A 57101-nucleotide genomic window follows, 5' to 3' on the forward strand; every position below is an offset into this window, starting at 1 on the left:
CTGTCCTGCGTGACCTGCGACACGTCCTGCCCGTCGATGCAAATAGCACCGTTTTCCCTGTCATAGAGCCGAAGAAGCAGCGAAACGAGCGTTGATTTGCCCGCCCCTGAGGCACCGACAATTCCCAGCTTCTCGCCCGGTTGCACGGTAAGCGTCAGGTCCGTAACACCGCCCACATCCCGGCCGTATGCAAAACTGACATCTTCGAACGTGATGGACCCTTCGGTCACATCAAGATCCTTCGCGCTGCGCGCATCTTCGACCCTGTCCCGTTTGGCCAGCGTCTTCATCCCGTTTTCAATCTCGCCCACATTGGCGTAGAGGCCCATCAGAGTGAAGCTGACCCATCCGGTCATCTGCGAAATCCGGACCGACACCGCTCCAGCGGCAACGATGTCACCGGCGGTCGCCGTTCCGAACTGCCATAACCACAGCGTCGCCCCCAGCAGAAGAACAGGCAGAATACCGGCAAGCGCCATCAGGACGAACCGGAAACTGGCCGACAGTTTGCCGAATGCCAGCGATTTCTTCCGCAACTCGACCATTGAATGCCGCGCGGCCTGATCTTCGAAATCCGAGTGTGCAAATAGCTTGACGGTTTTGATGTTGGTGATCGTGTCGACCACCTGCCCGGAAACCATCGCCCGCGCGCCCGCACGTGCGGCCGAGCGCATACGAATACGCGGCAGGTACCAGCGCACAAGCAGGAAATAGACCACCAGCCAGGCCGCAAAAGGCAGCATCACCAAAGGATGAATAGACCCTAACAAAAGCAAAGATCCCACCAGCGACGCCAATGCAAACACTATCGCACTGATCGTTTCGGACACGACCGAGGCCATGGCGTTCGACGTCTGCATCTGTTTCTGAGCAATGCGCCCGGCGAAATCATCGTCGAAATAAGTGACAGACTGGCCCAGCGTCCAGCGGTTCAGCTTGGCCAGCACCAAAGGCGTGATGTTGGGCATCACGATATAGTTGTTGGAAATCGAAGACAGCCCAAACAGGATCGGGCGCAGCAACATGAAAAACACCACCGCCCCAAAGATCATCCACATATTCCCGGCGGTCATGAAGTGCTCGGGCCCGCTGGATGTTGCCACATCGATCACACGCCCCAGAATCCACGCTGTTCCAGCCTCCATCGCGCCAGCCAGCGCCGAAAAGAACGCAGCGACAAACAGCATGGGCCAGGCGCCCGAAAGGCTCCAGCGAATGAACGCCCCCAATGTCTGCGGCGGGGGTGTTTCAGTGGTCCTGAACGGATAGATGAGATCGGCAATCTTCATTCAGCGGCCTCCGGGTTCATGAAGCCGCCAGATTGCCGCGCCCAGAACTGCGCGTAAAGGCCACCCTGTGCCAGAAGATCAGAATGCGCGCCCTCTTCGACGATGCGGCCACCATCCATCACCAGAATGCGGTCCATCTGCGCAATGGTGCTGAGCCGGTGCGCGATGGCAATCACGGTCTTGCCCTGCATCATTCCGTAGAGCGTTTCCTGAATTGACGCTTCGACCTCGGAATCCAGCGCCGATGTCGCCTCGTCCAGCAAAAGGATTGGTGCGTCCTTCAGGATTACGCGGGCCAGCGTTACCCGCTGCCGCTGACCACCGGACAGCTTTACGCCCCGCTCACCCACATGCGCGTCGTACCCGGTGCGCCCCTGCGGGTCTTGCAGGTCAAGGATGAATGCATGCGCTTCGGCCTGTTTGGCTGCGGCAATCATCTGCGCCTCGGTCGCATCCGGGCGACCGTAAAGGATGTTGTCACGTACAGACCGGTGCAGCAGCGCACTGTCTTGCTGGACCATGCCGATATGGCTGCGCAGGCTGTCCTGCGTGACACCCGCAATGTTCTGATCATCGATCAGAATGGCACCGCGTTCGACGTCATAAAACCGCAAAAGCAGCTTTACCAGGGTCGATTTCCCAGCACCCGACCGCCCAATGAGACCGACCTTTTCACCGGGCTGAATGGTCAGGTTGATGTGGTCAAGCCCACCAGCCTCGCGCCCGTAATGGTGCGAGAGATCCCGGATCTGAATTTCTCCTCTGGTCAACCGCAGGGGTTTGGCTTCGCGTTCGTCAAGCAGGTCGATGGGTTGCGCGATGGTCTCCATCCCCTCGGCCACGATACCAAGCTGGCGGAAGAAGCTGGTCAGCGCCCACATGATCCATCCGGTCATGGCGTTCAGGCGCAGGGTCAGTGCGGTTGCTGCCGCGACGACACCAACCGAAGCGAAACCCTGCATCCACAAGGCAATTGCCCAGCCCACGACACCCACGATCAGCACCCCGTTCAGGGTGACCAGAACCGCATCCATGATGGTGAAGATCCGCATCTCGATCTGGAATGTCCGGCGGGTTTCCTCGATCGCTTCGCGGGCATAGTCCAGCTCTTGCGGGCCGTGCGCGAACATCTTGACGGAATGAATGTTTGTGTAGCTGTCCACGACGCGGCCGGTAACGGTTGACCGCGCATCGGATGCCGCCTTGGACGCCGGCCCGACACGGTGAACCGTCCAGCGCACCAGCGTCGCGTAGAACGCAAACCAGATCAGCAGCGGGATCAGCAGGCGCGCATCCGCCGCATAAAGCAGGATTGCCGCCCCGATCAGGTAGGCCAGTGAAAAGGAAATCGCATCAAAGACCTGAAAGATCACCTCACCCGCCGCGGGCGGTGTCTGCATGATCCGGTTCGCAATCCGTCCGGCAAAATCATTCTCGAACCAGCCAACCGACTGACGCAGTACGTGCTTATGGGCGCGCCAGCGGATCAGAGTGCCAAAGTTCGGCAGAATCGTGTTGTTCAGGATCAGTACGTCGACCAGATGCAACAAAGGGCGCAGAAACAGGACGAAGGCCGCGATCAACAGCAGCTCGGTCCCGTGGTTCTGCCACACCTCGGTCGGGGTGCCACCCAACAGGTCGACGACGCGACCCATATAATAGATCAACCCGATCTCGACACTAGCGACGATGATGGAAATCAACGCAGCCCAGACAAAGACCCGGTAGAACGGGCGCGAATAGTCCAGCAGGAACGGCCACAGCCGGGTCGGCGGCGTGTCGGCCTCATGATAGGCGACAAAAGGGTCAACAAGGTTTTCGAAATAGCGAAACATGGAGTGTGCTCCGATTGAGCAAAGAAAAAGACGTGCGAAGACAGATGGCGCCTGAACACCACCCTTTACGGGGCAAGTATCCCGGCTTTAGCCGAACCAGATCCCGTAATACATTCGCATTCCTCCATCCATGTGACGGGCGCACCTAACCACAATGGGCCAAAGTTGTCATCCCCTTTTGAGACTAAACATCAGCTTGCAAGCAAGTCTTCACGTGACAGCGCAAAACCCGACGCGATCCAGCGGCTTTCAAGCTCGGCCAGCTTTTGGCCCAGCGCCGGGCCGGTGAACCCGGGGATCAGGTCCCTGGCCTGTATCGGGAAACGCGCGGCTGCACCTGCGTGCAAGTCCTGTCTGAAGCTTTCGGACCAGGGCTGTTCAAAAAAAGCGCACCGCAAAAGGGTTTTGTTCAAACCGCCTTCGTCACCATACCGATAGCCCAGTTCAGCCACGCTGGTGGTTGACTGCGCTTCGCTCCGCATTCCGGTCAGGCGTTGCAGTTGCGAACGGCTCAGGCGCAGGGTTGCGGCGTCATCGGGTGTCGCGATTGCCGCCAGACGGCGCAGGGGGTTCGACTCGGCACCTGCCGCATGTTCCAAAGCGATCAGAGGTGCCAGTGACCGGTCATCCGCGCCCGGCAGCAATTGCGCTAATACGCCTGTGCTGCGCATCGTCGCAATAGCCGGGGCCGGATCGGGTGCGCCCAGCAGTTTCAGCAGTTCGGCCCCGACGCGTTCCCGCGACAACAAGGCCAGCCCTTCCAAATTGGCTCCAATGGCAGCCAGCGCGTCCGGGTCGAAACCGGCATCCGGGTCGCCATACCATGCGTGAAACCGGAAATAGCGCAGTGACCGCAGATAGTCTTCGCGAATGCGGTCCTCGGCCTCGCCGATGAACCGCACGCGCCGGGCCTGAAGGTCGGGAAGCCCGCCAAGCGGGTCTAACACGGTGCCATCTGGCAGCGCATAAAGCGCATTCATGGTAAAGTCGCGCCGCGCGGCATCTTCTTCGACGTGATCGGAAAAGGCGATAACGGCGCGGCGTCCGTCAGTTTCGACGTCACGCCGGAAAGTGGTGATCTCGTGCGGGATACCGGCGCTGACCACTGTAATCGTGCCATGGTCGATACCGGTAGGGATGGCCTTGAGGCCCGCAGCCTGCGCCATATCGACAACCTGTTCAGGCCGGGCGTCAGTGGCAATGTCGATATCCGACACCGGCGCGCCCAGCAGCGCATTGCGCACGCACCCGCCCACAAAAAGCGCCTGCGCCCCGGATGAGGTCAGGGCGGCGCATACCTTTTGGGTCGCCGGTTCGCTGACCCAAAGTTCCTCAATCTGCATCATTCATCCACCCGTGCTGCAAGCCCGCGCAATATGCGGGCCGTCGCGCCCCATATGTAATAAGGGCCGAACGGAACTGTGTAATATCTGCGTTTCTGGCCGCGCCAGAGGCGCGATTCAACCAGATAATTCTTGGGATTCAAAAGATGCGCAAGGGGGGTCGAAAAGACTTCGTCGACTTCGCCGGGTTCCGGAACAGGTTGAAATCCCTTTCGAAGAACGGCCACCACGGGTGTGACCGTGAAAGATGTGACTGTTTCATGCGTCGGCAGGTAACCCAGAATTTCGGGAAGGTCCGCAGGAAGGCCGATTTCTTCCTGTGCTTCGCGCAGGGCCGTTGCCGTGACATCCGCATCCTCTTCGTCCTGTTTGCCGCCTGGAAACGCGATCTGACCCGGATGGTGTTTGAGGGCCGAGGACCGTTTCGTCAGGATCACCCGAGGGGTTTCATCCGCAAGCGAGATTGCAACCAGGACCCCCGCCGGGCGCAGGCGGCGCCCGGGCGGCAGGACGGTATCCGGGTTCAGGTCAAAATCGCTGGACCCGTGACCGGGACGGCACAGGGCCGTCCGGATCTGTTCAATCGGGTCAAGCACCCTTTCGGTCTTCGGCTTCAAAGCCAACCGTTGACGGATCAAGCACATAATGTGCGCCGCAGAATTGGCAATCTGCGGTGACCTGACCTTCAGGCGTCGTCATCTTTTCGAGGTCTTTTGCCGAATAGATCGACAGGCTCTGCCGCACCCGGTCTTCGGAGCAGGTGCAACCAAACTGCACGGACTGCGCATCATAGACCCGTGGCTGTTCTTCGTGGAACAGCCGGACCAGCAAATCAGTCGGCGCAATCGAGGGACCAATCAGCTCAAGATCCTCGACCGTGTCCAGCAGGATATTGACCCGACCCCAATTCTCGCCCTCTTCACCGTCGACCAGATCGCTGGCAGTCAGAATCTCGCCACTGCCTTCCCCCGAGGCGGCAAATGGCGAGGCTTTGGGCATATGCTGCAACATGATGCCGCCGGCACGCCAGTGTTCATCCACGCCGGGCTCGGTCGATTTGCCAAAGCTCAGCGAGAACCGGGTTGGCAGCTGCTCAGACTGTGCAAAATAGGCCTCGGCGCAGGCGCTGAGAGAGGCCCCGGTCAGTGGAGTGATGCCCTGATATGGCTGTGTGCCTTCGCCCTGATCTATCATGATGGCAAAATAGCCCTCGCCCACCTGATCGAAGGGTGTCGCATCTGTCAGCCGGTCACGGTCAAAGCTGGCATAGGCCCGGATCTGCGCCGGCTGGCCTTCGGCCTTGGGTGCGTAATAGTCGGTCGCAATCATGCGCACAGGCCCCTTGGATTGCACCTGCAACGACAGTTTCCAGCGCAGCGCAACCGTCTGCCCGATCAATGCGGTCAGCAGGGCCATCTCGGCCACCAGCGCCTCGACCTGTTCGGGGTAGTCATGCTGCTTGAGGATGCCATCCAGCACACCATCCAGACGAGCCACACGGCCACGCATATCCGATACATCGAGTTGAAAGGGCAGGACGGTATCGTCCCACGCGATTTTCGTTCCAAGAGACATGGGGTTTCCTTACGCGCCACAGGTTGGCATACCGGCACCATATAGGTCGAACAGATTGGGTTGTAAGGGGCCATACATGATCAGGCGGTTCGGTGAAACCCCAGAGCCGGGGCGGAAATACACGCGACGTGTCGGTGTGTACGCACTTTTGCCCCGCAGAAGTCACCTTTTGCTGACCTGCCAGACCGAGCCAGGACCCGACCTGCAATTGCCCGGCGGAGGTATTGATCCGGGCGAATCACCAATTACCGCCCTGCACCGCGAAGTCTTTGAAGAGACCGGGTGGCTTATTGCGGCCCCCCGACGGATCGGCGCCTTTCGGCGCTTCACCTTTATGCCGGAATATGACCTGTGGGCCGAGAAGGTCTGCCTGATCTATCGCGCCCGCCCCGTGCGCCGCATAGGCCCGCCGACCGAAGCGTTTCACGAAGCGCTGTGGATGGAAACCGCCGACGCTGTCGGTTTGCTGGGAAATGGCGGTGACCGGTACTTTGCCGAAATACACCTCGGCTCGCTTTAAGGTCCGTTATACTCAAAAAAGACGGCCGAGACATCATCCCCGATACCGTCTTTGGGTGACATCACTTGCGTCAAACGCCAGAACATATCGTCCAGAAACTCTGACCCGCCCCTTTCCGACATGCTCTGTTGCGCCATCTGACGCAAACCGTCTTCTTCCAGCAAACCGCCACCAGCCAGTTGGCATTCGGTAAACCCGTCCGAGTACAGCAGCAGCTTGTCGCCGTGCTGCATCTGCGTCTCGATTTGTTGAAAGCGCGCATCTTCGATCAATCCTATGGGCAAGCCTCCGTCACCAAGAAACTCGGCGCGGCCATCCTGCCGCAGCAGCAGCGGGTGCGGATGCCCGGCCTGCACCATTTTCAGATGCCCGTTGCGTAGGTCGACGATGGCGTAGATCATCGTAAAATACTCTTCGATACCTTCATCGGCCATCAGCCGGGAATTGAGCGTTTCAGCCACATGTTTCGGTGGCAGAAGTGCGTAAAACTTGTCGAACCTCTGATCCATCGCGACGTTCTGATCGAAATGCTTGCTGGACAGATACCCCCCCAATCGCGCCGTCATCATGGCCGAGGTGATCCCATGCCCGGATACGTCGATGCTGTAGAACCCAAGCCGGTTCACCCCGGGCGAGAACATCCCCACCAGATCACCGCCGATATGACCACAAGGTTTCAGCAACAGACTGACCCGCGATTTGCCGAATGTCCGGGTCAGTTCGGGAACCAGCGATTCCTGAATTTTCCGCGCCTGCATCAGGTCCTTGTCGATCGCGTCATGCGCAAGCCTGAGTTCCTCGAGCGCGGATTCGATCAGGCGGTTCTTCTGTGAGAGCTCGCGCTGCATGTCCAGAATGCGCGCACCAGCTGAAATCCGGGCGCGCAGTTCGTCCGCCTCAAGCGGCTTGATCAGAAAATCGTCGGCCCCGGCATCCAGACCGCGCGCCACCTCCTGCTTTTCGCTTTTGGATGTCAGAAGGATGAAATAGCTGTATTGATCCGTTTCCAAAGCCCGAAAGGCACAGCAGAATTCAAGCCCGCTCATCCCCGGCATGACCCAGTCGCTCAGCACAAGATCGGGCGGATTATCGACGCAAAGCGCCAAAGCGGCATGGCCTGTATCGGCCTCGATCACCTCGAACCCCCATTTCCTGAGCGAGGCCACCAGAATGCGCCGTTGCAGGCGGCTGTCATCCACGACCAGCACCGTGCGGATCGCGCCGAAATCCAGATCAGGTCTGGTTTCCTCAAGACTCGCCCCCGGCACCATTTACCCTTTTCTCTGATGAGTTTCGTCACATTTGACGACCCTATCGCCGACAGATTTAACATCCGGTGAAGAGTGGCAATTGCCAAAGAGTGGCCCCGTTAACCTGCTTTTTACCGGGCGCGTCTATTCAGAACCATGACCTTTTATTAGCTGGTGTACATCATGATCCACTGGGCCAGAGTCAGACAATTGCGGGATGAAGTCGGCCCCGAGGAATTCGATGAGGTGGTCGAGATATTTCTGGAAGAAGTGCAGGACGTGATCACCCGCCTGCGCCGCGACACCAACCGGGCCGAGTTGGAGCAGAACCTGCATTTCCTGAAAGGCAGCGCATTGAGCCTGGGGTTCGATCAATTCTCGAAACTCTGCCAGGATGGGGAACGGCAGGCCGCAGCAGGGCAAGGGGCCGAGGTTGATCTGCCAGCGCTTTTGGCCGCTTTCGACAGCTCGAAAACCATGTTTGAAGCCGAGCTGAATGAGAACCTGAACTAGATCACGAACTGTGCCAGCGTCTCGTCCTCGGTGATGTCGGTATAGGTGAACCCGGCGTCGTCCAGATGGGCAAACAGGCGCATGAAGTTTTCGGGCTTGCGGGTTTCGATCCCGATCAGAACCGAGCCGAAATTGCGCGCCGATTTCTTCATGTATTCGAACCGCGCGATATCATCCTCGGGGCCGAGAATATTCAGGAATTCCTTCAGGGCGCCGGGTCGCTGCGGCAGGCGCAGGATGAAGTACTTTTTCACACCGGAATACCGCTGCGCACGTTCCTTGACCTCGGGCAGGCGTTCGAAATCGAAATTGCCGCCGGATGTCAGGCAGACCACGGTCTTTCCACGAACAAAGCTTTGGATATCGCCGACTGCCTCGATCGCCAGCGCCCCCGCAGGTTCCAGCACGATGCCTTCGACATTCAGCATCTCGATCATGGTGGTGCAGATACGATCCTCGGACAGGACCAGAACGTCCGACAGGTGACGTGATTTCAACAACTCGAACGGCTTTTCACCGATCCGCCCGACAGCCGCGCCATCGACAAAGGTATCCACATGGTCCAGCGAAACAGGGTGTCCTGCCGCCAGAGCTGCGCGCAGACAGGCCCCTCCGGCCGGCTCGACGAACAGGCAATGGGTGCGGTCCCCGAACCATGTGGCCACGCCGGCGGACATTCCACCTCCGCCAACGGGAAGCACAACGTGATCGGGCGCACCGCCCATCTGCCTTTCGATTTCAACCGCCAGCGAGGCCTGTCCTTCGATCACATCGGCATCGTCAAAAGGCGACAGGAAATACCCGCCCTGCTGTACACACCACGCCTGAGCGGCGGCGAGCGTGTCATCGAAATAGTCACCGATCAAATGAATCTCGACGTTATCCCCGCCAAAGATCCGCGTTTTCTGGATCTTCTGCTGAGGCGTCGTGACCGGCATGAAGATCACGCCTTTGACCCCCATATGCTGGCACATATAGGCCACGCCCTGCGCGTGATTGCCCGCGCTGGCACAGACGAACAGGTCCTGCCCCTGCTGCTTGCGCATTGCGTTGAACGCACCGCGAATCTTGTAGGAGCGCACCGGGCTCAGGTCTTCGCGCTTGAGCCAGATATCCGCCCCATAACGGTCGGACAGGTGGACATTGCGCTGCAACGGAGTTGCCGGGAAGACAGAGCGCATCGCCTTTTCGGCGGCGCGGGCGCGGGTCATGAAGTCGGTCATGACCGCTTCCCTGCCCCATCAGCGTGATAAGGGCAAGGAATACATATGTGTACGTCGGTTAGGAGAGTTGGCGTTTTTCGATAAAGACGCCGTACATCGTGGTCAGGATGCTGACGTTGATCAGTGGAACGATCAGCATACTTGCGAAGAATACGATCAAGGCACCGATGATCGGGACGAATAGAAGCAGCGATGCCAACAGTTGCAGCGCTATCTGAAACAGCAACGATACAACCAACAGAACAATAATCGCCCCGTTTGCGCCCGATGTTGCCTTCCAGGCTTCAGCAATGTTCAGCGGTCTTCCAATAGCTGCACCCGGCAGGATCGGCGTCAATCGATAGAAAACGGTAGCAAGAAGCAAAACCATTGCAGCCCAAACCACGAAACTGACCAGTGCCGAAACCTGAGACAACACACCAATGACGAGTCCAGCGGGAATAAGCGCAACCACCAGCAACACGATCAGCATCAAGAGGTGACCGAAATACGACAAAATGCGATCAACTCTAAGCGGTGGGATAATTCCGGACGGGTATTCTTCAAGCAGTACGAACCGGTGCCACGACACAACGATCCAAAGCATGACGCCGAACATGCATATCAATGCCGAAATGAGAAAACCCAATATTGCACCGACCGACGCTGCATCTGATGCTCCGTTTGGTTCGGTGGAGATGTCTTCGAAAGAAATGTCAAAAACAAGGACTAATCCGATCAGGATAACGCCGCCAATGAAGGCAGGCACGACGGAAATCTGCAATGCCTGTTTCAAATTCCTCAGAACCATCTTCACCGAATGTACAAAAATTTCGAATCCCAACATCGAAAAAACTGCCCTTTCAACCAATCCTTGTTCTCTTTCCCTCCGTTTCACCCCATTTCCCGGCCTTCGTCAACGCGCACCAACTTGCCCCCGCGTCCAAAACCCGCTAGGGGCCAATCGTCTTACGCATAAGGGGAAGTCAGATGTCCGCGCCCAAGAAAGTTGTTCTGGCCTATTCTGGTGGCCTTGATACCTCGATCATTCTGAAATGGCTGCAGACCGAGTATGGTTGTGAGGTCGTGACCTTCACCGCCGATCTGGGTCAGGGCGAAGAGCTGGAGCCTGCGCGCCAAAAGGCCGAGCTGCTGGGGATCAAGCCCGAAAATATCTATATCGAAGACATCCGCGAGGAATTTGTCCGCGATTTCGTCTTCCCGATGTTCCGCGCCAACGCGCAGTACGAAGGCCTGTACCTGCTGGGCACGTCTATCGCGCGGCCACTGATCTCGAAACGCTTGATTGAGATCGCTGCTGAAACCGGTGCTGATGCTGTCGCCCATGGTGCAACCGGTAAGGGCAACGATCAGGTGCGGTTCGAACTGGCGGCCTATGCGCTGAACCCCGATATCAAGGTGATCGCCCCTTGGCGCGAGTGGGATCTGACCAGCCGTACCAAGCTGCTTGAATTCGCCGAGCAGAACCAGATTCCGATTGCCAAGGACAAGCGTGGTGAGGCGCCGTTCTCGGTTGATGCCAACCTGCTGCATACCTCGTCCGAGGGCAAGGTTCTGGAAGACCCCGCCGATATGGCGCCCGACTATGTCTATCAGCGCACCGTCCACCCCGAAGACGCCCCGAATGAGCCTGAGTTCATCGAGATCGGCTTTGAAAAAGGCGACGCGGTCAGCATTAACGGTGAGGCGATGAGCCCGGCCACGATTCTGACCAAGCTGAACGAATATGGCGGCAAGCACGGTATTGGCCGTCTGGACCTGGTCGAAGGCCGGTTCGTAGGCATGAAGTCGCGCGGTATCTATGAGACACCCGGTGGCACCATCCTGCTGGAAGCGCATCGTGGCATTGAATCCATCACCATGGACCGCGGCGCGATGCACCTGAAAGACCAGCTGATGCCGCAATATGCGGAACTCATCTATAACGGTTTCTGGTACAGCCCCGAGCGCGAGATGCTGCAAGCCGCCATCGACAGATCGCAAGAGCATGTCACTGGCACCGTTCGTGTGAAACTGTACAAAGGTCTGGCCTCGACCGTGGGCCGCTGGTCGGATCATTCGCTGTACTCTGAGGCACATGTGACCTTCGAAGAGGATGCAGGTGCGTACGATCAGAAAGATGCGGCAGGCTTTATCCAGCTGAATGCGTTGCGTCTGAAACTGCTGGCTGCTCGGAACAAGCGCCTGTCCAAGTGATCGACGAAGACGATACCGACGACGAGCTCGATATGTTCATCGAGGCGCAGGACACGGTTTGGGCCGATGTCCTGCGCGAACTTGAACAGGGGCAGAAATCCAGCCACTGGATGTGGTTCGTGTTTCCGCAACTGGCCGCGCTGGGCCAGTCCCATATGGCGCAGCTTTACGGCATTGAAGATCTGGACGAGGCGACACGCTATCTGAACCACCCGGAACTGCGCGATCGGCTTAGGCAGACGGCCTCGTTGATGTTGCTGCACACAGGGCGCGATGCCCGCGACATTCTGGGTGGGATTGACGCAAAAAAGCTGCGATCTTCGATGACATTGTTTTCGTCTGTGGCAGATGCTCCGCCCGAGTTTCGTGCTGTTCTGGATGCCTTTTATGGCGGAAAGCCTTGTGACCGGACGGTTCAGATCCTCGGCGCATCGTGATCAGAAGTTCCAGTTGGGTCAGCCTTGCCTGTTCGACACCTGACGCATTACGCATTCGGAAACCGTGAAAGGACCCCGAATGCTTCAGGACATCGCCGATGGAATTCAAAAAGGGCTGAGCGGCAAAAGCTTTGATGGCTCGCTCAAATTCGATTGCGGCGCGGACGGTGTGATTGTTCTGGCAGAAAACCGGGCAACGACGCAGGATCGGGACACGGATTGCACAATCCGTATTTCGCAGGAGAACCTGACCAAGCTGTTGACCGGAAAGCTGAACCCGATGACCGGCGTTGCTTTGGGCAAGCTCAAGATCTCGGGCAATATGGGTGTTGCGATGAAGCTGGGGCAACTACTGGGTTGAATTTGCCGTAAAGCTGGCTTTTGGTCCGAGGCCAGCCAGACTGGCGGTTCCACCAGTGGTGTACCGCGATTCCGCATCGGGATACCTGTCGCGCATGATCTGGGGCAAATGAACTGTGGTTTCGCCCACCCTTCAAGTGGGCCGTCTACACGTGATCGCAGACGATAAACTCGTCTCACCAGCGCGTGACATTGCATGACAGGCAATTGCAAGGGGGTCGAACCCGCGTCAATCTCACCTAAAAAGGAGACCTGTCATGATGCGGACTGCTTATTTCGAAACCGTCAGACCAGCCCTTCTGTTTACACTGATTGCATTGGCCGCACTGTTGCGCGCACTGCCTGCCCCGGCTGCGGGAACCGAAACGCTGACGGTGGCTGGCGGGTGTTTCTGGTGCGTGGAATCCGATTTCGAATCCGTGCCCGGCGTAATCGGGGCGGTGTCGGGGTACACCGGCGGTACATCTGCGGACCCGACATATGATCAGGTTTCAAAAGGGGGAACCGGACACTACGAGGCGGTTCAGATCACGTTCGATCCGGCGCGCGTCTCTCGCGCGTCACTTCTGAACATGTTTTTCCGCTCGGTTGACCCGACAGATGCAGGTGGCCAGTTCTGCGACCGGGGCGACAGCTATCGAACTGCAATATTCGTCTCTAACAAAGGCGAAAAGGTGTTGGCAGAACAAGCCAAAGTAGACGCGCAGCAAGCGCTGGGGCAGACCATTGTCACCCCGGTTCTAAGCGCAGGACCCTTTTACCCCGCCGAGGCGTATCATCAGGATTATTACAAAGGCAACAAACTGGTCCTTACCCGTTTTGGACCAAAGCGCCAGCACAACGCCTACAAGGCGTATCGCAAAGCCTGTGGTCGTGACGCGCGCGTCAAGCAGCTTTGGGGTGGGGATGCGCCATTTGCAGGCTCCTAGTCAAAGGATGCGTCACGTACTTCTTTCAGATCGGGAATGACATCCGCCGTTCCGTGCCGCATGACCATCAGGGCTGCGGCGCGGTTTGCCTGCAAAATGGCCTGTTCCATTGGCATTCCGCGATCCATGCCTGCCAGCACGTAGCCGGTGAAGGTGTCGCCTGCCCCTGTGGTATCCACCGCCCGCACCTTATGCGCGGGAAACTCGACCGGATCGTTGCCCTGCTGCAAGTACCTCGCGCCTTTTGAGCCGAGGGTAACAATGACATGCCGAACGGGCAGATCAGCGATGCTCAGACCGGTTTCCTGACGCAGTTGCTCGGCCTCCACCTCATTCAGGATCAGGAAATCCAGATAGGGCAGAACGCCCTGCACAGCCTGTGCCTGAAACGGGGCTGCGGCATAACAGACGGTCAAGCCAAGCTTGCGCCCCAGCTGCGCCGCTTCGACCTGGGCATTGGTTTCATTCTGCAAGATCAGCAGATCACCGGTGTTTGCCGAGGCCAGCGCCTGCCCCAGATGGGCGGGTTCCAATGCATGATTGGCCCCGGGATACAGGATAATCAGGTTTTCACCCTCGGCATCCACCGCAATGATGGCGTGGCCCGTGGGAACATCCACCTCAGAGATATGGCGCGTATCCACACCATATTCTGTCAGTCGATCCTTGGCCCAGCGCCCATCGGGCCCCACGGCACCAATATGGCTGACGCGCGATCCCGCACGCGCAGCGGCCACCGACATGTTGGCCCCCTTGCCGCCCAGGAACCGATCCAGCCTACGGGCAGCCAGAGTTTCACCCGGTGCAGGCAGATGCGGCAGGTCATAGACCATATCAGCGTTGATCGAGCCGAGATTCCAGATCGTCATGATTTATCCGATGTCGCAAGAGGCCAGAATGGCCATGTTCAGAATATCGTTCGCGGTCGATACGGTCGAACAGATCTGGATCGGCTTGTCGATGCCTGACAGGATCGGGCCAATCACGGTCGCACCACCCATTTCCTGCATCAGCTTGGTCGAGATTGATGCCGAATGCCGGGCCGGAACAATCAGGATATTCGCCGGACCGGTCAGGCGCGAGAACGGATAGGCCGCTTGCTGTTCGATGTTCAGGGCGACGTCCACCGTCATTTCACCCTCGTATTCAAAGTCGACGCCGCGCCGATCCAGAACAGCCGGGGCACGGTGCATCTTTTCAGCACGTTCTGACACCGGATAGCCAAAGGTTGAGAAGCTGACAAAAGCCACGCGCGGCTCCAGCCCCATATGCCGGGCAACTGCGGCCGAACGCTCGGCAATATTTGCCAGATCGTTTTCGTCGGGCCATTCATGTACCAACGTGTCGCCAATCAGAACAATCCGGCCTTTATGCAGCAAAGCTGTCACACCGGCGGCACCGTTGGCGGCATCGGCATCAAACACATGGTTGATCCGGTCGAGCACATGTGCGGACTTGCGGGTTGCGCCAGTGACCAGACCATCACCGTGCCCATGGGCCAGCATCAGCGAGGAAAACACGTGCCTGTCCCGTGCGGCCAGACGGTGAATATCTTTGCGGTCAAACCCCTTACGTTGCAGGCGCTGATACAGGAAGTTCGAATAGGTTTCGAGATGCGTGGTATTGGCGGCATTCACGACCTCGATTTCACGAACAGCGTCGCCCAGGCCCGTGGCTTCCAGTTTGGTCTTAACATCGTCTGGCCGACCCACCACAAGCGCCTTGCCGAAACCTGACCGCTGATACATGACCGCAGCACGCAATACCCGGGGATCGTCGCCTTCGGCGAAAATCATCCGGCTTTGCGCCTGACGAGCACGGGCGTTCAAACCGCGCAGGATACTGGCGGTCGGGTCCATCCGGGATTTCAGGCTCAGCTCATACGCGTCCATATCGATGATCGGACGGCGCGCGGCACCGGTGTCCATCCCCGCCCTTGCAACGGCCGGTGGGATGCGATGGATCAAACGCGGGTCGAACGGGGTGGGGATGATATAGTCCCGCCCAAAGGTCAGCGATTTGCCATAGGCCATGGCGACCTCATCCGGCACATCCTCGCGCGCCAGATTTGCAAGTGCGTGCGCGCAGGCGATCTTCATCTCATCATTGATGGCGCGGGCATGAATGTCCAACGCACCACGGAACAGGTAGGGGAAGCCCAGAACGTTATTCACCTGGTTTGGGTAATCGCTGCGTCCGGTGGCAACGATCGCATCCACGCGAACCTCGTGCGCTTCTTCCGGAGTGATCTCGGGGTCGGGGTTGGCCATCGCAAAGATGACAGGATTGTCGGCCATGCTGGCAACCATATCCTGCGTCACGGCGCCTTTCACCGAAACACCCAGGAACACATCGGCACCCTTCATCGCGTCTTCCAATGTGCGCAGGTCGGTTGTGATCGCGTGGGCTGATTTCCACTGGTTCATGCCTTCGGTCCGGCCCTGATAGATCACGCCCTTTGTATCGCAGACGATGCAGTTTTCGTGCCGCGCACCCATTGCCTTGAGCAGTTCGATACAGGCAATTCCCGCCGCACCCGCGCCATTCAGAACGATTTTCACGTCCTCGATCTTCTTGCCCGAGATATGCAGCGCGTTGATCAGCCCGGCCGCGCAGATCACAGCCGTACCGTGCTGGTCATCGTGAAAGACGGGGATGTCCATCTCTTCCTTCAGGCGCTGTTCGATGATGAAACACTCGGGCGCCTTGATGTCTTCCAGATTGATGCCACCAAAGGTCGGCCCCATCAGGCGCACCGCGCGGCAGAATTCATCCGGGTCTTCGGTGTCCAGCTCGATATCGATCGAGTTCACGTCGGCAAACCGTTTGAACAGGACCGATTTGCCTTCCATGACCGGTTTCGAGCCCAGCGCGCCAAGGTTACCAAGGCCCAGCACTGCGGTTCCGTTCGAGATTACGGCCACCAGGTTGCCCTTGTTGGTATAGTCATAAGCCGTTTCCGGGTTTTCTGCGATAGCCTCGCAGGGAACGGCCACACCCGGACTGTAGGCCAGCGACAGATCACGCTGCGTTGTCATGGGGACGGTGGCCTGCACCTCCCACTTGCCGGGGGTGGGGTCCAGGTGAAAGGCCAATGCCTCTTCTTTGGTGATCTTCGCTTTGGGCATCTTAAATGTCGGTTCCATGACTTCAGGGCTGACGCCTCATAGCGCAGGAGAACGCCCGCCTCAACGACAATGAGTTTTCGGCTTTTACAGAAGATGCGGGATTTGTAAGGTCACGACCGGAAAACGCCAGAAGGGGGCCGCTTTTGTCCACAGTCACGCCAATGATGGCGCAATACCTCGAAATCAAAGAGGCCCACGCGGATGCCCTGCTGTTTTATCGCATGGGTGATTTCTATGAGATGTTCTTCGAGGATGCCGTCAACGCTGCCGAGGCGTTGGACATCGCCCTGACCAAGCGCGGCAAGCACAATGACGAAGACATCCCGATGTGCGGCGTGCCGGTGCATTCGGCCGAAGGATACCTTCTGACCCTGATTCGCAAGGGTTTTCGCGTTGCGGTCTGCGAACAGATGGAAAGCCCGGCTGAAGCAAAGAAACGAGGCTCTAAATCGGTCGTAAAGCGCGATGTCGTGCGACTGGTCACGCCCGGAACACTGACCGAGGACGCATTGCTTGAGGCGCGCCGGCACAACTTTCTGGCTGCCTATGCCGAGGTCCGGAACGAGGCCGCGCTTGCCTGGGCTGATATTTCGACGGGCGCGTTTCACGTGATGCCCCTGACCTCGGTCCGGCTCAGCCCTGAGCTTGCCCGACTTGCGCCCTCCGAACTGATCGTGGCCGACGGGGTGCAGGAAAAGCTGAACGAAACGCTGCTTGATCTGGGGATTTCACTGACCCCGGTCGGGCGCGCCAGCTTCGACAGCACGGCGGCGGAAAAGCGCATCTGCGGGCTGTTTCACGTGGGCGCCTTGGACGCGTTCGGCAATTTCGGCCGTGCCGAAGTGTCCGCGATGGGCGCGCTGATCGACTATCTGGAGATTACGCAAAAGGGCAAACTGCCCCTGCTGCAAACGCCGCTGAAAGAATTTGAGGATCGGGTCGTTCAGATCGACGCCGCCACACGTCGCAATCTGGAGCTGACCCGCTCGCTGTCCGGCGGGCGCGCAGGGTCGCTTCTTTCTGTCGTAGACCGGACCGTTACCCCCGGTGGCGCGCGATTGCTGGAACAGCGGCTTTCAAGCCCTTCTCGTAATCTGGATGTGATCCATGCCCGGCTTGACGCAGTCAGTTTCGCCGCTGGTTACAACCTGATCGCGTCTGATCTGCGCGAAGCCTTGCGCAAAACCCCGGATCTGGACCGCGCCCTGTCGCGTTTGTCACTCGAGCGCGGCGGACCTCGTGATCTGACAGCCATTCGCAATGGTTTGACACAGGCAGCCACGATTGCCGAAATCTGCGCGGATCAGGATTTGCCGGTGTTGCTGGCAACCGCGCTTCAGAACCTCGTTGGTTTCGATGACTTGCTGACTTTATTGGACGAGGCGCTGGTGGCCGAGCCGCCTCTCCTAACCCGCGACGGAGGCTTTATCGCGCCAGGTTTTGACGCTGAACTGGACGAGGCCCGCACCCTGCGCGACGAAGGTCGCTCGGTCATTGCCGGGTTTCAGCAGAAATACGTCGAACACACCGGCATCACCTCGCTGAAAATCAAGCATAACAACGTGCTGGGCTATTTCATCGAAACCACGGCAACCCATGCTGAAAAGATGCTGAACCAACCCTTTAGCGAAACCTATATCCATCGCCAGACGACAGCCAATCAGGTGCGGTTTACAACCGTCGAACTGTCTGAGATCGAAACCCGTATCCTGAACGCAGGGAATCTAGCGCTGGATATTGAAAAGCGGCTCTATCAAAGGCTTTCTGGCGCGATACTGGACCTTGCTGCCCGATTGAATCAAGCCGCCCGCGGGCTTGCCGAACTGGACCTGTCGACCGCTTTAGCTGATCTTGCACGGGGTGAAAACTGGTGCCATCCAAGGGTTGACGCCTCTCGCGCATTCAATGTGCAGGGCGGTCGACACCCAGTTGTGGAACACGCCCTCCGACAGCAAAGCAGCGATGCGTTCATTTCCAATGATTGCGACCTGAGTGTCCAAGACGGCGCGGCGATATGGTTATTGACCGGTCCGAACATGGCCGGTAAATCAACCTTTCTGCGCCAGAACGCCCTGATTGCACTGCTTGCCCAAATGGGCAGCTACGTTCCGGCCGAAGAGGCGCATATTGGCGTCGTCAGCCAGCTGTTCAGCCGCGTCGGAGCCTCGGACGATCTGGCGCGGGGGCGGTCGACCTTTATGGTCGAGATGGTCGAAACCGCCGCCATTCTGAATCAGGCCGATGACCGTGCATTGGTGATCCTGGACGAAATCGGTCGCGGTACCGCCACCTATGACGGCCTGTCCATCGCCTGGGCCACATTGGAACACCTGCACGCGACCAACAAATGTCGCGCATTGTTTGCCACGCATTATCATGAGCTTACGGCTTTGGCCGGCAAACTCGAAGGTGTCGATAACGCCACCGTAGCGGTCAAAGAGTGGGAAGGCGAAGTCATCTTCCTGCACGAGGTTCACAAGGGCGCAGCTGACCGGTCATATGGGGTGCAGGTTGCGCAACTGGCCGGTTTGCCGGCTTCTGTCGTTGAACGTGCCCGGGTGGTTCTGGAGCAGCTTGAAAAAACCGAACGCGAAGGCGGCAAGCAAAAAGCGCTGATTGACGACCTGCCGCTGTTCTCGGCAGCCGCGCCGCCACCCCCGCCCGCACCAAAAACCTCGCCGGTAACCCAGATGCTTGAGGGTGTCCTGCCCGACGAACTGACCCCGCGTGAGGCGCTGGATCTCATCTACAAACTGAAAGAGGCGGCCAGATCCTGACCGCCCTTCATCTTTTCAAAAATACTCTCGCCGAAGGCTTGGCTTTGAAAAGCCAATCAGCTTGCTGGCGTTGAAGAGACCCCGACCTGAGCCGGACGCAACAGGCGGTCGTGCAGCATGAATCCTTCGGCGGATACCTGAATAATGTCCCCTGCCCGTGTGCCCGGCACCGGGGCCTCGAACATTGCCTCATGCACATTCGGATCAAACCGGTCGCCAACCTCGGGTGTAATCACTTCGATCCCGTGCTTCTGGAAGACGTCCTTGAGGGCACGCATGGTCAGTTCGACGCCTTCCAGCAGTCCGGCGGCAACTTCTTTCTGCTCGTCGGTCGCGGCCTCAAGCGCGCGCTTCATGTTGTCGTATACAGGCAGCATATCGCGGGCCAGCTTAGAGCCGCCATACTGTTCGGCATCGCGGCGCGCTTTGTCGCCGCGTTTGCGCGCGTTCTCGGCGTCGGCAAGCGCGCGCATGAATTTGTCTTTATACGCATCCCGCTCAGCGCGCAGCTCGTCCAGCTCCAACGCCTCGTCGCTGATCTCAGCAAACTCCTCGGCCAGCTCTTCCGCTTCTGCCGCCATGATATCGTCCAGAAAATCTTCGTTCTTGGGCTCTGCCATCTCTTACCCTCTAGCTCCGGTCGGATATCAGCTTGCCGACCAGTTGCGCCGTATAATCCACGATCGGCACGATCCGTCCATAATTCAGACGCGTGGGCCCGATGACCCCGACCGCACCGATTATCTTTCGATCAGCGTTCATATATGGAGACACCACCAAAGAGGAACCCGAAAGTGAGAAAAGTTTGTTCTCAGACCCAATAAAAATGCGCACACCCTCGCCACCTTCCGTCAATTCGAGGAAATCCGCGATGTCGCGCTTGCGCTCCAGATCATCAAACAGGCTGCGAATACGCTCCAACTCTCCGGCCTGACCGGGTTCGTTCAACAGATTCGCCCGCCCCCGCACGATCAAACGGGCCGAGTCGGCTCCGTCTCCGTCCCAGGCCGCCAGCCCGCTTTCGACCAGCTCGCGCGCCAGCGCATCTATTTCCTGCTTGCGTGCCTGAATCTGTTTCTGCATCTGACGGCGCACTTCACTGAGTGTGCGCCCCTCAATCAGCGCATTCAGAAAATTCGCAGCCTCGCGCATCGAACTGGGCGTCTGGCCGGGCGGTGGTGTGAACAGGCGGTTTTCGACATGGCCGTCAGAAAAAACCAGCACCACCAAAGCCTTGTCATGCCCCAAAGAGACAAATTCGATATGTTTTATTTCGGCTTCATGCTTAGGCGTAAGAACCAGCGACGCACCTTGTGTCACGTGTGACAGAGCTGACCCGACCCGATCCAACATTCCGCCAACATCACCCGTGTTAGAGCCTAAAGTCTCTTCCAGTTTTTGCTTGTCGTCGACGCCCAGATCGCCAACCTCAAGCAAACCGTCCACGAACATCCGCAAACCTTGCTGCGTCGGTACCCGGCCCGCGCTGATATGCGGGCTGTCCAGAAGGCCCAGAAACTCCAGGTCCTGCATCACGTTGCGCACGGTTGCGGCACTGACTTTTTCAGACAGGGTACGTGTCAGGGTGCGGCTTCCAACCGGCTCTCCGCTTTCCAGATAACTTTCGACGATCAACCGGAACACCTCGCGTGACCGGTCGTTCATCTCGTCCAGAATTTTGCTCGCTTCACTCATGCGTTTTCCCCTGCTGGTTCATCATTAAATAGCAGGCAAATGAAAGGTCAATCGGGGTTGCATCGTAACGCTGCGGGGCGGTATCCCCAACCCAGCAAACAAAGGATTTCCCATGCGACCCTCTGGAAGAGACTTAAGTGAAATGCGCGCCGTTTCAATTGAAACGGGGTTCACCAAACATGCCGAAGGTTCCTGCCTGATCAAGATGGGCGACACCCATGTGCTGTGCACCGCCACGATCGAAGATCGGGTACCCCCTTTCATCAAGGGTTCGGGGCTAGGCTGGGTCACCGCCGAATACGGTATGCTGCCCCGCGCCACCAACACCCGGATGCGGCGTGAAGCGGCCTCGGGCAAGCAAGGCGGGCGGACAGTGGAAATCCAACGCCTGATCGGTCGCGCCCTGCGGGCAGGCGTCGACCGGGTTGCACTTGGCGAACGGCAGATCACCGTTGATTGCGATGTGATCCAGGCTGATGGCGGCACCCGCTGTGCCTCGATCACCGGCGGCTGGGTTGCGCTGCGATTGGCCGTCAACAAGCTGATGAAGGCAGGTGACGTGATTTCAGATCCGCTGGTTGATCCGGTCGCCGCCGTGTCATGCGGTATTTATGCGGGCCAGCCTGTGCTGGACCTTGACTATCCGGAAGACAGCGAGGCCGGTGTCGACGGCAACTTTATCATGACCGGGTCAGGCAAACTGATCGAGGTTCAGATGAGTGCCGAAGGTTCTGTATTCAGCCGCGCCCAGATGGATCAGCTGATGGATCTGGCGGAAAAAGGCGTTGCCGAGCTGGCCGCAGCCCAGAAAGCTGCCACCGCATGACCCGTAAGTTTGACAGCGACAGGCTGTTGGTCGCGACCCACAACAAAGGCAAGCTTGAGGAGATGGCGCATCTCCTCGAGCCTTTTGGCGTGACGGTTGTGGGTGCGGCGGACATGGACCTGCCCGAACCGGAAGAGACCGAGGACACCTTTGTCGGCAACGCCCGGATCAAGGCCCACGCCGCCGCAAAAGCCACCGGGCTGCCTGCCCTGTCAGACGATTCTGGAATCACCATCGACGCCCTGAATGGCGCGCCGGGTGTTTATACCGCGGATTGGGCCGAAACCGGCATCGGTCGCGACTTCCTGATGGCGATGACCCGCGCCCATAATGAGCTTGAGGCAAAGAATGCCCCCCATCCCCGCACCGCGCAATTCCGCAGCACACTGGTGCTAGCCTGGCCTGATGGGCATGATGAGGTGTTTGAGGGTGTTGCCCCCGGTCATCTGATCTGGCCCATCCGCGGCGTAGGTGGATTCGGTTACGATCCGATGTTTGTTCCCGAAGGATACGACATTACTTTTGCCGAGATGGATCGCTGGGAAAAGAACAAGATCAGCCATCGCGGTCGCGCGGTTGAGAAGTTCGTGAAAGGCTGCTTTGGCGGATGATTGGCGCAGCGGGGGCTTTGGCCTGTACGTGCATTGGCCCTTTTGCGAGGCCAAATGCCCCTATTGCGACTTCAACAGCCACGTTTCCAATAATATTGATCAAAAACAATGGCTTGACGCCTATCTGAGCGAATTGCGGCGCTCGGCCGCCGAAACTCCGGATCGGGTGCTGAACACGATCTTTTTCGGTGGTGGAACCCCGTCGCTGATGGACCCGGAAACCGTTGCTGCCGTGATTGACACCACCCGCGCCCTGTGGCGGCCCGCCAATGACATGGAAATCACTCTTGAGGCCAATCCCGGTTCGGTCGAGGCCGGACGGTTCGCGGCCTATCGTGACGCAGGCGTCAACCGGATCTCGATGGGTGTGCAGGCGCTCAACGACGAAGACCTGCGCCGATTGGGGCGAATTCACACTGTGGCCGAGGCACGCGCCGCCTATGACATCGCCCGCGATTGTTTTGAACGGGTCAGCTTTGATCTCATCTATGCCAGACAGCACCAAACGTTGGATGCCTGGCGGACCGAATTGAACGAAGCGCTGTCCATGGCCGTGGATCACCTTTCGCTGTATCAACTGACAATCGAAGACGGGACGGCCTTTGGGGATCGATACGCCGTCGGTAAGTTACGCGGCCTGCCCGAAGATGACAGTGCGGCCGACATGTACCTTGCAACACAAGAGATTTGCGAGAAACACGGCCTGCCTGCCTATGAGGTGTCCAACCATGCCCGCCCCGGCGCAGAGTCGCAGCACAATCTGGTCTATTGGCGTTACGGTGATTACGTCGGCATTGGTCCCGGTGCCCATGGGCGAATTACTGTGGGTGGTCAAAAACACGCGACCGAGAGCCATCTGAACCCGCAGCGTTGGCTTGACGCCGCTGCGAAGGGAAACGGAGAAAAGAAGCGCTATGTCCTTTCGCCTGAAGAACAGGCGAACGAATACCTTATGATGGGTATGAGGATTTCAGAAGGACTAGATATAGGTAGGTGGGCAGCCTTGTCAGGCCGTCCACTTTCAGACGAATCTGTAGACCATCTGGTCGGCATTAACATGATTGAACGTGATAACAACAGACTCAGAGCAACACCAGCGGGGCGCGCCGTGCTGAATGCTGTAATCCGGGAATTGATGGGCTAGATATGCAGTATCTTTGGGCGGGGCTTGGATTGCTGTGCGTTGCGATGGCCGCAATTGGGGTTGTACTGCCTCTTCTTCCAACAGTTCCATTTTTGTTGCTGGCAGCGTTTTTCTTTGCGCGATCCTCCTCACGGTTGCACAACTGGCTTCTGTCGCACCGGATTTTCGGGCCAATGATACTGGATTGGCAGAGTTCGGGTGCAATACGTCCGGCCGCAAAAAAGGCAGCAACCTTATCGATCGCCGCCGTTTTCGGAGTGTCTTTGCTCTTATCCGTTCCGCCCTTCGTGCTGATCCTTCAGGTCATTGTTCTGGGCGGCGTCCTTATATTTATCTGGACACGCCCTAGCGGCTGAGCTTTGCACAAAGATCGTCAAGCTGATCCAGGTTTTCATATGTCAGAACAACCTGACCGGATTCCGTTCCCGCCTTGTGGTTGATTGAGACTTTCATGGCCAAAATAGCGGACAGGTCTTTTTCCAGCGCGCGCGTATCAGCATCTTTACCGGCATCCAGATTCCTGGATCTGGGAGCAGGTCGTGCAGTGTCGCCCTGCTGCTGTTTCTTGACCAACGCCTCGGTCGCGCGCACAGACAGGCCATCCTTGACGATCTGCTTTGCCAATTCCGAGGGATTTTCCGCCGTAATCAGTGCGCGCGCATGACCAGCCGACAATTTCCCTTCAATAACAAGAGTTTGCACGTCAATTGGCAGAGACAAAAGCCGCAACAGGTTCGCAATATGGCTGCGGCTTTTCCCCAATGCCTCGGCAAGCTTTTCCTGCGTGTGCCCAAAACGATCCATCAACTGCCTGTAGCCGGCGGCCTCTTCCACCGCGTTCAGATCAGCGCGCTGGATGTTTTCGATGATCGCAACTTCCAGTACCTCGGTATCATCGAATTCGCGCACAATCACCGGGATCTCGTGCAGCTGCGCCATCTGAGCCGCCCGCCACCGGCGTTCACCAGCGACAATCTCGTATTCTCCGGCCCCTGTTGGACGTACGATCAATGGTTGGATAATACCTTTTTCCCGGACCGACGCGGCAAGCTCATCCAGTTGTTCGGGCTGGAACGTACGTCGCGGCTGATTGGGGTTTGCCTTCAGCTTTTCAATCGGAACTTTAAGGTCAGGTCTGCGCGCGTCAGATGATACCCGGTTACCCGCCTCTGGATTAACGTCCGCCATGAGTGCGGATAATCCCCGGCCCAACCCTCTGGATTTCGCTTTCCTGGTGCTCATGTCGGCCTCCTCACCACCGCTCATGCTGCGGTCTTGTTGTTCTTATGCATAATCTCACGGGCCAGATGCCGATACGCCATCGCACCAAGTGATCCCGAGTCATACTGCAATACCGGCAGCGCATAGGATGGCGCCTCGCTGACCCGCACATTCCTGGGTATCTTCGTCTTAAAAACCATCTCGCCCAAATTGTCACGCGCATCCTTTTCGACCTGACGGGACAAGTTGTTGCGGTTGTCATACATGGTCAACACAACACCTTCGATTCTCAGGTCTGGATTCGCAGTTTGCCGGACCTCCCGGATCGTCAACATCAATTGCGAAAGACCCTCCAATGCAAAGAACTCACTTTGCAGCGGCACAAGGACAGAATGGGCGGCAACCATCGCATTTACCGTCAAGAGGTTCAGTGACGGCGGGCAATCAATCAGGATGAAATCCAGTTCAAACGCATCTACCGCCGTCTGACGCAGCGCGTCGTGCAGTAAATAGCTGCGTTTTTCGTTGGAAATCAGCTCGATATCCGCCGAACTCAGGTCAACCGTTGCAGGGACAACCAAAAGGTTTTCAATCTCCGTCTCCTGAACCACTGCCTCCAAAGGCGCGTCGTCCAGGATGAGGTCATAAGTGGTCCAATCCCGATCTTCGACCCCTAATCCGGTGGATGCATTCCCCTGTGGATCGAGGTCAACCACCAATACCCTGCAACCAGCTTCGGCTAACCCTGCCGCCAAGTTGATTGCTGTGGTTGTTTTCCCTACTCCGCCCTTCTGATTGGCAACCGCTATTATCCGGGGTCCGGACGGTCGAGACAGATCAACCACGTGATACTCCTTTGATCTTAAGGATAACGGCTTGAGGTTCAGTTAAACTTGTAATGGCCTCAGCATCGAAATTCCATTCCTCACGCGCCTCTTCCAGCTCTTTTTTCCAGCTTGCACCTTTGGGCAACAGCGCGGTCCCATTTTCACCTAAATGCCTGTCACAAAATGATAACAGTGTACGCAGATCCGCCAGCGCACGCGCCGAAACGATGTTTGCGCCCAGGGGGTCAACCTCCTCGATCCGCTTGGTAATCACTTTACACGACACGCCACATTCACGGGCGACGTTACGAAGAAAAGCCGATTTTCTCTGGTCGCTCTCCACAAGAGAGAAACTGGCGGCCGGAACCTCCTCGGCAGAAATGATGGCGCACACCATTCCGGGGAACCCGCCGCCACTGCCAAGGTCCACCCAGGTATCAAACGTTTCAGCGCATCGAAAAACCTGGACAGAATCCAGAATATGTCGGTCCCAGATGAATTCCAGACTATTGCGTGAAACAAGATTTATCCTGGGGTTCCAGCGGTTCACCAGATCAACATAGATTTTCAGACGCTCAAATGTTTCACGTGAAACATTCAAGCCATCAAACTTGGAATAATCGACCGTCATGCCTGGCGTGCTCGTTGATCCCGGCGCAATTTCGCCAGGACAAGGGTCAGCGCAGCAGGAGTAACGCCTTCGACACGGCTTGCTTGCGCTATGTTTGATGGCTTGGCCTGCGACAGTTTTTGCTTCACCTCAGAAGACAGCCCGTCCAAGCCAAAATAGTCAAACTCACGTGGGATAACATAGGATTCATCCCGCTTCATGGCCTCAACATCGCGCTTTTGCCGATCGATATAGTTTGCGTAAAGCGCGTCGCGTTCGATTTGAAGCCGGATCGCCAAGTCTACATCTTGTAGATCAGGTATCAGAGGGATCAAGTCCTCGAAGGATGTATCCGGAAATGCCAGAATCGCCATTCCATCTCGGCGGTTTCCATCCTGGTTGACGTTGATCCCGGCTGAAAGAACTTCCTTTGGTGTGTATGTGCGTGCGGTCAGCTTGGATTTCGCCGCATCAAGCTGGCTCATTTTCTTTTCAAAATGCGCCTGACGCTTCTCTCCGACGCAGCCAAGTTCCAACCCAATCGGCGTCAACCGTTGATCGGCATTGTCTGCGCGCAAAGACAGACGGAATTCAGCCCTAGAGGTAAACATTCGATAGGGCTCTGCCACACCACGAGTCGTCAGGTCGTCTATCATCACGCCAATATAGCTGTCTGATCTTGTGAAAAAGACCGGTTCGCGGCCCTGAACGTCCAGCGCCGCGTTGAGACCAGCAACCATCCCTTGTGCCGCTGCCTCCTCATATCCTGTGGTCCCGTTGATCTGCCCTGCCAGATATAGTCCCGGAACGTCGGGTAATGACAAGGACGCAGTTAAGACACGTGGGTCCACATAATCATATTCAATCGCATAGCCCGGTTGCAGAATATCCGCTTTTTCAAGCCCTTTGATCGACCGAACATATTCCAATTGCACGTCCTGAGGTAGTGACGTTGAAATACCGTTGGGATAAATCGTGTGGTCATTTACGCCTTCGGGCTCAAGGAAAACCTGATGCGAGTCCTTATCTGCAAAGCGCACAATCTTGTCTTCGATCGAAGGGCAGTATCTTGGACCTATGCCATCGATATGGCCGCCATACATCGCCGATTTTGAGAGGTTTGCTTCGATGATTTCATGCGTCTTTGCATTGGTATGTGTAATACCGCAGGAGATCTGAGGCGCGACAACCGATGTTGACAGGAAAGAAAACAAGGTCGGATCCTCATCCCCGTTCTGTTTTTCCAAACCCGACCAGTCGATCGTGCGCCCATCCAGACGCGGCGGTGTGCCGGTTTTCAAGCGTCCCAGCGGAAGGTTATAGCTATCCAACCTCTCGGCTAGTTTTATTGACGGGCGATCTCCCATTCGCCCACCAGCCCGTGACACGTCGCCGATATGGATGACGCCGCGCAGGAAGGTTCCGGAGGTCAGAACAACGGCTTTGGCGTGAATTCCCGACCCATCTCCGAGCACGACACCGGCGACACGGTGTCCGTCCATCAGAAAGTCTACAACCTCCCCAACGATAACGGACAGGTTTTCCTGATTGCTGATTTCGTTTTGCATCGCCGCCCGATACAAGGCGCGATCTGCCTGCGTTCTGGGACCCTGAACAGCCGGACCTTTTCGCCGGTTCAGCAGTCGGAACTGGATACCAGCCTGGTCAGCGACACGGCCCATTACACCATCTAGCGCGTCAATCTCTCGTACCAGATGTCCCTTCCCCAACCCGCCGATGGCCGGGTTGCAGGACATGACACCGATATCGGTCGCGGATAAAGTCACCAAAGCGGTTCTCGCACCCATCCTAGCAGCGGCGTGCGCAGCCTCCGTACCGGCATGACCGGCCCCAACCACAATGACATCAAAGTTTGAATGTTTCACGTGAAACAATCCTTATTTTCCCAAACAAAAGCTGGAGAAGATTTCATCCAACAGTGTTTCGACATCTATTCTGCCAACCAGAGATTCAAGTGCCCGTATGGCGGTTCTTAACTCTTCCGCAGCGATATCATACAAGTCCGGGCCTGATTCCAGAACCGTGATCGCAGCAGCAAGTGAATCCGATGCCTTGTTCATCGCAGCACGATGGCGCTCACGCGTGGCTATACCATGTGTAGTGGTTCTATCGCTTAATACCCACGAAATCTGGTCGACAAGCGCATCAATCCCCTGCCCTGTCTTTCCCGAAACACCCTCAGTCGTACCTTCCCTCAGGTCTGCTTTAGGCAGAACATGGATATCGCCATCCTGCATGGCCACACCCAGATCTTCGGGTGCTTCGGCCAGAAAAACACGCAGGTCCGCCGAATCTGCCCGTTTTCGAGCCAGCTCGATCCCAAGATTTTCGACGTGATCTTCAGTATCCCGCAACCCGGCCGTATCCAGTAATGTCACGGGCAAGCCCGCCAAATCCATTCGAACCTCGATCACGTCCCGGGTTGTGCCTGCGTATTCCGAGGTAATCGCAGCCTCGCGCCCCGCAAGCGCGTTCAGCAGTGTTGATTTTCCTGCATTGGGAAGACCGACAATAGCCACTTCAAATCCGGTACGAATACGCTCGGCGATCCTCACCCCATCAGCTTCTCGACGAAGATCTTCCAGAACTCCGCTTGTCAAACTGCGGACTTCCGGTGTGACGTCGGTGGGAACGTCTTCATCAGCGAAATCTATGACAGCTTCCAGCAACGATGCCGCGCGGATCAAATCGCGCCGCCACCGCTCGGCCAGCGTGCCAAGCTCACCAGCCAGAATGGTCTGGGCCTGCTTACGCTGCGCCTCGGTTTCCGCGTCAATTAGATCTGCCAGGCCTTCGACCTGTGTCAGATCCATCTTGCCATTTTCAAGGGCCCGGCGTGTGAACTCACCCGGGTCCGCCAGTCGCAGCCCATCGGTGTTCGACAAACAGCGCAGAACCGCATTGACCGAGGCCGTGCTGCCGTGGATCTGAAGTTCTGCCACGTCTTCACCGGTGAAACTTGCCGGTGCCTGAAAGGTCAGAACCAGACCATCATCCAGTCGTGATCCATCTTGGTCCCGCAGAGTGCGCAAGACCATTCCACGTTTGGGCAGTTCCGCGCCGCTCAGACATGCGGCTGCGGAATGCGCTTCGGGGCCAGAGAGGCGAATGACCGCCACCCCTGCTTTGCCTTGCGCGCTGGCCAAGGCGAATATCGTATCCATTCGAAGGCCTCGCTGGGGTCTAAGACCTGTGTCAGGCGTTCATCGAATCGAAGAACTCACCATTTGTCTTCGTCTGTTTCAACTTCGACAACAGGAACTCGATTGCGTCGGTGGTGCCCATCGGATTGAGGATACGGCGCAGAACAAAGGTCTTGGCCAGATCGCCCTTTTCGACCAGCAGGTCCTCTTTCCGAGTTCCCGATTTGAGGATGTCGATCGCCGGGAACACGCGTTTGTCTGCAATCTTACGGTCCAGAACGATTTCCGAGTTACCAGTACCTTTGAATTCTTCGAAGATTACCTCGTCCATCCGGCTGCCGGTATCGATCAGTGCGGTAGCGATGATGGTCAGCGAACCACCTTCTTCAATGTTCCGCGCCGCACCGAAGAATCGCTTGGGCCGTTGCAGAGCGTTTGCGTCCACACCACCGGTCAGAACTTTACCCGAGGACGGGACCACTGTGTTAAAGGCCCTACCAAGTCTTGTGATCGAGTCGAGAAGAATAACAACATCTCGTTTATGTTCGACCAAACGCTTGGCTTTTTCGATGACCATCTCCGACACGGCCACGTGACGCGTCGCGGGCTCATCGAAGGTAGACGACACAACTTCACCCTTAACCGAGCGCTGCATGTCGGTCACTTCTTCCGGGCGTTCGTCGATCAGCAGGACGATCAGGTAACACTCCGGATGGTTCTGTTCGATCGAATGCGCGATGTTCTGCAGGATCACGGTTTTACCGGTCCGCGGCGGTGCCACGATCAGTGAACGCTGACCTTTACCGATAGGCGCAACCAGATCGATCACACGCGCCGACTTGTCCTTGATGGTGGGGTCTTCGATTTCCATCTTCAGACGCTCATCCGGGTACAGAGGCGTCAGGTTGTCGAACAGAATCTTGTGCTTGGCCTTTTCGGGATCTTCAAAGTTGATCATGGTGACTTTGGTCAGTGCGAAATAACGCTCATTCTCGTCCGGCGCCTTGATCTCACCCTCAACCGTGTCCCCGGTCCGCAATGAGTGCAGACGGATCATATCGGGCGAGACATAAATATCATCGGGACCCGGCAGATAGTTCGCTTCGGGCGAGCGCAGAAAGCCGAACCCGTCTTGTAGTACTTCCAGTACGCCATCACCGCCGACGGTCCAGCCATCATCGGCACGTTCGCGCAGAATCTGGAACATCATCTCGCCCTTACGCATGGTCGAGGCGTTTTCGATCTCCAGCTCTTCGGCCATTGCCAGAAGGTCTTTGGGGCTTTTGGCTTTCAGGTCGGCCAGATTCAGGGATTCATTGGACATGATACATACCTTCACCGCTGAGAACGCGGCTTGAAGTGGAATTTCAGTACGGAAAATACGCCGCCCGGACGGGCGTGTTGTGATCTACATAAGCGCAGCGCCGTTCGGAGTCAAACAGGCGTTCAGAACTTCAGAATGACCGCCAGAACGATGGCTATCATCAGAATGGTCGGAACCTCGTTCATCATGCGATACTGCCGCCCAGTGAGCTTATTCTGGCCTGCCACGAAATCCTTCCTTCGGGCCATAAGCCAATGGTGGAACCAGGTCATCGCGATCACGCCCGCGCCTTTTACCCAGGGCCATGCAAAATCCCATCCGACGATCCCCGGTGTGAACACCATGATCAGCCCGCATACCCAGGTTACAACCATCGCGGGGCGCATGATCACCCGCAGCAACTTGTCTTCCATTTCAAAGAAGATGTCTTGCGCTCCCTCTACAGCCTGCGCTTTTTCGACGTGATAGACAAACAGTCTGGGCAAATAGAACAAGCCCGCCATCCATGAGATCACGGCCATGATATGTAATGACTTCACCCACGGGTAGATCGTGAAAAGAAGGTCTGTCATGCCGGCTCCGAACGTTGTTCGGAACCCTCCCTAATAAAAAAATAAGAAAAGAAAAAGGATGATGGTTTTGTAGGGTGCCAGAAATCCGTGGATTACTTTTTTACCCTAGCGTTTTCCCCAGGGGGACAGAATACCTGAGATCGCCAGTGATTCTGTTGATAGTAAGAAAAATTGTTATAAATCATTAATTTAAGATGGATCAGGTAAATCTGATCTGTGGATAAACCGATGGGTATCACTGGATACATCTGTTATCCCAAGAGTTGGAGTTATCCTTGTCCTGACAGGATGAGATTTGAGCGACTCGGGGATCTTTGCCACAAAATTCCCGGGGTTGCGTGTCAACCGGAAAACCATACAAAACACCCCAGAACTCTTATCGATTTGCACACGGGGTTTTCCACATGTCTGTCCCCATTCTTCTGGCTTCGGGATCTGTTATTCGCGCGCAATTGCTCAAGAACGCAGGTGTGCAGTTTGCAGTTCAAACGGCGCGCGTGGATGAGGAGGCGGTCAAACGGGCGTTGTTGGCGGAAAATGCCTCACCACGCGATATTGCCGATACGCTGGCCGAGATTAAAGCGCGTAAGGTCAGTGACAAGAACCCCGGTGCCATGGTGATCGGGTGTGATCAGGTGCTGGATTTCGAAGGGCAGCTGCTGTCAAAGCCCGAAACCCCGGATCAGGCGCTGGCCCAACTGAAAGCCATGCGCGGCAAGCTGCACATGCTTTTGTCAGCAGCTGTGATCTATCAGGATGGTGAACCGATCTGGCGGCATGTAGGGCAGGTGCGTTTGCGGATGCGGGCCAGTTCTGATGCCTATCTGAAGGACTATGTTGTGCGGAACTGGGACAGCATTCGCCACGCCGTCGGAGCCTACAAGCTGGAAGAAGAAGGCGTCCGCCTGTTCGCCACCATTGACGGCGACTATTTTAACGTTTTGGGTATGCCCCTGTTAGAGCTTCTCAACTTTCTGGCTGTCAAAGGGGTGATCGAGCAATGACAGACAACCGGGTTCCTTTGGCCGGAGTGATTGGGCATCCCATCGGGCATTCGCGCTCACCCAAGCTGCACGGCCATTGGTTAAAGACCTATGGGCTTGCCGGGCATTATATCCCGATGGACGTCGCCTCTGCTGATTTGGAGACTGTGCTGCGAACCCTGCCCAAAGCGGGCTTTGTCGGGGCCAACGTGACCGTTCCGCATAAAGAAGCCGCGTTGAAGTTCGCAGATCATGTTTCTGACCGCGCAACCGTGATTGGTGCTGCAAATACGCTGGTGTTCCGAACTGATGGTTCGATCCACGCAGATAACACCGACGGGTACGGGTTTATGGAAAACCTGCGCAGTGGCGCACCTGACTGGAATGCGAAAGATGGCCCGGCGGTTGTGTTTGGTGCCGGGGGCGCTGCCCGTGCCGTATTGCAGGCTTTGTCTGATGCCGGTGTGCCGGAAATCCTGTTGACCAACCGGACACGCGCCCGCGCGGATCATCTGAAGGAAGAATTCGGCCAACGCATTCGAGTTATCGATTGGGTTCAGGCGGGGAATGTCATTGAAAATGCTGAATTGGTGGTCAACACAACTTCATTGGGGATGCAGGGCCAGCCAGAGCTTCGCGTGCCGTTGGATGGGTTGCAGCCCGGTGCCGTGGTAACGGACCTGGTTTATGCCCCGTTGAAAACCCGCCTGCTGCAAACTGCCGAGGAGGCCGGATGCACCACAGTCGATGGTCTGGGGATGTTGCTGCATCAGGCCGTTCCCGGATTTGAACGCTGGTTTGGTGTCCGCCCCGAGGTAGACGCAGATACGCGCGCGGCGGCCCTGGCATGAGTTTTGCGCTTGGCCTGACAGGCTCAATCGGTATGGGGAAAAGCACCACAGCGCAGATGTTCGTTGAAGAAGGGTGCGCATTGTGGGATGCGGATGCGGCGGTGCATCGGCTGTATGCCATTGGTGGAGCAGCGGTTGAACCAATGCGGGCAGCCTTTCCCGATGCGATACGTGATGGGGTGGTTAGCCGAGACGCGTTGAAACGGATTATCGCAGATGACCCGGCCACGTTGAAAACGATTGAGGCGATTGTGCATCCACTTGTCGCTGCTGACCGCGCAGAATTTCGCGAAAGCGCAACAAGCGACATTTTGGTGTTCGATATTCCACTTTTGTTTGAAACGGGCGGGGATGCAGCAATGGATGCCGTGGCCTGTGTTTCTATCCCGGCCGAAGACCAAAAACGGCGCGTGATGGAACGCGGAACAATGACCGAGGCGCAGTTCGAGCAAATCCGCGCCAAGCAGATGCCGAACGATGAAAAATGCGCACGGTCGGATTTTGTGATCGTGACCGATACTCTGGACCACGCCCGCGCGCAGGTGCAGGATGTAGTCAGGCAGATACGGGCGGGGATGGCACATGCGTGAGATTGTACTGGATACCGAAACCACCGGGTTTGATCCCGAAAGCGGGGATCGGATCGTGGAAATCGGCGCCGTTGAGCTGTGGAACCACGTTGCCACCGGTGAAACCTTTCACGTCTATATCAACCCCGAACGCTCGATGCCGGAAGAGGCGTTTGGCGTGCATGGTATTGGTCCCGATCTGCTGGAAACCCCGCGCCCGCCAGAAAAGGGCGAAGTGACACTGAAAGACAAGCCGGTCTTTGCAAAGGTTGGCCACGGGTTTCGCGAATTTGTTGGCGATGCGCGGTTGGTGATCCACAACGCCTCATTCGACATGAAGTTCCTGAACGCCGAGCTGAAATGGATGGGTGCCCCGCTTATCCCGATGGAGCAGGCGTTGGATACACTGGCAATTGCCCGCAAACGGTTCCCCGGTTCGCCAGCGTCACTGGATGCGCTGTGCCGCCGCTTCAATATCGACAACTCGAACCGTGTGCTGCACGGCGCGTTGCTCGACTCGGAAATTCTGGCCGAGGTTTATCTGGAATTGATCGGTGGACGGCAGCCTGATTTTGGTCTGTCGACATCCGCATCTTCTGCGGACGGAGGCAGCGATGATTGGCGAGCTGCACCGCGCAGCACACCATTGCCATCCCGGATCACCGAGGATGAGCGCGCTGCACATGAAGCTTTCGTGAAAAAACTGGGCGAGAACGCCTTGTGGACCCGCGCCTGATCCGGACAGGCGCGGGTAAAAACTTACGCGTCGGCTTTTTGGGCCTGTTCGGCCTGACGGCGCATCAATTCATTGCGATAGAGCGCAACGAAATCGATATTGTCCAGGTTGACCGGCGGGAAGCCGCCATCGCGGGTGATGTCGCTGACGATGCGGCGCAGGAACGGGAACAACATGCGCGGGCATTCGATCATCAGGAACGGGTGCAGCTGATCTTCTGGCACACCTTCCACGTGGAACATGCCGCAATAGTCCAGTTCGCACAGGAACAGAATGTCATCCATGCCTTTGGCTTTGGATGTCAGGTTCAGCTTGATCGAAACTTCGAACTGATGGTCCGCCGCGCGCTTCTTGGCGTCCAGGTTCACCTGAACGGCGATTTCGGGTTGTACGTCTCCGGAAACGCCTTTTTGCGCCATCACGTTTTCAAAGGACATATCGCGGATGAACTGCCCCAGAACACGCATCTGAACCTGCGGGGCGGCTTGGGCCGCAGTGTTTTCTGCAGCGTTTTCTTCGGCCATGGATCTACTCCAAAAATGAAATTCGCCACTGCTTAGCAAGTTGGGCGCGGCACCTCAATGCTGGTGGGGGCCTTCCACCCATTTCGAAGGCTTCGAGGGGTCTTTTTTTGGCCGAACTTCGGTGAATTCCCCATCGATGATATCGCCCTGATCGAACGGGTTCCCCCGGGTTTGATATCCGGGGCCCGGCCCCATCTGGAACTGGGTCACGGTAACCTTGGATTTCAGATAGCGGAACACGGCGATGCGGACACCGGGAACTAACAACGCAAAACCAACGGCATCAGTGAAAAAGCCCGGTGTCAGCAACAAAGCACCCGACAACAGGATCATTGCCCCATGGGCCAGCGGTTCGGTCGGATCGTCCAGTTCGGCAAAGGACCGTTGCAGCTGTCCAAGCGCCATGCGACCTTGTGTCCGCACCAAAACCGTGCCCAGAACCGCGGTCAGCACTACGATGGCAAGTGTCGGCCACAACCCAATCAAACCACCAATCTGAATAAACAGCGCGATTTCGATTATGGGCACCAACAAAAATGCCAAGAACAGATACATTTGCGTTATCCTTTCCCTTAGGCCGGGCTGTGGACTTGCCACTCACTGTCACCTACATAGTGGCATGAGGCCGTGTATACAAAGTCGCGGCGTTGAAAAGAGAATGAAATGAGCGACAACCCTATGATCCAGCTCCTGGTCCTGGCCGGAATTGCCATTTTCCTGATCCTGCGCCTCAAAAGCGTATTGGGCACGCGTGAAGGATTTGAAAAACCGCCTGTGCAGCAACAGCCTGAAGCCCATAAATCGCGCCGCGGTTTCGAGGTGATCGATGGCGGCCCGGATCATGACATTACCGACCATGTCGCCGAAGACAGCGAACAGGCGCAAACACTGGCTGCGATGAAACGGGTCGAGCCCGGTTTTTCGGTCAGTGAGTTCGTTCAGGGTGCGCGCGGTGCGTATGAGATGATTGTGATGGGGTTTGAAAGGGGTAATCTGGATGAAATCCAGCCTTTCCTGTCGGAAGAAGTGTTCGAGACTTTCGTTTCGGTCGTGGCAGCGCGCGAAGATCAGGGCCTAACCATCGAGGCTGAATTCATCGGCGTACGGGAAACCACCCTGACGGATGTGAAATTCGACAAGGATACGAACCAGGCCGAAATCACAATGAAGTTCGTGGGGGAGCTGACCTCGGTCGTTCGGGATCGCGGAGGCGATATCGTCGAAGGCAACCCGAATTCCGTGAAGCGCCAGAAAGACAGCTGGACCTTTGCTCGCGTCATGGGCAAGGACGATCCGAACTGGCTGCTTGTCGCCACGGACGCATGATTGCAACGCTTCGGTCGCTTTTACTGGTGGGTGCAATGACCACCGCCAGCGCTGCCGAAGCCGAGGCAACGCGATCCATACTGTCGTTTGACGATCTGCAGGGCTGGGCCGAAGATGATCACGGCGCGGCCCTTTCCGTTTTTCTGAACACGTGCGGTGATCTGGATGATCCGGATTGGCGCGCCTTGTGTGGTGTGGCCAGAACATATGAACCGGATGCCGCCCGCGCCTTTTTCGAGTTATTCTTCCGCCCTGTTCTGGTCGAAGATGACAAAGAAGGCCTGTTTACCGGCTATTTTGAACCCGAGCTTGACGGCGCGCGCACCCGGACAGATCGTTTCAAATACCCGATCTACAAGATGCCGCCCGAAGCCCGTGCCGAAGGACCATGGCTGAGCCGTCGTGACATCCTCACCGGTGATGTGATGCAGGGCCGCGGGCTAGAGATCGCCTGGGTCGACGACCCTGTCGAGCTGTTCTTTCTGCAAATTCAGGGCTCGGGCCGTATTCAATTGTCGGATGGCGGTACGCTGCGGGTTGGATATGGTGGCGCGAATGGTCACCCCTATCGGTCGATCGGTGTTGAACTGGTGCGACGTGGGGTTCTGGGTGCGCATGAGGTCAGCGCCCAGATGATCCGCGCCTGGGTGCGCAAGAACCCCGAGGCCGGTGCCGAGTTGCTGCTTCACAACCCGTCATACGTTTTCTTTCGCGAAGTCTCACGCGTTGCTCCTGAATTTGGACCTTTGGGGGCAATGAACCGGTCGATCACGACGATGCGCTCGATTGCGGCGGACCCCGCCTATACACCATTGGGCGCACCTGTTTGGGTGGAAAAGGACGGTGAAAAACCGTTGCGACGGCTTATGATTGCGCAGGACACAGGCGCGGCGATCAAAGGTGCGCAACGGGCCGACATCTTTTTCGGAACCGGTGAAGAGGCCGGGCAGGCTGCGGGCAAACTGAAAGATCCGGGTCGGATGGTTCTGTTGCTGCCCATTCAACGCGCCTATGCCCTGTTGCCGGATGAATTCTGATGACCCGGCGCAAACTGACAACCGATGAGATCGAGCTTTGGCGCAAGGTCACCAAACAGGCCGAGCGGCTGCATCCGGACAGTCCGCAGACCGTCCATCCGACCACACTGCCGAAACCCAGACCCAGAAAAACACCAAAACCCCGGTTTGAGGTGTTTGAGCTTGGTCAGAAGCTTCAGCCGAAACCAAATCCAAACGATCTGAAGCCATCGGTGACGGATGCGCTGCGCGCCGCGCCTGTTCAGATGGATATCAAGGCTTTTGGCCGGATGAAGCGCGGTAAGCTTAAGCCCGAAGGCAAGCTGGACCTTCACGGTATGCGGGTTGATACGGCCCATCCTGCGTTGATCCGTTTTATCCTGAACGCACAGGCACAAGGTAAGCGACTGGTTCTGGTGGTAACTGGCAAAGGCAAGGACCGCGACGAACCTGGCCCGATCCCCACCCCGCGCGGCGTTCTGCGCAATCAGGTGCCGCATTGGCTGTCCATACCGCCGTTGGCGCAGGCGGTGATGCAGATCACACCCGCGCATATCAGCCATGGCGGCGACGGCGCCTATTACGTCTATCTCAGGCGAATGCGCTAAAGATCCCGCCGGGAGCGGGAAATGCCGGTTTGGACCAGAACGCATACCAGCACGAAGAATACGCCAATCCAGATGAACTGCGTATTCAGCGAAATGCCAAGGTCAATCAGGACGCCAGTCAGGCCGGGGCCTATGGCTGATCCAAGAACCATGACAGCCGCGGCCATCGCCTTGATCGCACCGATATGTCGGGTTCCGTAGAATTCGGCCCAGAATGCGCTGGGCAATGTGCTGTTTGCCCCAACGGTCAAAGCCAGGAAGACCAGCCCTAGGGTTGCGCCGCTGATCGAGTTTGTCATGCCCAGAATGACGAACCCAAGTGCGATCGGAAGCTGGTAGTAGGGCATGATCCGGGCGGTTCCCCATTTATCCAGCGCCCATCCTGCGACAAACATGGAAAACAGAGATATTCCGGTAAAGATCGGGAACAGGGCCACCAGTTGGATATGCTGCCACCCCTTCACATCAGCCAGATAAACCTGATGGAAGAAAAATGCGGTGATGAATGCGGATGGCCCAAGCACTGATGGCACCATGAACCAGAAAAGAGGATGGAACAGAGCGTCCCGGCGGGTCCAGTGTTTTCCCTGCATTCCCGATGCTGAAAACGCGTTGGCAAGGCTTTGCGGGGTTCTCTCCTCGCGCAGCAGCCGCATCAGGATCGGAATACCCAGCGCCGTGATGCCCGCCGCGGCAACCCACAGCCAACGCCAGTCCAGATAGACCATGGCACCAACAAAGATCAGCGGCAGCAACGCCTCGCCAAGCGCATAGCCGGTGGACGCGATGGAAAGCGCTTTGCCCCGCGTACCCGTGAACCAGCGCGCCATTGCGACCACGGCAAGATGCGTGCTCATCCCCTGCCCAAATAGTCGCAGCAGAAAGATCACCAATGGCAACAGCAGCAGCCAGGTGTTCAGCGCCATTGCAATGGCGGCCAATGCAAGCCCCGCCAGCACCATTGGGCCCAAAACCCGTACGCGGAAGATATCCGTCAACCCTCCGGCCCAGATCATCACGATTGCAGACAGGGTCGTGCCCAACGTGTACAGCCCGCCCCATGCGCCGTGGCTGAGGCCAAATTCAGAGCGGATTTCACCAGCAAAGACCGAGATGAAAAAGGTTTGCCCGAAGCTGGACAAAAATGTCAGCAAAACGCCGGTCGCAAGCCAAGTCGCGTTGTCCACAAGAAACCGGTGCAGGGAAACCCGCGTCACGGATTGCTTACCTGGGCCTGACCGGTTTCAGTCAGCACGATTTCTGTGGCGCCAACCGGATTGCGCTGGTTCGGTGGTACGAGGATGTCAATCCCGCGCCGGTCTTCGCGCCCAAAGGTTTCGCTGACCCGGCGCACAGAGCGAAGGATTGTCAACAGCGCTGGCGACGTGGCGGCCACAAAATGGGAAGATTCCGCATCGCCGTTGAAGGCGGTCGTATCCACGATTTCTATCGGATATTCAGACAGCTTCTCGGCCGATCCGATATTGCCCAACCTTTCGCCATCTGCGGTTCCCCTCAGGCGGCCGGAGACGTTCAGGACCTTGTCTTTCTTGGACACCATCAGGACAAAAGGATCAGGAGGATTTTTAATACTGTTCATCTGCGACCGAAAAACATCCACATCCAGATCGGGCGAGATCAGAATAAGGCCTTCCAGATTTCGCTTTGCCCAGCCCGGCTGTTTCAGTTCGGTTTGCCGTATCATCTCCATAGCCAGCGCGCCACCCATTGAATGCGCCACAAGGGCCACCCGCCTGATACCCATCGACTTGAGAAGCCGAATGGTTTCTTCCAGCCCATCACGGGCAAACAACATGCTGTCCAGATCATAGGCATAACCATAGCCCGTCGCGCGGCTGGGCCATGAATAGACAAGGATCTGACCGGGTAAACCGATATCATGCGACAGCTGAGCGGCCCGGAACAATGTCTCTGTCTGAGTGGAGTTATAGCCATGCACAAAAATCGTAACTTCGTCGGCCCCACTCAGCCTGTCCTTCAACTGTTGCGGCCCGCTTAGCTGATTTATCTCTGCCAGCACGAACTGCTTTCTCGGGTCAGGGTTTGCGTATGAGAATTTAAGGCTTCCCGGTGAACGTCCCGGTGGTATCGACACGGTGGTTTCCAGAAATTGCAGGCGTTCTGCGCGGCGGAATCCATACGCGCCATCGGGCTCGCGCGCACGCGTCGTAGCCGCAAAAACCGTTTCGGGAGTTCCGATTTCCAATGCTGATGGAAGCGTTTCGGATACATTCCGGTCAACACATGCCGCCAGCACGACCGGACACAGAATGAAGATTAAGAAACGCAGCACGGACAGCCCCCGGAAACAAGTGCCGACACGCTATCTTATTCTAATCCCGCGTCCAGCACGGCGACGCGAAAAAGCGGCAGAAACTGGCCCGAGCGGTTACAATCTGTAACAGACCGTATCCGTACGAAACCGATCTCTGCCGGTGCTGTTGGACCTAGACCTCCGTATCCTCGTCCTGTTCCTTGTGCGGCATTTCTTCGATCAGGCGGGTTTCCAGCAATTGCCCGTTCCGATACAGGATCGGATAGGCCACTGCGGCGATGTGGCTGTTAAATTCACGGAACGCGCGCAGGGTTTCCAGGTGGATATCGCTGGTCTCAAAGCTTTCCGTACTGCCGTGCTGCAAGCGTTTGAGGTGGCGTTTGCGGCTGTCACGCTCGGCCCGTTTGATTTCGGTTTTCTCAAGGCTCAGCAGACGGGCGCTTTCCAGATCATCCGAGATCAGAACGTTTGAGGCCAGTTTGAGGTTGGCGAGGATGCCTTCGTGCATCTCAACCAGTTCCGACCAGCCCTCTTTCGAAAATGAAGCGCCTTTCTTCCGCATGTCGCCCGCCAGAACAGTCAGCCGCTTGGCAACAACGTCGCCCGCGGTTTCCAGCCGGATTGCGTATTCCATCAGGTCGCGCGCCACTTTTGCGTTCTGCTTTCCGAACGTCTCTTCGGGAATGGCGGCCACGAATTTTCGAATACCCGACAGGCAGTCGTTCACATCCTCGTCCATGTCCCTTACGGCGCGTATCTGGTCCTTGTCTCCGCTGCGATACAATTCCAGTGACGGGCGGAACATCGATTCGACCAGGTCGCTCATGCGCAGCAGTTCACGCTTGAGGCTGGACAGCGCCTGAGACGGGCTGCCGGCGGTGCGCACATCCAGCGCGCTGGCCGGGCGACCTGCCTGGGCCAGCGCGTCCGCAGATTTCGGATCCGGAAAAAACTGCTCGAAAGGTGCGCGCAAACGCCCGCAGAATGGCAGTGCCAGCAACAGCAACGAGGCATTGAACGCAAGATGCGCATTGACCAGCATCTGACCGCCCTGCAAATCCCCCAGAACACCGGCACGCAGTGCCGCAGTCGCCGCGAAAAGGGTGACTATCGCCCAGCTGCCGCGCAAGGCCAGGTTGGCAAAGGGTATGCGCCTGGCGGGCATTTCCATCCCCCTGCTCAGCCAAACAGGTATGAAAGCTGAACCGAAATTGGCCCCCAATACCAGCGACAGCCCGGCGGCAAACGGGATTGCGCCGATCTGGACCAGCGTCACACACATCAGGATCGCCGCGACCGAGGAATGCATAACAAAGGCCAGCGCGCCGCCGACCAGAAACGCTGTAATATAGTCGCGCGCCAGATACTCGGCGACGGCAGGCAGAAAGGCACTGTCCCGGATCGGGTCCATGGCTTCGCGCAAAAAGCGCAATGAGATCAGGATGAACGCAATCCCCATCAGAATGCGACCCAATTGCCGGGGCTTCTTGGCCTCGGTCTTGACAAACAGATACCCACCAACCGCCAGAAGCAACGGTATCAGCCAACCCAACTGGAATGACAAAACCTGAATGATCAGCGCCGAACCAAGATCAGCGCCCAGCACGATTGCAAGACCAGTGGGAAAGGTCAGGAATCCTCCGGCAGCAAAACCTGATGTCAAAAGGGCAACTGCCGCCGAGCTTTGTAGAACCACCGCCATTAAAATGCCGACCATTGACGCCTGCGCGTAATGGCTTTGGCCCGTCATGAGACGCTGGAACGAAGCCCCATAGCTGCGCTCGATTCCTGTGCGGACCATCCGCACTGCATAAAGCAGCAGCATCGTGGCTCCGGCCAGGCTGATGAGAAAGCTTACTATCGCCATGATCCTACCCGTTCACCAAGTCCAGCATTTCCCCGTGCAGTTCGGGTGTTGCCGCTGAAATCACCCGGCCGTCAGAACTCAGGTCAAGCGGCCGACCCTGCCAATCTGTCATCACGCCACCCGCCGCTTCAACCACGGCCAGCACTGGCAGGTAATCATAGGGCTGTAGATCATAGTCGATCACAGCATCCACATGGCCCGCCGCCAGCAGGGCATGGGGGTAGCAATCATAGGCGAGCCGTCTGGTCTGTCCAGAATGCATCAGCCTGTCGAATAACGTCGGATGATCGCGATAGATCTTGTCCCCTTCGTTTACGAAAAGAATGGACTGATCCAGCCGCGTCTGGGCCGAAGTCGTGATCTCACGGCCATTCAACGTGGCGCCCTGACCAGCGGCGCCGGTAAATACTTCATTTATCGCTGGCATGCCGATCACGCCGATATCCGGTTTGCCGTCAACCAGATGACCCAACAGAAACCCAAACAACGGATGCCCTGACAGAAATGACCGGGTTCCATCAATCGGGTCGATGATCCAAACCTCGCGGCAATCCCGCCCCTCGAACCCATGTTCTTCGCCAAAGACGCCGTGATCGGGAAAATGCTGTCCAAGATAGGCGCGAACCTGCGCTTCAACACCCCTGTCGGCCTGTGTCACCGGGCTTTCATCCGATTTGAACTCAACCCCCAGCGCGCCACGAAAATACCCCCGCGCTGCTTCGCTGGCCAGGTCAGCTATCTTTACCGCATGAGACAGCAGGTCGGTGCTTTCATCGGTCTGTGAGGTCCTAGGATTCTGCATTCGATTCTATCCTGTGTCGTGATGAGGTGTGGATCTGAGGAGCGACAGTTTAGAAAATCCTTGGAGATATCGGCATGCGAGTAACCCAAACACAAGTACTTTGGTATTCGTTTTTTGTCCGGAATGAGCCTTGCTGCATCTGTCCTTAAGTACTGTTACAAATTCCACATTACTCCACAAAACCAACCAAAAACAACAGTAAAATCTCATATTTCCTCAAAACCGTGGTGAATATGTGGGCTTTGAAAATGGCGCGGCTTACGCTTTTTGCAGATTTATGCTGGTTGTTTGCAAAACAATCTAGCCCAAAGGCCAGAGGTCAATTTGGGGTTGGAAGGTATGAAACAAAGCCGCTCATTTTCACTCGTGCTGTTTGCCCGAAGTCTATGAAGACGTGTACCGGGTCGACCATACAGCTCGCAAGAAAGCCATTTGTTTGGCGCGTTTTCGTTCTGAAAACAAAACCAGAGGTGAAACTGCCTGCAGCAAGGCGCTCAAAAACGCATGCAAAAAAGGAGCTGGACGTTTGTGTTTGCGTGCAGCGTAAACACGCGAGCGCCCCATGTGCCAGGCTTTGATGGCGGCAACCTTTGGGCTTCTAGGAGAAGACTTGCCCCCAATATGGGTTACTTCAGCTTCGGGAAGGAAAAACAAAGGCCCCACTTGCTCATCCAAGCGCAGACAGATGTCGTCATCTTCATGGTATAAAAAGATATTTGCGTCGAATCCACCGACCTTCTCGAAAGCAGACCGGCGCACAAGCAATGCTGCGCCGGACAATATAGGAACCTGCAGATCAGTGTCGGCTTCAATACCGCGCAACCATTTTTTACGTGGTAGCAATACGCTGGATCGTTTCAGCAACCCTTTGCCAGACTTTTGGGTAAATGCCGGATTGAACGCTGAGGCAGTTTTGTGCCGGTCTGCACCCGCCAGCAACTTCTCCAAGCTTCCCTTCAACAAGCGCGCATCTGGGTTCAAAAACAACAAGAACTCGGTCTCGACCCCGGCCGCACCCTGGTTACACCCTACCCCAAACCCCACGTTCTGGTCGTTTAGAATGAGTTTGGCGTTCTTGAGTTGTGCGAGCCGCTCTAGCTCTTCTAAATCGTCCGAGCCATTATCGACTAACACTATGGGAACACCATCGGGAACCGACGCCAGCATCTGAGGAAGAGTGCTGACGCTGTTGTAGGTTACACTGATAATTGTAACTCGCGGTTCCAATGCTTGTCCGTTCGTCGTCAGTTCACAAAATCGATGATATTGAACTAGTTTTAATTCGTCTTTCCCTGGAAAGACTTTTCTAGCAAGCCAGATCTGCCTCACCTAAGTGGTCCAATAGGCATCGTCAAGTTATTGTTTGCAATCCAAATTGGCCAATGCGCTGGGTGATGATCAGTAGATTCCCCGACCTCGCCTAAGGCATTTTCGCGTTCCGTATTCCATCAATTTTCGTGCCGTGTCCGTCGTCAGGGTTTGGAGTAGCCTCCTGAAAGTGGCCCACCAACCGGGATAGACCTTTTGCTCTGAAACCCATTTTCCGGCCATTTTTGATTAGAGTTTTCCGCAACGAGTCCTTGGCTGGGAGAAGGGCGGAGGCGATGAAAGCAGCGAGAATTACAGGCGCGCAGAAGGCGTTTGTTTTGAAGCAGGTTGAAGACGGCAAGACGGTTGCTGAAGTGTGCCGTGAGGCCGGGATCAGCTCTGCGACCTGCTTCAACTGGAAGAAAAGTATGCGGGTATGTTGCCATCTGACATGCGTCGCCTGCGTGAACTGGAAGACGAGAACAGCCGTTTGAAACGGATCGTGGCCGATTTGACCCTGGACCGTGAGATGTTGCAGGACGTTATCAAGCGAAAGCTCTTAGGTTGGATCGGAAGCGCGAGCTTATCGACGGTGTTCGGGAAGACTGGCGGGTGTCTGTCAGGCGCGCTTGCAAGGTGTTGCGCTGCGAGGGTTGGCCGATCAACGTCAAGAAGGTCTACAGGATTTACCGCGAGATGGGGCTGCAATTGCGGAACAAATCGCCAAAACGGCGGGTGAAGGCAAAACTGAGGGAGGATCGCTCGGATGCCGTGAGGCCCAATGATGTCTGGGCCGTGGACTTCGTCCATGACCAGCTTGCGACTGGCCGTAAACTTCGCGTCCTGACCGTGGTCGATACATTCTCGCGCGCCTCACCCGTAATCGACCCAAGGTTCAGCTACAAGGGTGAAGACGTTGTTGCCACACTGGATCGGGTGTGTCGGCAGATTGGCTTCCCAGCGACGATACGAGTGGATAACGGCAGCGAGTTCATGGACTTGTGGGCTTACCATAACGGCGTCACGCTCGACTTCTCCCGCCCTGGCAAACCGACCGACAATGCCTTCATCGAAGCGTTCAACTTAAAGTTTAGGGCCGAATGCCTGAAAACGCATTGGTTCCTGTCGCTGTCGGATGCTTGCGAAAAGATGGAGGAATGGCGTAGATACTACAACGAAGAACGACCGTACAGCGTCATCGGGAACATCCCACCGGCAACGCTGGCAAACTCACATGACGATACCAGCCCGTCATGCAGAGAAAATGCGGGAAACTCTACATCAGAACGAGGGAAGCTTCGGGGCGCAGGTCATTCCCCACCCCTAGTCAGATCAAACTTCACCTCAGTCTCTTGCCATGCAGCCGCCGATTGAGCTGACGAGCCAGTTCTCGACTCAGTTTACGGGGTGACGTGAGCTTCTCTTCAAGACCTGCAAGTCTGCCCTCAAGTTCGGCAACCTCTGCTTCAAGTTCGGCAACCTCTGCTTCAAGGGCCAACACCTTGTTTTCGGCAACGAGCCTGCTCTCCTCAGACGCACGCCAATCACGCTCTTCGTCTAGAAAAAAGAACAATTGATTCACAGGGTGTTCAATCAGGGGCGGCGGCACACAATTCTGGCTCTTAATAGCAGAAACGAGTGCATCACTGGAATGGTTTCGTTCGAAACACGCACGTGACCGACTGGCATGATCCGATAGAATTTCTGGAGATAGGCCAGCGAGTACCTCAAAAAGCTCTTCTTCCGTTTGCCAAGTCAGTGCGCCTGGATAGGCCACGTCAGCTCCGCAAAACATGCGGTGGCGATAATTCTGATGCATCAATAGGGGGATGCCTGCGGCCATAGCCTCAATTGTTGATTTCCCGCCACCTGTTGGAAAGGAACCAAGAAAAACGTCGACATTTTCGTCGATCAAAGCCTGCGCGACAGAAGGCGCGTAGGAAATAAACTTTACCCGATCAAGTGGCACACCATTCTCTACAAAACTCTTTTCGATGGAGCTACTGAGATTGGTTGACAAGGGTCCGATATGAACGTGGGTTCCGCCCGTGGCCTTGAGGATTTTTGGCAGAAGCGATGCATAGTCGAAGGCGTAGCCATTTGCTGCAAATTTGTCCGCTCGTCCGACGGAACAACTTCTCCAGCAATGGTTTTTGTTGAACTCCCTATTTTGCACACCTACATCATTGCGCAGGATCAGGGGCCAGTAGATATTATCTGTGATCCCAAAATCGTGGTGACAATTCTCAAATGCCATATTAGCGAGATCGACGTGTCGAAACTGCTTGCAAGTCACACCAAGACTGAGGTGATGATCTGCATGGTGGACGAAGATGGTATTGGGGATACCTGCAGCCAATGCGGCGCAAAACCCGATGGTATCCTGATGATGGAAGAAGAGAAGAAGATTTTCCGGGGCCTTGTCACAAAGGTATTTACAAACACTATCCAAGCGCGCGGCACTATCCACGCCCTGCACAGTAGTCACCTCCACCTGGTTGAATGCCGCGAATTCCTCCGCAATTGCGGCATCGGCCCGGTCAAAGCAGTCCGTCAGCAATATTGTGACCGGCGAGTCGAACAGGTTTAGATTCACGATGTCCGCCATAACCTGTTCGTGGCCGCCGGCCCTAGAAAGCTCGGAGGCGATGATAACCGTGCCCGAACGATCTGCCGCATTTCGCGGGACGCTGCATTTGATTTCTTCCGCGATGTCCTGGCAGAGCGCATCCAGTTCTTCACTTCCCAATACACGGGTTATTGCGCGTGGATTAGTTAGAATTGAATCGACGAACCATCGAACACTGTCGAGCGCAGAAGCAATATCTCTGATGGCGAGCGCGTTGCGAATCTGATTTTGCAGCGTGGCCAATTCTGGCAGAGCCGTACCTCTCATGATGACTTGATAACCTTAAGAATTCGTTCGGAAACCATGTCGACTGCCTCAAGGGGCATCTGTGGGCCACAAGGAAGGCTTAGCACTTCGTCGGCTAGCCGACGCGCGACTGGAAAGTTGTCTGGTGTAAATCCCAGATCAGCATAGGCCTCCTGCATATGCGGCGGAATCGGGTAATGGACTTGTGTGCCGATGCCTGTCTTGTTCAGCGCCTCTTTCAGCCGCTGTCGCTGCTGGACCCGCACTACAAAAAGGTGCCAAGCCGATTGGCAACCCTCGGGCTCAATCGGCAGGATCACACCGGGTACATTGGCAAGCCGCTCCCGGTAGAGTGCTGCAATCTTGGAGCGATGCGCATTCCAGGCGTCAAGGTGATCAAGTTTGACTTTCAGAACAGCCGCCTGGATCGGGTCGAGCCGGCTGTTGATGCCGCGGACCTTGTTCACGTATCGCTCTTGCGACCCGTAATTGCGTAGAATACGGATGCGTTCAGCAACATCGGCGTCATTTGTCGTTACCGCCCCAGCATCGCCCAGAGCGCCAAGATTTTTGCTTGGATAGAAGCTCCACGCGACAACGTCGCCGTGTTGTCCGATCTTTTCTCCTCGATATCGCGCACCGTGTGCCTGCGCGGCATCTTCAACAACGCTCAGATTGTATCGGCGCGCAATACCCATTATCTGCTCGAGGTCGGCAGGTAGGCCGTAAAGGTGCAACGCCACGATAGCGCGTGTACGGGGCGTGATCGCTGCTTCAATACGGCTTGGGTCGATATTGTGTGTTGCCATGTCTGGCTCCACCGGTACAGGTGTAGCGCCAGCAATGCTGACGCCAAGCCACGTCGCGATGTACCCATTTGAAGGCACGATCACCTCGTCGCCTTCACCGATACCCAGTGCGCGCAACCCAAGATGTAAGGCGTCCAGACCACTTGCTAGACCGACGGCATGCGCCGAACCGCAGTAAGCTGCAAAGGCGGTTTCGAAGTGATCAACTTCTTCGCCAAGGACATACCAACCTGATGCCAGAACACGAGTGACAGCTTCATTGATGTCCGACTGCAAGGTGCGATAGGCCTCGCCGAGGTCGAGGAAAGGAACCTTCATTGCAAAGCTCTTTTGAGGGCAAGGAATGTGTCGTAGTCCCGGATGTAATCAGCCTCGTCGTAATAGTCTGAAGTGAGCACAAGACAGACGGACCCCGCATCGAAATTCACCTCGGAGGCCCAGATCATCGGTGGGACATGCAGGCCAAGCCATGGCCTATTCAAGTGAATGGTTCGTTTTGTAACACCGTCATCGGCTTCAACATCAAAACTTCCCGAGAGGCAAATAAGAAACTGATGCAGTGCGCGATGAGCATGTGCACCACGACTTTCAGCAGTGGGTACGTCGTAGAGATAGAAGACGCGCCGGATGTCGAAAGGCACATGCCTTTCGGATTCAATAAAGGTCAGATTGCCTCGGACATCGGAACGCTTAGGCAGTTCTAGAATTTTTAGGTCAGAGACGTTTGGCTTCATAGGGAGTCTAGTTGAACCATGTAGAACTCATGAGCAACCCCTCCGCCACCGAATTCTGTCTTGAATCGGTAAAGTCCGGCGTTAAGGACACGACCATGGTCCTCGTTGCTTGAACCGAAATCGAAGTATCGCACGCCAGCCGATTTGGCATCTTTGATGGAGGTATCGAATACCGCATCGAGAGCGGACACAGCATATCCGTCTTCGCTCGAGGCGATATATTGCGCGTGCCAGACCTGTCGCGAAGCGAACAAAAGGGTTCCTGCGACGATTTTGTCGCCTATGTGTGCTGTTCGTAGCTTAATTTCATCCGGGAACCGTGTCGCGAGATCCTTGATCTCGGTACGGGAGTGCACCGGTCGCGTCTTGTGTTTGCGTGCGAGATTGTCTTCTACCACATCCCATAACGCGTCCAGCTTCGCAATATCTGCACTGACACTCACGACGCGTCGCGCCTTTTCTAAGGACCTTTTGCGTCGACTGGAGACGGGTCTACGAAACGATAGGTCAATAGTGCTGGAGAGATCGCAGCGCTGGCGTTCCGCCCCTAGACGGAACAGCGCATAGAGATCGTCTGCCGCGGGTGACTGGGCATAGATGTGAGGCACCGGCTTGTAGAGCAATCGGTCACATCCGACGCTTCGGTAGTGTGCCGCAACTGCATGAAAAGCGTCAATCGCGTTTTCTCCAGCAAGTTGTCCGGCGTGAACGAACCCGCCATAAGTTGCGCCGGGATGACTGACCACAAGCGTCGCATCGTTCGGTGCGCGTGCCGCGGGAAGTATCGCGCGAAGCTGGTCTTTGTCATAAAGGAGGAGCGAAAGATCCTCGAACCTGTCGCCGTGGTAGGACAAGAAGCGACGGCTGTGCAGCAGCGTCGCGTTAACAGCAACATGGCAAAATGCGTCCCAAAGTGGGCTATCATCCAATGAAAAGGGTTTAATCACTAGGGTCATTCAGCAAGTTCCGCTACCGCAAAACCAGCGGCACCGAAGCCGTCGCCGTTGTAGAAACACCAGGTCCGGCCCTGCGCTTCGACCACAGCCGAATACATGATTGCTTTTCCGTCGAAACCACCCGGCGTGACATCAAGACCCATCTCCGTATCTTTGCGCGTCCACGAAAGTCCGTCGCTGGATTCCGCATAGCCAAGGCGGTAGGCGCCAAGCGAAGTACGGCGAATTGAATAGAAGAGCTGATAGTCGTCTGGCCCGCGCTTAACCACCCAAGGACGGCCGAACCCGTGTTCGTCGACGTTGGTCAGTGCCATCGACACGTAGCCCCGAGAGGGCCAGGTCATGCCGTCGTCCGACTCCGCATAGCGCAAGTCGTAGACCGGCATCTGTTTTCCAGCCACGTCGATCCAACGGCTTCCCGCGACATACCACATGCGAAATTTTCCATCGTTCAGAAGCACGAACGGACCGCCGCGAAAGTACAGCTCCTCATCCGAGCGATCGAGGATGGGTGTGTTCGAATAACGCTGAAACGTCTTTCCATTGTCTTCGCTTATAGCGAGGCCGGTCATGATGCGATAGCGGATGTGATGGCAGATCTCAAACCCGGCGTAGTAGAGAAAGATACGGCCGCATGGCGCACGCACCGGACTTAGCGCCATGATGCCGTTGTCGTCGAAAGATCCGGGAATACCGGGACCGAGGACCGGGCCGTCCGATTGCGCAACCACGCGGGTAGGGTCCTCCGCCAAAACATCGACATATTGAATGTGCCCGCGGCCTTTGGAATCGAGCACAGTGACGAAGACACGCAGTGTGTCTTCGTCTATTCGGAAAGGCGATGGACCCATCCCGTGAGTGTAGCCACCAAGCTGTTTAGTGGGGGCCCAGACGATGCCACGTTTGTTCCAAATCAAGACCGCACCTTAAACATACGCTTAGGCGTTACACGTGAGGGGTCCGGCTGTTCACCCTTGAAAAGCTGGTTTGCTTCTGTGTTCTGAAGAAGTGTGACACCCGGACCGATCCAATTATCCTCGCCAATCGTGAGATTGTTCGCAAGCGAAGCGTTCACGCCGAGGAATGAGTTTTCACCGATGTCGCAGAATCCAGAGATCACAACGTGGGAAGACACGAAGCAATTGTCGCGGATCCTGCTGTGATGCCCAATGTGGTTGCCGCTCCACAACACGACATTGTCGCCGATCTGTACGAATGGCTGGATCGTGTTGTCTTCGAAAACGAAGCAGTGTTCACCGAGAGTAACGTTGTGCCAAACCGATGCACGGCTCGAGATATAGGACGCGGGTTTGAAGTGCTTTGCCTTTGCGACCTCGTAAAGGCGCGTTCTGAGGCGATTGAGCTGCGTGTAAACCAGCGCAGCGTAGAAATGCACGCGCTCGGGGTCGAAATAATCTTCGATCTTCTCGATAGGAACCACGGGTAGCCCGAACTTTGTTTCTGAAGTAAGGTATGCCTCTTCAACTGCGAAACCTTTCACCTCAAATTCCGAATCGTGTGTAAAGCATTCATAGGCGACTTCCGCGAAGGCATGGTCGCCCAGAATAACCACTTCCGATGTCTTGTCCATGCTCGCACTCTCCCGCTTCTAAGGCCGCACAATTAAGATGTCTTCACGCCGGTTTGCCATAGGGAGTTTTGGGCTCTGCGGCACGACATAGGCGTCAAAACCAGCGCTCCTTGCCCGCTGGAGCAAGCCAAAGATGGCAGCATCGTCAATTTGTCCAGGGTTCGACACGTTGAACCGAACATCAGGTGCATCGTCCGTTTTCATGAAAGCCCGGTGAAAGTCTGCACCGGTGTCGCTTGCAAAGAACCTCTTGCGCTTCGAGATGTTAGGAATGTCACCGATCAGCAGTTGACCACCCGGCGCCAGCAGACTGAGGGCCTCATCCAGGAACCTAAAAACGGACCCTTCTTCGAATACATAATGAAGAACACTGTAACACAGGATCGCGTCGATTCGCCCTTTTTCCTCCGCAAGAAAGCTTGGGCAGTTGGGGAAGAGTGTATCGATTTTTTGAATATCTTCACTGTCGGGTAGTTGGGAAAGCATCTCTTTGCCATCCAGCAGCGAAAGGGCGTGTTGGTTACGTGCGCACAAGTCAATAAGCAAGAAAGGCAGATCGCTGCAACCGGGACCTATGTCAACGACCCTCCGGGCTTTTCCCGAAAGATTCGTCAGCTTGGCGCAGATATCCAAAAAAATCTCTTCTTCTTGGCCCTCGCGATAGGTGTCCGGAAATCCAATTTTTTCATAGCGCGAAAGTTTACTGTCACTAGCCATACGCTGAAAGTCGGCAAACCCGATGTTGGAGAAATCAGTCTTGGGTGGCATTCCGCTTCTCCTTCATGTGTGCCGTCTTGGCGTGTGAATAACCACAGTGCGTTCCTTAACAAAAAACTGCTGTCGCAAACAAGAGATCCTGCAATCACCCGCAGATGTATCGAAGTGCTCTCTCAATTTTTGGAACCTAGATTGAGGCCCATAATCCAGTCCCATGTCTCTTGCAGTCCGGTAAGCATGTCTGTTTCAGCAGACCAATTGAAGGTTTCAAGCGCCGCCGAACAGTCAAGGACGGAAACTGGCACATCGGTAGCAGGCGCCGGTTTAAAGCGACGTTCGAAGGCGCGTCCCGTCACATCCTCCATGGCTGCCAACAATTCTACAAGTGACGTACCGCGGCCGCTGCCGGCGTTGTAGACACCTTCTTTCCTGGAGGCGCCAGCAAGGGCGCAAAAGCGCGCCAGATCGCGAACGAATACGTAGTCTCGCACTACTGAACCGTCGCCCCAGACCTCCACCGCTGCGCCATTGACGATCTGGTTGAGGAACGTCGCGACTACGCCCTGAACACCAGTGTGGCCCTGTCGAGGTCCGAACGGATTCGACGCCCGTATGATGATGGGCGACAATCCCCGAGTGCGCCGGTACATTTCCAAATAGCTTTCAATTGCGACTTTAGTGATACCGTAGGAGTTGATGGGGCGAAGTGGGTGCGTTTCGTCTATGGGAACGGTTTCCGTGATCCCGTAAACGGTACCGCCAGAGGAAAGGAACAGAAGTCGCGAGACGTTTGCATCCAGCATCGCTTCGACAAGTTGTTGCGTTCCTAGAAGATTCTCGCGTACGTCCCGTTTGGGATCGAGAGCCGCGGTGCTCGGAAACGTGGTGGAGACGAGGTGAAACACGGCCTCCATCCCCTCCACGGCATCGCGCACGGCAGCCTGGTCAGTGAAATCGCCGAGCCGGTATTCCACCGATGGCAAGGCCAGTCGGAAGCTTTCCTCGTTCCGGTCGAATATTCGAATTTCATGGCCGTCTCGAAGAAGGGCATCGACCACGTGAGAGCCGATGAATCCACAACCACCAAGCACTAAGATCTTCATGGGTTGTCCCGCCAAATCCATTTTGAACTGCGTCTCATCGAGTTAGCCCGCGCACATTAGTCACACCGGTGCGATAACCGAAACTCGCTGGCGCCACACCAAAGAGCCGCTCAATCGCGTGCAAGGACGAGCCGTCGTAAGGCAAGGGTTCTGCCGGATAATCGTTCCACCCCAAGTTTAGCTCAAGAAATCGTTCGATCAAATCCGCGCGCGCCCAGAACATAGTACCCATCGGGTAGTTAATATGCTGCGGAAGTTTTGTTATCCCTAGTCGTTGTGCGATGTGACCGGCAATAGCCTTGTTTTTCGCCCAACCGAGAAGATTGGGATCGTCAGGATAAACTATGCCGACCTCCGGCTGCTTTGCCATAGTCGTCACAATCCGGTCGAGCATTGTCGGGTCGATCTTACCGCCTACGGTATTTTGCATTAGGAATTCGACCCAGTTCGCAACGACCTTTCGATCCTGAACATCCCCAGATTTTTTCGTGTGCAGATGCCCAATAATGTCGAAATCCGCCGCCATCTCCTGACCGAATTCAGTAAGAAACGGCGCAATATCTCGACCTCTATTCGGGACAGCTCGCAGAGCGACAACCTGCTCGTTGTAAGGGCTTATAACGTCTTTAACCAGCTCTAACTGGCTTTGCGGTGCGCTTACGAACAAGCTGGGTTTTACTTGGTTCGCAGACAAGCGCGTTAAGATGTTTCCGACTTCATCTGGGAAAAATGCGTGGATGTGAAGGGCCACTTTTGTCGTACGCAACACATCCGGGTCGATGCCGCTAGTCTCATTTATGACTTCGGACTTCCAGCGCCCTTCCGGACAGCCTTCGTCAATATAGGAAATGAAGGGGTCGTTGGACAATTTCCATCCGTGTTCCTCCGCGTAGATCAGAGGATTGAAGCCTGGCACAGGTTTCCGTGAAGGTGCACCGCTCACATTTGAATTCAGGTAGTTCTTAATGTCCTGATCCTCGGTCGTCTTCTCTTTAAGTGGATTACTGAAGAAGTCCTGTCGGAACGCGCCCGACGTTTTCAACCGCTTCGCATCCCTGATAATGTTTTCCGATTTACACCCCCCCCTAACGACTAGGTTCTCCAGCTGATGGGTGTATGCCGCAAAATCGAAGGTTTCGCGCGCCAACTTCTGGCTTCGTGCCAGTACGTCCGCAAGAAGGTCAGCATCATGAGCCAACGCAACAATCTTTTCGGCCATCTCTGTCGTGTCAAGGAAGCTAGCTATACAGGCCTCTTTCAAGCCCGCGGACTCTAACAGGTCGGCTATGCCCGTCGTGCGCTCAAAGCAAACCATAGGCTTGTTCGCAACAAGCATATCGATAGCCACGTTCGGAAGTGGGTCGAGACGTGACGAAAGCAACAACAGATCCGCGGTTTTGTAGACGTGTTCAATCTCTGTCGTTGAGCGCACGATTTGCACTTGCGATTGAATCCCTGCCCGTTCGATCTGATCCGCCAAGTAGGCCGAACGCTGTGTGTCAAGAACCGGATCGTAGCCGTGTCCGAACCAAACGAACCGGAAGCGTCCACCTCCGGGACCCCGAATGACCCTATTTGCCACTTCAACGAACAGATCAATCCCCTTGCGCGTTTCAATCGTACCCGCACCGATAACGACAAAGGTTTCGTCCGCTGCTCCGCCAGGTCTAAGCACACTGTCTAACCAGGCCGTTTCGATCTTGTTGGGCGCTTCGTCGGCCGATTGGCTACTACACTTGCCCTGAGGCAAAATATGGACATTCACCGGCCTTTCCACCCCAAGTTCGGAAAGCACATTGTCCAAAGTTATGTCCGCGGAGAACACGACATGGTCCGCGTTGACGAGGACATCAGAGAATGCGGTTGTAGGCCGAATGTAGGTGGCAAATTCATGCAGTAGGGCGACCGACGGAATGCCTGCCGCCCTGAGACCGGGAAGGGTGGATCTGGATTCAACACTGTTGACGAATCCGGCCCTTACACCATTCTTAGCGCAAATCTCTACAATCCTCTTTGTAATTTCAGCTTGTTTTATGGACCTACGGTTAAGTTCGAAAAACTCGACGCTCTCGGCTCGAAACTCATTAGCAAGTTCGCCACCACCAAGGGTGACGGATATAACATTGTGGTTTTTGCCAAGCTCTTTAACGAGGTTCAAAGCAAGTATTGGAGCACCTGTCCGAGTGGCATCATGGCTCACAACCATAACGGTGCTGTCATGTTTCCGATTGGTCACTTTAGCTAGGGTCGAACCCCTCGAAGGGCTATCTTGGTTTTTGGTGCGTGCAAAGCTGCCGCCACCGTCTGAACTTTCGAGTGCGCCCATCTCAACCAAATGATGTATTGAGCGCTTGGGATCGCGTTTTTTGGCCGAGGACAAAAAACGCTCTCGGCGGCGTTCGGAAAACAAAGACTCCTGTCTGGCAAGCCAATAAAGAAACTTGCTTACTTGTTTATGCTTCAGCGATTCCCAGGGCTTGTCCCGTGCCTCGGCCAATTCATAAAAAAGATGTTGGCTTTCCTTAGACGTAGTGCGCAGGTATTCAAGTTCCGCAGCTGTTCGCGACAGTTCTGCGAGAATCTCATTGCGCGAAACTTGTGCATTCTCGGCATCCAAATCCCGCAAAGTGTGGGGACCGCTTGTTTCACTGGATTTATTTTTTGACATTCAGAAATCTGCTTATGCAATAGAGTGTAAGTTGGCCAGCTGTGTCCCCTAAATGGTGGAGCCAGCCCTGAACACTTATGACTACCTCAACTTTTGGTTATCCAGTTCGTCCGAAGTGGTTACGACCACGTTGGATATTCAAACAACTTCCTTCATGTGGTCGCTGATCCACGGTTGTCATACTTGATTGTTCCTCTGGATCAAGCTTTTTGAGGTCTGTGTCCTCCCAAACTGAACTGGTCAGCTGGATATCGCCAAATTATCAGATGATCGCGAAGCATAACCTGGCGTGCCTCCACCGAGTGGTCCGGTTTGATTGTTAGTGCAATGTTGGCCTTTGGTCCATCAGTAAGGTGCTTTTCGGCGCAGGCGGACGATACCTCAATGCGCTATGCGGCCTGACGGTGTTGTAGTGGACGTGCCAATGCTCGATCAGGATTTGGGTTTCCTACAAGCTGTAGAAGATTTCACCAGTCAACAGCTTGTAGCGGAACCGTGCGTTGAAGCTTTCGCAGTATTCGTTCTCCTATGGTGATCCCGGTTTGATGTAGGCCGTATTCGCCCCGACCGCCGCGATCCAGCCCCATACCATCTGCGCAATGAATTCGGTCCCGTAACACATTAGGAATGATGTTGATAAAGAGGCTATGATTGCCTGCGCGGCCATCAAATAGCACAGCAGGTGATCATAGTCGGTTCTCAGGTCTCTACGTGATTTTGCGACAAACCACCCTGCAGAGGAGACCGTCTACGACGCACAGCCAACCCTTCTTCGCGATAGAGCCGGAACAGCTTCTTGTGGTTCACCTCAAAACCTTACCTGGCCAACAAGATGCCCAAACGACGATAGCCGAACCGACGACGTTCATTCGCCAGTTCGTGCAGCCTTTTGCGTATCGCACCATCGCCCTGATCCCGCTTCTGATACTGAAAGACTGACCTATGCATATCAGCCAATTCACACGCCCAACGCTCAGACAAGCCATACCGATCCATCACATCGCGCACGGCTCGTCGCTTCACATCAGGCGTCAGTAGTTTTTTGTCGCGAGATCCCTTAGGGCTGCATTGTCCAGCATCGCATCCGCCAACATGCGCTTCAGCTTGTTGCTCTCTTCTGCCAGCGCCTGCAGCTTCTAGGCATCAGACACGTTCATGCCGCCAAACTTTGCTTTGTACTTATAGAAGGTCGCATCACTGATGCCGTATCTGCGACAAAGCTCCTGCGCTTTCACGCCTGCCTCATACTCTTTGATCATCCCAATGATCTGCTCATCACTAAATCTTCGTTTCATGGTCCATCCTTTTCTTGGATGGATTTCTAACACCTCAATGGCCTGACTGCCGGGGGCTGGGTCAAAAGGTCTGTTTTTTGCACGCGATCATACTTACC

General features: G+C 56.1%; 55 protein-coding genes and 2 pseudogenes (1 of these 57 cut by a window edge). 19 read left to right on the forward strand and 38 right to left on the reverse strand.

Features of this window, described 5'->3' with window-relative positions:
* The 5 genes from I9182_RS16305 to I9182_RS16325 all read right to left on the reverse strand — a co-directional run.
* Nucleotides 1–1289, reverse strand: the 5' portion of a protein-coding gene (locus I9182_RS16305) for an ABC transporter ATP-binding protein (protein WP_209598978.1). It extends 544 nt beyond the left edge of the window; only the first 1289 of its 1833 coding nucleotides appear in the window; it begins with the start codon at nt 1287–1289; its stop codon lies off the left edge, out of view.
* Complete coding sequence (locus tag I9182_RS16310) at nt 1286–3124, reverse strand: ABC transporter ATP-binding protein (protein WP_209598979.1); 1839 nt, start codon at nt 3122–3124, stop codon at nt 1286–1288. Before I9182_RS16310 ends, I9182_RS16305 begins: the two co-directional genes overlap by 4 nt.
* 191 nt (nt 3125–3315) lie before the next feature.
* Nucleotides 3316–4470 (reverse strand): CCA tRNA nucleotidyltransferase, encoded by a 1155-nt coding sequence (locus I9182_RS16315; protein ID WP_209598980.1) that lies wholly within the window; start codon nt 4468–4470, stop codon nt 3316–3318.
* Nucleotides 4467–5063: a CoA pyrophosphatase gene (locus I9182_RS16320; RefSeq protein ID WP_348540406.1), complete on the reverse strand. Its 597-nt coding sequence runs from the start codon at nt 5061–5063 to the stop codon at nt 4467–4469. The genes I9182_RS16315 and I9182_RS16320 overlap by 4 nt, the downstream gene beginning before the upstream one ends.
* A complete protein-coding gene (locus I9182_RS16325; protein ID WP_209598982.1) occupies nt 5056–6042 on the reverse strand; it encodes an Hsp33 family molecular chaperone HslO in 987 nt (328 codons plus the stop codon). The genes I9182_RS16320 and I9182_RS16325 overlap by 8 nt, the downstream gene beginning before the upstream one ends.
* Nucleotides 6043–6118: 76 nt before the next feature.
* Here I9182_RS16325 and I9182_RS16330 point away from each other — a divergent pair, with 76 nt between their 5' ends.
* Nucleotides 6119–6562, forward strand: coding sequence for an NUDIX hydrolase (locus I9182_RS16330; protein ID WP_209598983.1), 444 nt, complete (start codon nt 6119–6121; stop codon nt 6560–6562).
* On the opposite strand, the gene I9182_RS16335 is transcribed toward I9182_RS16330, so the two are convergent.
* Nucleotides 6559–7833: a fused response regulator/phosphatase gene (locus I9182_RS16335; RefSeq protein WP_209598984.1), complete on the reverse strand. Its 1275-nt coding sequence runs from the start codon at nt 7831–7833 to the stop codon at nt 6559–6561. The two genes, I9182_RS16330 and I9182_RS16335, sit on opposite strands and share 4 nt — an antisense overlap.
* 162 nt (nt 7834–7995) lie before the next feature.
* Between I9182_RS16335 and I9182_RS16340 the strand changes: the two genes are divergently transcribed.
* A complete protein-coding gene (locus tag I9182_RS16340; RefSeq protein WP_209506897.1) occupies nt 7996–8325 on the forward strand; it encodes an Hpt domain-containing protein in 330 nt (109 codons plus the stop codon).
* Here I9182_RS16340 and ilvA read toward each other — a convergent pair.
* Nucleotides 8322–9548 carry a threonine ammonia-lyase IlvA gene (gene ilvA, locus I9182_RS16345; RefSeq protein ID WP_209598985.1) on the reverse strand — a complete coding sequence of 409 codons (1227 nt, stop codon included), beginning with the start codon at nt 9546–9548 and terminating at the stop codon, nt 8322–8324. The two genes, I9182_RS16340 and ilvA, sit on opposite strands and share 4 nt — an antisense overlap.
* 58 nt (nt 9549–9606) lie before the next feature.
* Nucleotides 9607–10311, reverse strand: a complete 705-nt coding sequence (locus I9182_RS16350; RefSeq protein ID WP_245222682.1) for a hypothetical protein — start codon at nt 10309–10311, stop codon at nt 9607–9609.
* Between the two features lie 206 nt (nt 10312–10517).
* On the opposite strand from I9182_RS16350, the gene I9182_RS16355 reads away from it, so the two are divergent.
* From I9182_RS16355 to msrA, 4 genes are all read left to right on the forward strand, one after another.
* Complete coding sequence (locus I9182_RS16355; protein ID WP_209506894.1) at nt 10518–11744, forward strand: argininosuccinate synthase; 1227 nt, start codon at nt 10518–10520, stop codon at nt 11742–11744.
* Nucleotides 11745–11776: 32 nt separating this feature from the next.
* Entirely contained in the window at nt 11777–12181 is a 405-nt protein-coding gene (locus I9182_RS16360; protein ID WP_209507009.1) for a DUF1810 domain-containing protein, read from the forward strand.
* A 79-nt stretch (nt 12182–12260) separates the two neighbouring features.
* Nucleotides 12261–12542: an SCP2 sterol-binding domain-containing protein gene (locus tag I9182_RS16365; RefSeq protein WP_209598987.1), complete on the forward strand. Its 282-nt coding sequence runs from the start codon at nt 12261–12263 to the stop codon at nt 12540–12542.
* A gap of 256 nt (nt 12543–12798) precedes the next feature.
* Complete coding sequence (msrA, locus tag I9182_RS16370; RefSeq protein WP_209506892.1) at nt 12799–13470, forward strand: peptide-methionine (S)-S-oxide reductase MsrA; 672 nt, start codon at nt 12799–12801, stop codon at nt 13468–13470.
* On the opposite strand, the gene I9182_RS16375 is transcribed toward msrA, so the two are convergent.
* Nucleotides 13467–14339 carry a ribokinase gene (locus I9182_RS16375; RefSeq protein WP_209598988.1) on the reverse strand — a complete coding sequence of 291 codons (873 nt, stop codon included), beginning with the start codon at nt 14337–14339 and terminating at the stop codon, nt 13467–13469. The two genes, msrA and I9182_RS16375, sit on opposite strands and share 4 nt — an antisense overlap.
* 3 nt (nt 14340–14342) lie before the next feature.
* Entirely contained in the window at nt 14343–16598 is a 2256-nt protein-coding gene (locus I9182_RS16380) for an NADP-dependent malic enzyme (protein ID WP_209598989.1), read from the reverse strand.
* Between the two features lie 161 nt (nt 16599–16759).
* Here I9182_RS16380 and mutS point away from each other — a divergent pair, with 161 nt between their 5' ends.
* Nucleotides 16760–19375 carry a DNA mismatch repair protein MutS gene (gene mutS, locus I9182_RS16385; protein ID WP_209599021.1) on the forward strand — a complete coding sequence of 872 codons (2616 nt, stop codon included), beginning with the start codon at nt 16760–16762 and terminating at the stop codon, nt 19373–19375.
* A 56-nt stretch (nt 19376–19431) separates the two neighbouring features.
* Here the strand turns inward: mutS and I9182_RS16390 are convergent, their stop codons facing one another.
* Together I9182_RS16390 and hrcA are read right to left on the reverse strand one after the other, a co-directional pair.
* On the reverse strand, nt 19432–19995 hold the full coding sequence (locus I9182_RS16390) for a nucleotide exchange factor GrpE (protein ID WP_209506889.1): 564 nt from the start codon (nt 19993–19995) through the stop codon (nt 19432–19434).
* A 10-nt stretch (nt 19996–20005) separates the two neighbouring features.
* Nucleotides 20006–21070 carry a heat-inducible transcriptional repressor HrcA gene (hrcA, locus tag I9182_RS16395; protein WP_209506888.1) on the reverse strand — a complete coding sequence of 355 codons (1065 nt, stop codon included), beginning with the start codon at nt 21068–21070 and terminating at the stop codon, nt 20006–20008.
* A gap of 112 nt (nt 21071–21182) precedes the next feature.
* Here hrcA and rph point away from each other — a divergent pair, with 112 nt between their 5' ends.
* Genes rph through I9182_RS16415 form a run of 4 tightly spaced genes read left to right on the forward strand, consistent with a single transcriptional unit; the run spans nt 21183 to nt 24007 of the window.
* A complete protein-coding gene (gene rph / locus I9182_RS16400) occupies nt 21183–21896 on the forward strand; it encodes a ribonuclease PH (RefSeq protein ID WP_170326129.1) in 714 nt (237 codons plus the stop codon).
* Complete coding sequence (rdgB, locus tag I9182_RS16405; RefSeq protein ID WP_209598990.1) at nt 21893–22507, forward strand: RdgB/HAM1 family non-canonical purine NTP pyrophosphatase; 615 nt, start codon at nt 21893–21895, stop codon at nt 22505–22507. The genes rph and rdgB overlap by 4 nt, the downstream gene beginning before the upstream one ends.
* A complete protein-coding gene (hemW, locus tag I9182_RS16410) occupies nt 22497–23651 on the forward strand; it encodes a radical SAM family heme chaperone HemW (RefSeq protein ID WP_209598991.1) in 1155 nt (384 codons plus the stop codon). The genes rdgB and hemW overlap by 11 nt, the downstream gene beginning before the upstream one ends.
* Nucleotides 23652–23653: 2 nt before the next feature.
* Nucleotides 23654–24007, forward strand: a complete 354-nt coding sequence (locus I9182_RS16415; RefSeq protein WP_209506884.1) for a YbaN family protein — start codon at nt 23654–23656, stop codon at nt 24005–24007.
* Here I9182_RS16415 and I9182_RS16420 read toward each other — a convergent pair.
* The 7 genes from I9182_RS16420 to I9182_RS16450 form a co-directional block, all read right to left on the reverse strand.
* Nucleotides 23997–24893, reverse strand: a complete 897-nt coding sequence (locus I9182_RS16420; RefSeq protein WP_209506883.1) for a ParB/RepB/Spo0J family partition protein — start codon at nt 24891–24893, stop codon at nt 23997–23999. The genes I9182_RS16415 and I9182_RS16420 overlap by 11 nt on opposite strands.
* 20 nt (nt 24894–24913) lie before the next feature.
* The gene (locus I9182_RS16425) at nt 24914–25717 is read right to left on the reverse strand and encodes an AAA family ATPase (protein WP_209506882.1); all 804 of its coding nucleotides are present in this window, start codon (nt 25715–25717) and stop codon (nt 24914–24916) included.
* On the reverse strand, nt 25710–26330 hold the full coding sequence (gene rsmG, locus I9182_RS16430) for a 16S rRNA (guanine(527)-N(7))-methyltransferase RsmG (protein ID WP_209598992.1): 621 nt from the start codon (nt 26328–26330) through the stop codon (nt 25710–25712). Before rsmG ends, I9182_RS16425 begins: the two co-directional genes overlap by 8 nt.
* Nucleotides 26327–28195 (reverse strand): tRNA uridine-5-carboxymethylaminomethyl(34) synthesis enzyme MnmG, encoded by a 1869-nt coding sequence (gene mnmG / locus I9182_RS16435; protein WP_209598993.1) that lies wholly within the window; start codon nt 28193–28195, stop codon nt 26327–26329. Before mnmG ends, rsmG begins: the two co-directional genes overlap by 4 nt.
* A gap of 12 nt (nt 28196–28207) precedes the next feature.
* Nucleotides 28208–29494: a tRNA uridine-5-carboxymethylaminomethyl(34) synthesis GTPase MnmE gene (mnmE, locus tag I9182_RS16440; RefSeq protein ID WP_209598994.1), complete on the reverse strand. Its 1287-nt coding sequence runs from the start codon at nt 29492–29494 to the stop codon at nt 28208–28210.
* Nucleotides 29495–29525: 31 nt separating this feature from the next.
* The gene (rho, locus tag I9182_RS16445) at nt 29526–30797 is read right to left on the reverse strand and encodes a transcription termination factor Rho (RefSeq protein WP_209506878.1); all 1272 of its coding nucleotides are present in this window, start codon (nt 30795–30797) and stop codon (nt 29526–29528) included.
* A gap of 122 nt (nt 30798–30919) precedes the next feature.
* On the reverse strand, nt 30920–31369 hold the full coding sequence (locus I9182_RS16450; RefSeq protein WP_209598995.1) for a CopD family protein: 450 nt from the start codon (nt 31367–31369) through the stop codon (nt 30920–30922).
* 404 nt (nt 31370–31773) lie between these two features.
* On the opposite strand from I9182_RS16450, the gene I9182_RS16455 reads away from it, so the two are divergent.
* Genes I9182_RS16455 through dnaQ form a run of 4 tightly spaced genes read left to right on the forward strand, consistent with a single transcriptional unit; the run spans nt 31774 to nt 34508 of the window.
* A complete protein-coding gene (locus I9182_RS16455; RefSeq protein WP_209598996.1) occupies nt 31774–32373 on the forward strand; it encodes a Maf family protein in 600 nt (199 codons plus the stop codon).
* A complete protein-coding gene (locus I9182_RS16460) occupies nt 32370–33203 on the forward strand; it encodes a shikimate dehydrogenase (protein ID WP_209598997.1) in 834 nt (277 codons plus the stop codon). The genes I9182_RS16455 and I9182_RS16460 overlap by 4 nt, the downstream gene beginning before the upstream one ends.
* Nucleotides 33200–33793 (forward strand): dephospho-CoA kinase, encoded by a 594-nt coding sequence (gene coaE, locus I9182_RS16465; protein WP_209598998.1) that lies wholly within the window; start codon nt 33200–33202, stop codon nt 33791–33793. The genes I9182_RS16460 and coaE overlap by 4 nt, the downstream gene beginning before the upstream one ends.
* Nucleotides 33786–34508, forward strand: a complete 723-nt coding sequence (gene dnaQ / locus I9182_RS16470; RefSeq protein WP_209598999.1) for a DNA polymerase III subunit epsilon — start codon at nt 33786–33788, stop codon at nt 34506–34508. The genes coaE and dnaQ overlap by 8 nt, the downstream gene beginning before the upstream one ends.
* Before the next feature lie 23 nt (nt 34509–34531).
* Here dnaQ and secB read toward each other — a convergent pair whose 3' ends face one another.
* Complete coding sequence (gene secB, locus I9182_RS16475; protein WP_209506872.1) at nt 34532–35032, reverse strand: protein-export chaperone SecB; 501 nt, start codon at nt 35030–35032, stop codon at nt 34532–34534.
* 54 nt (nt 35033–35086) lie between these two features.
* Complete coding sequence (locus I9182_RS16480) at nt 35087–35587, reverse strand: FxsA family protein (RefSeq protein WP_209506871.1); 501 nt, start codon at nt 35585–35587, stop codon at nt 35087–35089.
* Nucleotides 35588–35695: 108 nt separating this feature from the next.
* Here I9182_RS16480 and I9182_RS16485 point away from each other — a divergent pair, with 108 nt between their 5' ends.
* Genes I9182_RS16485 through I9182_RS16495 form a run of 3 tightly spaced genes read left to right on the forward strand, consistent with a single transcriptional unit; the run spans nt 35696 to nt 37982 of the window.
* Nucleotides 35696–36358, forward strand: a complete 663-nt coding sequence (locus I9182_RS16485; RefSeq protein WP_209506870.1) for a Tim44/TimA family putative adaptor protein — start codon at nt 35696–35698, stop codon at nt 36356–36358.
* Nucleotides 36355–37395 carry a murein transglycosylase A gene (locus tag I9182_RS16490; protein ID WP_209599000.1) on the forward strand — a complete coding sequence of 347 codons (1041 nt, stop codon included), beginning with the start codon at nt 36355–36357 and terminating at the stop codon, nt 37393–37395. The genes I9182_RS16485 and I9182_RS16490 overlap by 4 nt, the downstream gene beginning before the upstream one ends.
* Nucleotides 37395–37982, forward strand: a complete 588-nt coding sequence (locus I9182_RS16495) for a Smr/MutS family protein (protein WP_209599001.1) — start codon at nt 37395–37397, stop codon at nt 37980–37982. The genes I9182_RS16490 and I9182_RS16495 overlap by 1 nt, the downstream gene beginning before the upstream one ends.
* Here I9182_RS16495 and I9182_RS16500 read toward each other — a convergent pair.
* The 5 genes from I9182_RS16500 to I9182_RS16520 all read right to left on the reverse strand — a co-directional run bounded on the left by I9182_RS16500 (nt 37979) and on the right by I9182_RS16520 (nt 44276).
* Complete coding sequence (locus tag I9182_RS16500) at nt 37979–39199, reverse strand: MFS transporter (RefSeq protein ID WP_209599002.1); 1221 nt, start codon at nt 39197–39199, stop codon at nt 37979–37981. The two genes, I9182_RS16495 and I9182_RS16500, sit on opposite strands and share 4 nt — an antisense overlap.
* Entirely contained in the window at nt 39196–40296 is a 1101-nt protein-coding gene (locus I9182_RS16505) for an alpha/beta fold hydrolase (RefSeq protein WP_209599003.1), read from the reverse strand. Before I9182_RS16505 ends, I9182_RS16500 begins: the two co-directional genes overlap by 4 nt.
* Nucleotides 40297–40450: 154 nt before the next feature.
* Complete coding sequence (locus I9182_RS16510; protein WP_209599004.1) at nt 40451–42145, reverse strand: Na/Pi cotransporter family protein; 1695 nt, start codon at nt 42143–42145, stop codon at nt 40451–40453.
* A 4-nt stretch (nt 42146–42149) separates the two neighbouring features.
* Nucleotides 42150–42947, reverse strand: a complete 798-nt coding sequence (locus tag I9182_RS16515) for an inositol monophosphatase family protein (protein WP_209599005.1) — start codon at nt 42945–42947, stop codon at nt 42150–42152.
* A 384-nt stretch (nt 42948–43331) separates the two neighbouring features.
* Nucleotides 43332–44276: a glycosyltransferase family 2 protein gene (locus I9182_RS16520; protein WP_348540407.1), complete on the reverse strand. Its 945-nt coding sequence runs from the start codon at nt 44274–44276 to the stop codon at nt 43332–43334.
* Between the two features lie 275 nt (nt 44277–44551).
* Here I9182_RS16520 and I9182_RS16525 point away from each other — a divergent pair.
* Nucleotides 44552–45506 (forward strand): annotated as a pseudogene (locus I9182_RS16525) (IS3 family transposase); the annotation flags it as partial.
* Nucleotides 45507–45594: 88 nt separating this feature from the next.
* Here I9182_RS16525 and I9182_RS16530 read toward each other — a convergent pair.
* The 12 genes and pseudogenes from I9182_RS16530 to I9182_RS16585 all read right to left on the reverse strand — a co-directional run bounded on the left by I9182_RS16530 (nt 45595) and on the right by I9182_RS16585 (nt 57003).
* Nucleotides 45595–47151, reverse strand: a complete 1557-nt coding sequence (locus tag I9182_RS16530) for a glycosyltransferase (RefSeq protein ID WP_209599006.1) — start codon at nt 47149–47151, stop codon at nt 45595–45597.
* Nucleotides 47148–48257 (reverse strand): DegT/DnrJ/EryC1/StrS family aminotransferase, encoded by a 1110-nt coding sequence (locus tag I9182_RS16535; protein WP_209599007.1) that lies wholly within the window; start codon nt 48255–48257, stop codon nt 47148–47150. The genes I9182_RS16530 and I9182_RS16535 overlap by 4 nt, the downstream gene beginning before the upstream one ends.
* Nucleotides 48254–48673 carry an FdtA/QdtA family cupin domain-containing protein gene (locus I9182_RS16540; protein ID WP_209599008.1) on the reverse strand — a complete coding sequence of 140 codons (420 nt, stop codon included), beginning with the start codon at nt 48671–48673 and terminating at the stop codon, nt 48254–48256. Before I9182_RS16540 ends, I9182_RS16535 begins: the two co-directional genes overlap by 4 nt.
* A complete protein-coding gene (locus I9182_RS16545; RefSeq protein WP_209599009.1) occupies nt 48670–49629 on the reverse strand; it encodes a GNAT family N-acetyltransferase in 960 nt (319 codons plus the stop codon). The genes I9182_RS16540 and I9182_RS16545 overlap by 4 nt, the downstream gene beginning before the upstream one ends.
* Nucleotides 49626–50546: a hypothetical protein gene (locus I9182_RS16550; RefSeq protein WP_209599010.1), complete on the reverse strand. Its 921-nt coding sequence runs from the start codon at nt 50544–50546 to the stop codon at nt 49626–49628. Before I9182_RS16550 ends, I9182_RS16545 begins: the two co-directional genes overlap by 4 nt.
* Complete coding sequence (locus I9182_RS16555; protein ID WP_209599011.1) at nt 50543–51220, reverse strand: acetyltransferase; 678 nt, start codon at nt 51218–51220, stop codon at nt 50543–50545. Before I9182_RS16555 ends, I9182_RS16550 begins: the two co-directional genes overlap by 4 nt.
* An 18-nt stretch (nt 51221–51238) precedes the next feature.
* Complete coding sequence (locus tag I9182_RS16560) at nt 51239–51988, reverse strand: class I SAM-dependent methyltransferase (RefSeq protein WP_209508302.1); 750 nt, start codon at nt 51986–51988, stop codon at nt 51239–51241.
* A gap of 122 nt (nt 51989–52110) precedes the next feature.
* The gene (locus I9182_RS16565) at nt 52111–53040 is read right to left on the reverse strand and encodes an NAD-dependent epimerase/dehydratase family protein (RefSeq protein ID WP_209508301.1); all 930 of its coding nucleotides are present in this window, start codon (nt 53038–53040) and stop codon (nt 52111–52113) included.
* A 34-nt stretch (nt 53041–53074) separates the two neighbouring features.
* The gene (locus I9182_RS16570) at nt 53075–55708 is read right to left on the reverse strand and encodes a rhamnan synthesis F family protein (protein WP_209599012.1); all 2634 of its coding nucleotides are present in this window, start codon (nt 55706–55708) and stop codon (nt 53075–53077) included.
* A 319-nt stretch (nt 55709–56027) separates the two neighbouring features.
* Nucleotides 56028–56321, reverse strand: a pseudogene (locus I9182_RS16575) (transposase); the annotation flags it as partial.
* A gap of 203 nt (nt 56322–56524) precedes the next feature.
* Nucleotides 56525–56731 (reverse strand): hypothetical protein, encoded by a 207-nt coding sequence (locus I9182_RS16580; RefSeq protein ID WP_209599013.1) that lies wholly within the window; start codon nt 56729–56731, stop codon nt 56525–56527.
* Nucleotides 56732–56844: 113 nt separating this feature from the next.
* Nucleotides 56845–57003 (reverse strand): transposase, encoded by a 159-nt coding sequence (locus I9182_RS16585; RefSeq protein ID WP_209508298.1) that lies wholly within the window; start codon nt 57001–57003, stop codon nt 56845–56847.
* Nucleotides 57004–57101 lie beyond the last annotated feature (98 nt).

The sequence above is a fragment of the Ruegeria sp. HKCCSP351 genome (assembly GCF_017872535.1).
Taxonomy (GTDB): domain Bacteria; phylum Pseudomonadota; class Alphaproteobacteria; order Rhodobacterales; family Rhodobacteraceae; genus Ruegeria.

What these genes read in the sequence shown, in the direction of transcription:
- I9182_RS16310 (WP_209598979.1), bottom strand. Translation starts at nt 3,124, where the DNA reads ATGTTTCGCTATTTCGAAAACCTTGTTGACCCTTTTGTCGCCTATCAT.
- I9182_RS16315 (WP_209598980.1), bottom strand. Translation starts at nt 4,470, where the DNA reads ATGATGCAGATTGAGGAACTTTGGGTCAGCGAACCGGCGACCCAAAAG.
- I9182_RS16325 (WP_209598982.1), bottom strand. Translation starts at nt 6,042, where the DNA reads ATGTCTCTTGGAACGAAAATCGCGTGGGACGATACCGTCCTGCCCTTT.
- I9182_RS16330 (WP_209598983.1), top strand. Translation starts at nt 6,119, where the DNA reads ATGATCAGGCGGTTCGGTGAAACCCCAGAGCCGGGGCGGAAATACACG.
- I9182_RS16335 (WP_209598984.1), bottom strand. Translation starts at nt 7,833, where the DNA reads ATGGTGCCGGGGGCGAGTCTTGAGGAAACCAGACCTGATCTGGATTTC.
- I9182_RS16340 (WP_209506897.1), top strand. Translation starts at nt 7,996, where the DNA reads ATGATCCACTGGGCCAGAGTCAGACAATTGCGGGATGAAGTCGGCCCC.
- ilvA (WP_209598985.1), bottom strand. Translation starts at nt 9,548, where the DNA reads ATGACCGACTTCATGACCCGCGCCCGCGCCGCCGAAAAGGCGATGCGC.
- I9182_RS16355 (WP_209506894.1), top strand. Translation starts at nt 10,518, where the DNA reads ATGTCCGCGCCCAAGAAAGTTGTTCTGGCCTATTCTGGTGGCCTTGAT.
- I9182_RS16360 (WP_209507009.1), top strand. Translation starts at nt 11,777, where the DNA reads ATGTTCATCGAGGCGCAGGACACGGTTTGGGCCGATGTCCTGCGCGAA.
- I9182_RS16365 (WP_209598987.1), top strand. Translation starts at nt 12,261, where the DNA reads ATGCTTCAGGACATCGCCGATGGAATTCAAAAAGGGCTGAGCGGCAAA.
- msrA (WP_209506892.1), top strand. Translation starts at nt 12,799, where the DNA reads ATGATGCGGACTGCTTATTTCGAAACCGTCAGACCAGCCCTTCTGTTT.
- I9182_RS16375 (WP_209598988.1), bottom strand. Translation starts at nt 14,339, where the DNA reads ATGACGATCTGGAATCTCGGCTCGATCAACGCTGATATGGTCTATGAC.
- I9182_RS16380 (WP_209598989.1), bottom strand. Translation starts at nt 16,598, where the DNA reads ATGCCCAAAGCGAAGATCACCAAAGAAGAGGCATTGGCCTTTCACCTG.
- mutS (WP_209599021.1), top strand. Translation starts at nt 16,760, where the DNA reads ATGATGGCGCAATACCTCGAAATCAAAGAGGCCCACGCGGATGCCCTG.
- I9182_RS16390 (WP_209506889.1), bottom strand. Translation starts at nt 19,995, where the DNA reads ATGGCAGAGCCCAAGAACGAAGATTTTCTGGACGATATCATGGCGGCA.
- hrcA (WP_209506888.1), bottom strand. Translation starts at nt 21,070, where the DNA reads ATGAGTGAAGCGAGCAAAATTCTGGACGAGATGAACGACCGGTCACGC.
- rph (WP_170326129.1), top strand. Translation starts at nt 21,183, where the DNA reads ATGCGACCCTCTGGAAGAGACTTAAGTGAAATGCGCGCCGTTTCAATT.
- rdgB (WP_209598990.1), top strand. Translation starts at nt 21,893, where the DNA reads ATGACCCGTAAGTTTGACAGCGACAGGCTGTTGGTCGCGACCCACAAC.
- I9182_RS16415 (WP_209506884.1), top strand. Translation starts at nt 23,654, where the DNA reads ATGCAGTATCTTTGGGCGGGGCTTGGATTGCTGTGCGTTGCGATGGCC.
- I9182_RS16420 (WP_209506883.1), bottom strand. Translation starts at nt 24,893, where the DNA reads ATGAGCACCAGGAAAGCGAAATCCAGAGGGTTGGGCCGGGGATTATCC.
- rsmG (WP_209598992.1), bottom strand. Translation starts at nt 26,330, where the DNA reads ATGACGGTCGATTATTCCAAGTTTGATGGCTTGAATGTTTCACGTGAA.
- mnmE (WP_209598994.1), bottom strand. Translation starts at nt 29,494, where the DNA reads ATGGATACGATATTCGCCTTGGCCAGCGCGCAAGGCAAAGCAGGGGTG.
- rho (WP_209506878.1), bottom strand. Translation starts at nt 30,797, where the DNA reads ATGTCCAATGAATCCCTGAATCTGGCCGACCTGAAAGCCAAAAGCCCC.
- I9182_RS16450 (WP_209598995.1), bottom strand. Translation starts at nt 31,369, where the DNA reads ATGACAGACCTTCTTTTCACGATCTACCCGTGGGTGAAGTCATTACAT.
- I9182_RS16455 (WP_209598996.1), top strand. Translation starts at nt 31,774, where the DNA reads ATGTCTGTCCCCATTCTTCTGGCTTCGGGATCTGTTATTCGCGCGCAA.
- I9182_RS16460 (WP_209598997.1), top strand. Translation starts at nt 32,370, where the DNA reads ATGACAGACAACCGGGTTCCTTTGGCCGGAGTGATTGGGCATCCCATC.
- coaE (WP_209598998.1), top strand. Translation starts at nt 33,200, where the DNA reads ATGAGTTTTGCGCTTGGCCTGACAGGCTCAATCGGTATGGGGAAAAGC.
- dnaQ (WP_209598999.1), top strand. Translation starts at nt 33,786, where the DNA reads ATGCGTGAGATTGTACTGGATACCGAAACCACCGGGTTTGATCCCGAA.
- secB (WP_209506872.1), bottom strand. Translation starts at nt 35,032, where the DNA reads ATGGCCGAAGAAAACGCTGCAGAAAACACTGCGGCCCAAGCCGCCCCG.
- I9182_RS16480 (WP_209506871.1), bottom strand. Translation starts at nt 35,587, where the DNA reads ATGTATCTGTTCTTGGCATTTTTGTTGGTGCCCATAATCGAAATCGCG.
- I9182_RS16485 (WP_209506870.1), top strand. Translation starts at nt 35,696, where the DNA reads ATGAGCGACAACCCTATGATCCAGCTCCTGGTCCTGGCCGGAATTGCC.
- I9182_RS16490 (WP_209599000.1), top strand. Translation starts at nt 36,355, where the DNA reads ATGATTGCAACGCTTCGGTCGCTTTTACTGGTGGGTGCAATGACCACC.
- I9182_RS16495 (WP_209599001.1), top strand. Translation starts at nt 37,395, where the DNA reads ATGACCCGGCGCAAACTGACAACCGATGAGATCGAGCTTTGGCGCAAG.
- I9182_RS16510 (WP_209599004.1), bottom strand. Translation starts at nt 42,145, where the DNA reads ATGGCGATAGTAAGCTTTCTCATCAGCCTGGCCGGAGCCACGATGCTG.
- I9182_RS16515 (WP_209599005.1), bottom strand. Translation starts at nt 42,947, where the DNA reads ATGCAGAATCCTAGGACCTCACAGACCGATGAAAGCACCGACCTGCTG.
- I9182_RS16530 (WP_209599006.1), bottom strand. Translation starts at nt 47,151, where the DNA reads ATGAGAGGTACGGCTCTGCCAGAATTGGCCACGCTGCAAAATCAGATT.
- I9182_RS16535 (WP_209599007.1), bottom strand. Translation starts at nt 48,257, where the DNA reads ATGAAGGTTCCTTTCCTCGACCTCGGCGAGGCCTATCGCACCTTGCAG.
- I9182_RS16540 (WP_209599008.1), bottom strand. Translation starts at nt 48,673, where the DNA reads ATGAAGCCAAACGTCTCTGACCTAAAAATTCTAGAACTGCCTAAGCGT.
- I9182_RS16545 (WP_209599009.1), bottom strand. Translation starts at nt 49,629, where the DNA reads ATGACCCTAGTGATTAAACCCTTTTCATTGGATGATAGCCCACTTTGG.
- I9182_RS16555 (WP_209599011.1), bottom strand. Translation starts at nt 51,220, where the DNA reads ATGGACAAGACATCGGAAGTGGTTATTCTGGGCGACCATGCCTTCGCG.
- I9182_RS16560 (WP_209508302.1), bottom strand. Translation starts at nt 51,988, where the DNA reads ATGCCACCCAAGACTGATTTCTCCAACATCGGGTTTGCCGACTTTCAG.
- I9182_RS16565 (WP_209508301.1), bottom strand. Translation starts at nt 53,040, where the DNA reads ATGAAGATCTTAGTGCTTGGTGGTTGTGGATTCATCGGCTCTCACGTG.
- I9182_RS16570 (WP_209599012.1), bottom strand. Translation starts at nt 55,708, where the DNA reads ATGTCAAAAAATAAATCCAGTGAAACAAGCGGTCCCCACACTTTGCGG.
- I9182_RS16585 (WP_209508298.1), bottom strand. Translation starts at nt 57,003, where the DNA reads ATGAAACGAAGATTTAGTGATGAGCAGATCATTGGGATGATCAAAGAG.